We start from the raw sequence: 55,781 nt of genomic DNA, 5'->3' as shown, positions 1-55,781 counted from the left end.
AAGTGGGCGGATGGCTTGGGCGTAGACAAGGGAAAGGCCGAAGCCAAGTACCGGGCCTCAGTGCCGGCGGTTGAAACTGTCCGGGATACGGTTCAGTCCGCCATGGTTCCTGCGACAGTCAAGGACGCAGCTGAGACGGCACTAAATGTCTTCAATGCCCGTGCCAACAAGAAGCTTGACAGAGCCTCGATTGAGATCGCGTCGGAGCAGATCCACAGCCTTGTGAGCAAGACAGAGGAACTGCAGAAGGATAAGGATCAGGCAGATAAATATGCTGAGGATGCCCGCCAGACGCGCGACAAGCTCCTCACCATCCTTGACCGTCTCAGCATCAAGCTTGGCGGCGACGACGACTCTTCTGGTGGCTACAAGGTCGCTGCTGAGTAACCGGTACAGTGAAGCTTAAGACGGGCGGGATACTCTGGTTCCCGCCCTCTCTATGTCAAGGGGCCGATTCATGGACGACGTTAAGGCTGACACCACACGTAAGCTGACCAAAATACTACAACGTTTCCCCTCTGATCCTTCCGCTGGTAATCTTTTTACGAAAGCCGTTCTCACTGCTGTTGAAACAGGAGTTGTTGAGCTGACCGAGCTCAACGTCACCTGCGATAACAATGACTTGCTCGATAAACTCAAGCGAGAGAACGCCGAGATCAGAGACAAGACGCCGAAGAGCTGGAATGACTTCGTTGCCGTGGCCGAGGCCAAGGGGCACAAGACGCTCAAGGATAAGGCTGCTGCAGTCGGTGTGGACCCAGCCTACCTGAAAACCTGTAAGGAGATGGACAGAGTCCCGTTCGCTCTGATCCAGAAGTTAACAGATGCACCTGACGAGAGTGAAACCAGTCAACTCGAACTTGCACTCCGACGACTTAGCGCATCGCAAAAGCGTACCAATGCAGTTGAGAATGCTCTCGAGGATCGGAATTTCCTAACCTTCAGACTACGTCACTTCGATGTCCCGGGACCGCTGGCACCAGACGCGGCCGAGAAGCGGCCCCGATCCGATATGACCGACACTGAGTTTCGCGAGATCCTCAGTGTCCTGTTCCCGCACGTCGAGTCTGAATCTGCTCGGTGCGTGCTTCTATCGGTGCTAACTGGCTACACAGAGTTCAGTCACCGCTCACACGCCGGGCTGCTTAACCAGGGAGGCGCACCCCGTGCTCCGAAGGCCCCTTCGGACGAACTCGCTAAGTACTTGCGCCTCCTACGGCGAAGGGAAGAGGCGTTCCAACGTGGGGAACCACTTCCCGAACCTGAGACCAAGCAGGGTAAAGGAAAAAACCGCGCACGTAAGGAGGCTGGGGGAGCAGATCACAATTCCGCTCTCGGCGCTGTCGAGGAGGTCCCAACCTGCTCTACCGACAACGTCGAAGCAGCCTAGACCGGCCCGTCCTCGGTACCGTGCCGGATCAATCTCAGAACAAAGGCATGCCGGCTCCTTCCACAGAGGGGGCCGCGCCGGCCCGAGTTAGAGGAGAAGTTGAACCGGTTCTACAGAAGAAACCGCTCCCGAAAGCGGGGGTATTTCCATGCCGTCGCAGAAGAACATCACCTCTGTTCCCTGGCGAGCGGACCGGGCGCTATATCCAATGTTGTATGTTATCGAAGCACACTTCTCATAGAGCGATCTGATCTCAGGAACGTTGTCGTAAGATACAATCCAACTCTGTTCTGTAATCTTTGTCTGAACAAAGTGCGCCACCTGATCATGATCCTCTGGCTTGTAGTAGTCGAGGTACAAATCTTGGCCCTTCATATAGTAGGGTGGATCAAGATAGATAAGCGTTTTCTTTGGCCATCTTTTCACACCCCTTTCTAGAAAGGTTAGAGCGTCAAGACGAGTCAGCGTGATCCTTTTCTTCATCCGGCCGATTGCTTGAACTCGCGCTTCTAATTCAGGTGCATTGTATCGCGCATCGATCTTCCAGCGCCCAGTCTGATCGCGTCCGCCGATTATACCTGCATTGAGAATTCCAGATCTGTTGGTTCTGTTCAAAAAGAACGTAGCGAAGCCTACCGCGAGATCATCGTTGTCCTTCTCATTAGCTAGAATGTTCTTTTGTGCATCCCAGCTCTCCACACTCCGAGGAGTATCTCGTATCAGCTTGCAGAGTTCGTCCGTGTGGAACAGCACGCTCCGCCAAAATGCGTAAACGGGTCGGCTCAGATCATTTATGTGGATGTGCGTAACGTACTCATGAAACAGTAGCTCAAGTGCGATGCCAGCGCCTCCTGCATACGGCTCGACATACTCGCCATCCATCAGGCGGTTCACCTTCATCAACCGCTTCACATAAGCCGCAAGTTTTGCTTTTCCGCCTGGATAGCGGAGCGGAGTGAAGTGCGCTAGACGTCGTGGATTGTTATGAAGTTCTGTTGCACTCACGGCCAGATTTTCTCTAGAAGCGCCTGTGCCTTGTCCCAAGCTCGGGTAAGTTCATCCTCGGAAAGCGTTAAGATCTGGTTCGAGACGTAAGTGTCTTCATCTTCTGTTCGGATATAACCTAAGTCCACCATAGAGCTAAGGAAATCCCCTGCTAACTTTGAATTACCCTTCGCCGATTGGACGTGCTCTAAGACAAGCGAAAGTTTCAAGCTTCTTAGATCCTGCCAATTTTCTGAATCGTATGCTGCTTCCAGCTGCAGGTCGTGGTCAGCTATGTAATGATCTAGCGAGACATCAATAAAGCTGCCCATCAGTGCCACAATCGCGCAAGGATAGCTTTTAAGTCTCAGCGCCTTTAGCTCCTTGAAGGCGGATAGCGCAGTCTCCTCGTTGACGTTGAGGCGACAGCCCTTTGGCACGATGACAAGCCGTTCTGGTACTTTCGGTTGCTCCTTGTTGGGCTTAGGACGGGCATTAGACTGAATTTTGGAGGCAGCCTGTTCTTGTCCCGCACGGTCAACAGGAACCGGAGCCCTGAATTGTAGCGAGAAGTCGGGCATCTCCTTAGCAGCAAAGCTGGACAGATATTCCGTCTGCTGTCGGACCGACTTAAGCTGTGTCACACTGATACGCTTTTCAGCAAGATCGAGGACAATTCGCTTTAGCGGTTTCAGCGCCTCAGCAATCGGGACCTTGGTGAGGAGACTGTCGTCCTCTATCTCAAGCCCGATTTGCCTCCGTACCGCCGGAGTCGAGAGTAAGCGATCGAGTGTGGTGATCGGGAATTTTCCCAAGAGTGCCTGTCTCTGCGGCTCAGACAAGATCGCATGGTTGCGGACGAGATCAAGAGCTTGGAGTGCAGGATCGCGCCCCGTAAACCGCGCGACCGCCTCGGCCGACCATCCGACTATCCCGCGACCCTCGTCCTCACCACGATGCCGCTGTTCGATCCACATGTTCCCCTCGGCGCGACTCGCTACCTCAAAGCATGCGATAGGCTCAACAGAAGTTCGATCGAACCGTGCAGCGAGACCCTCAAGTCTCTTTTGAAGCGTCGGACGGACGTCTAGGCCAGTGAGCACTGCAGGGTTAGAGAGAACCTTTAGCGCTGCGGTGCGCCGGTTTCCTTCTAGGACGATGAACTTTCCATCCTCATGTCGCATTACGAGGAGTCGGTCCATCGGGTTCAGGTTGTTCTCGATGATGTTCTCTGCGAGATTCGCCAGCTTGACGCCCTGATCATCTATGATCGCCTGCATTGCTTCGTGCTGGTCTAGGGCACTTCCTATCCGCGGGTTTAACAAATCAAGCCTAAGTTGATCGATTCTCAGATTTCTAGCACCCACTGGAATCCCCCCTTAGGGGGTACGTAACTAATCAGCCCATCCTCGGTAAAGAGACTATCTGCTCTTATCCAAGTAAAATCAGTACCGTCTGGAGAAGCCGCGGGTCTGATTGGAGTTGAGTTTGTGGCTTCCATCGGGGAATTTTGGGCAGCTATCAGCGCCCGTAGCCTTGAAGGGTACGCTTGTTCAGGATGCGGAGTGAATGGCTCTCTGGGGACCTAGATGAGGTTAGTATCTGCAGCGTTGCTCTTGCGCGTGATCTCAGGAGCGCCTGCTATCCACTATCCGGAGCAAGTGGTTTGCAAGCATTATGATTTCAAACGCCTCGCGGGGATCATTGAGAGTCACATTCCGATGTGAGTGAGGGTTCTTATAGGAGCCAATCGCCCCAGCGAAGAGATTGGACAGAGCTTCCCTTTCCGAAAGTTCGGACGTTTGATCTCTGAGAGCGCCAGTCTCAGGATGAAAAGCGTCTCGCATTAATCGAACGCCGATTACATTCGCTGGCAAATGTGCGGCTTCGCGTACCGCAACTTCAACGGCCTTCATTGCTTGGAAGACGGCAACATCGAACTCGCCGCGTATGAAAGCCATCCAGACAGTTTGCGCTATCGTCGGGTGTAGGTTCGCCTTTGCAACGTGACTTGCCATCGCAAAGGCAGCGACCTCCGTCTCCGTTTCAAGTCTCTTTGCTCTTCGGCTGAGTTGCCTCCATCCACTTTGCCGATTGCTGTTGTCCGCTACGGGAACAATCAATGCTTGGCCCTCTAACCACGCAAATGCTTCTGAGACTGCAGCAGCAATCTCCGCCAACCGATGGGTAGGGTATGGTGAGGATGAGGACCCTGGTGCGATTTCATTGATGAAGTTTCCAGGGTGAAACTGAGTATCTCGGTAGTGTTGCTTGAGAAGGAAGAGGACTTTTGCGCTGAGCTCTTCAGGCTCAAGCGCCAGAACGGTGTCCGCATCGGGTATGATTTGGGCAAGGAGCCGCATGTTCAATCCTTCAGCACTAGGGTTGCTCGGTGAAATTTGGTCCTAATAAACATCTAGTGATGAAAGCAAACAAGGTTGTGAACTGAGGAATGCCGGCTCCTAGAAGCGAAAAAATGTGAAGTGGTATCAACAACGTCGACGCGCCTATTTCCCCCCATGCCCGGGGTGCTTCTGAAATCTCTGATGAACGCGCGGCTATCAGCATTTATGCCGAACTGGGGCAAGGCCACCAAGGGCTCGGCTCGCCGTTGGCTACTCGCCAAGCTTTCCTCAGCGCCCTCTCCCCAGCAACTGACACAGCTCGCGATTTCGGCAGTACTCGGTCCCGAACAGCGAAGAGGATGAGTGGCACGGAAAGGCCTTTGCACTGAACAGACGCGTCCAGGACAATGTCATTCCCTGTGTAGAAACCAACTGGATTATAGCTCTGGTCCAGGAGTGCAGTGTCCCCCCGAATGTCCAGGCCGATGACCTTATAGATCCCGTAATCGCATAGAAGCCTAGCTTGTTTGTAATCGAAGTCGATTGATGCAAAAGCCTCTGCCACGATTTCCACGGTCAACTGCGACGGACCTGTATCGGTACGGTTGCCATCACACAGGAACTGGCCCTCGCTAATCTTTGTAAGGTCCATCTGATTGCCTTCGATCGGTAAAATAGAACAGTTCGGGACGGGACAGAATGACTAGTGCGAATAGGGGAAGGACACAATAACTGTGCCTCATGGTCGACGAGCGAGTCTCGGACGAGTACACCCTAGCGAGACATGCTCGTGAGACACCTTGAGCGTATCATATGGGTTGACGTCGCAATTATGAGACATCATCCTCCTTATCTCTAGACCCAAATGAGACAGAAGGAGGACCAACATGGCCGTTTATGGCTACGCTCGTGTCAGCACGGTCGACCAGGACCTTACCACTCAAATCGAGAAGCTCACCCAAGCTGGCTGCACGATCATCCGCGAGGAGAAGGCGAGCGGTACGTTCCGCGAAGGCCGCAAGGAGCTGGACACGCTTCTCGCCTTCCTGAGACCAGGGGACATACTCATGGTCACGAAGGTGGACCGTCTCGCCCGCTCAGTGGGCGACCTGCAGGACATTGTGAAGACGATCCGAACGAAGGGCGCTGAACTCCAGGCGACTGATCAGCCTATCGACACCAGCACGGCGGCAGGGAAATGCTTTCTAGATATGCTCGGTGTGTTTGCTGAGTTCGAGACGAACCTACGGCGTGAGCGTCAGATGGAGGGGATCGCGAAGGCGAAGCAGCAGGGGATCTACAAGGGCCGCAAGCCGAGCATCGACCCTGCGGAAGTGCGCCGTCTCCATGCGGAAGGACTTGGAGCCTCCGCTATCGCCAAGCAGCTCGGTATAGGTCGGGCGAGTGTCTATCGGGTGTTGAGCTAAAACTCGTTATGCGTGTTCACAAACCTACTTGACGTGTTTGGTGCCTGAACCCATATTGTGCGTACTGAAACACATCGGGGGTGTTCAATGAACAAACTCAAGGAACTTCGGTCCCGTTACGGCCTCAAGCAGAAGGATGTCGCGGAGAAGCTCGGAACCACGCAGCAGACGATTGCCCGGTGGGAGACCGGTCAGACAGCTATTCCAGTCGCTCAGCTCAAGGATCTCGCCGCGCTGTTCAGTTGCAGCGTCGATGAACTTCTGGGCTTTGAACTCCATCCCACTGAGCGGACGGGAGCCGCGTTCGGGCGAGCCGACCATCAGCATCCGTTCGGTACTCTCCGAGTTGGCTTCAATTTCGGGAGCCGGGCTTATCCCATTGACGAGCAGCAGCGAGATTATGTGGTCGAGAAGCTCCGTCCAGGCTTTGACCTCGACGGGCACAAGGGCTGGCTGCAGTTTGGCACTCTCGACAACCGGCTCGTATTCCTCAATCCGGCCTATTTAGCCGATGTGGCGCTGGTCTCTGACGACAAGGAACAGATGCCGTACTGGGCTTCGCCTCAGACTTACCAGAACCTGACGCGGGGCGTTCCTGTCCGCCAACTCGGTCCAATCGTGATCGAGGAGCGGGAACAGGTCATCAGGTCCCTTTTCGACAAGGACGGCAATGACGAGGTGACGTCTGAGGAGGAAGAACGGGCTGAAATGGCCATGAACCAAGCCACGGTGTTCTACCCGGACGGACGGACCTCGGCTCACTTCTTGACCGACGAGACGACGACAGACTTCAACAACCTCAGCATGAACGTCGATGATGTCGGTCGAAATGCCTTTATCGCTGTTGGAGAGGAGGGTTCAGATCTTCACTTCATCAACTTGAGTGCAGTCGCTGCAATCGAGGTGCCGCTCGAAAAGTATCTTGAGTATCTCGACCACGACTAACCGGGACCAACGGAGTGAGCTTCGTTTTCCGTGTCTGTCTTCTTGGGGATGGGTACAACTTCTGAAATCGCCATGCATCGTATTTGTCGTTCTCCAGGCTGCGGAGCCCCGACGACATCTCGCTTCTCAGCCTATTGCTCTTCTCACAAGGCCCGCCTTCGCCGACATGGGGCAGTCGATCAGGAAGGAATTACAAGGGCCGACCTCAAACCTTATCTCGGGCGCGTCAGAGCCCGCATGGACAAGAACCCTGAAAGTCCCGCATGGGGTCACCTCGACGACCGTTGGAGGACCCTTGTGAGCCATGCCGAGGGCATCCTCGCGGGCTATCGTCAGGGACGAGCAGGTTCTCGCCATGAGCGCATTGCCGCTCAGGAAGTCGTCAAGCTGGCGAATGCGGTCGAGCCGCGTCAGGTGGTCGAGACCGCGCTGGCCATGTTCCTGATGCAGGAACTCGACCCGCGACGGTTCCGGTCAGATCAAGCCTTCCGCACCCAGCTGGTGCGCCGCATCCGGGGCCTCACCGACCTGAACGCGGGCGAGTACTACGACCACACCTCAGGGAAAACCAAGCGGGCCTATAGGGACCTGCCTCCTCGGGCCACGGCGGTCCTGGGTCTGTGGCTCGCCGAGGCGTTTGGGGTCGCCGGGCTTCATCTCGCTCGCCTGGAGGCAGCTGAGCAGAAGAAGACAAGCAAGGAGCGCCAGGAGCTGCATAAGGCGCTGTCAGAACTCGTGTGAGTATAGGGGTTAGAAATGGATATGCTGACCGAAAAGCTCTCCGACACCCGCGAGAGTAAATCTACATCTTCATCAGAGCGGTTGCCTCAGGAGGGCTCGAAGGAGTTTCGGGAGCGGTGCGACGAGGTGCTGCGGAAAGTCGTCCAGAAGTACGCCTGGACGGCCCAGCAGGAGGGCATCGTCTTGCGCCGGAGCCCGCTGAAGCAGAGCCCCTACAGAGACTACATCTTCGACCGCATAGCAAAGGTCGAATACGGGTTCTTCTACATCGACCGGAGCGGGAGGAAGCGTCTCTGGTATCCCAAGTTCGAGTATGTGCTCGGTGCAACTCTGGAGGAAGAGGAGGACTTCGGGTTCATCGTCGCAGAGCGCATCGAGTTTCTTCCCGGCAAGGAGGAGGTGACCCACGATGTCGACGGGTGCCGTGTGCTTAACCTCTGGCGTCCACCCGTTTGGGAAGTTCAGGAGGATGCGCCAGAGCCGAGGCTGTTCATCGAGCATCTCGACTATCTCTTCAATGGCGACCAGACAGCCGTGAGCCATGTACTGGATTACTTCGCCCATATGCTGCAGCGGCCTTGGGAGCGGGTCGGACACGCTCTGCTGATCACCTCGGAAGCCAAGGGCATCGGGAAGTCCACCCTGGGCAACATCGTGCGCCGCCTCGTCGGCGAGCAGAACAGCCGGGTGGCGCAGACGAAGGACCTCAAGGGTCAGTTCGATGGCTGGCTTGTCGGCAAGCTCGTGATCCAGGTGGATGAGGTCTATGAGGCGGGTAACTGGGACCTCGCGAACAAGCTCAAACCGTTGATCACAGAGCGCACGGTGAGCGTGAACGTGAAGTACGGCCCGCAGATGGAGATCGAGAACTATGCCCGCTTCATCATGTTCTCAAACCACACGGCCCCTCTGAGCATCGAGGAGGGTGATCGCCGCTACTTCGTGGTGAATAGCAAGGCTCAGCCCATGGACGACGGGTACTACGAGAAACTGAACCAGTTCATCGACAGCGCCGAGGGCATGAACGCGATCTATTCATTCCTCATGCGGCGAGACATCTCGACGTTCAACCCGCACCGCCGCCCACCTATGACGGAGGCCAAGAGGACAGTGATCGAGGTTAGCGGCAACCCACTGCGAACCTACATTGTGGAGTCCGTTGAGAGTGGGCACTTCTACGAAGCGTTCGGTGGACGTGAGTTCACCCTCGATGGCATCCAGCGGCAACTCCACAAGGATGGATACGGCCAACATGCGAAGAACCTGAAGGAACTCGGGGAGGCACTGAAGATGGCCGGGGTGGAGCAAATCAGGAAGACCGTCAATGGCAGCAAGCGGCGCTTCTACCTGTTACCTCCCCGAGAAGACCTCGACGAGGAGACAGACTTCTGATGTGAGAGTTTTGAGTAGCACCCGGTCCTCCCGGTCCCGTTCGCTAGTTGCTTGAAACACAACAGGTTGAGATGGACCAGGGTGGCGCACATTCCCTGGTCCACACTTGGTCCTGGTACAGCCTGCAGCGGCAGCCCAAGACACTCACTACGCAGCAAGGTTTGTCTCGGGCTCCGTCAATCCAGGCAACTGGATGCGGGCCACTGCACGAGAGGCTGTGGTGAGCCACGTCTCCCCGTATTCCCGGCCAACGGTCGGGGCGCTGTTTCCTGTAATCGCATCAAGTACGCTGTCCTGTATCCCGGCATCCCGACCCAGCGTCTTGAACAGGTGCCTCCACGCATGGTTGGGGTCCTTGCGGTGCTCCTTTCGCCCAACCTCGATGCCAAGACGGTGGACCCATGCTGCCACGTTCTTCGCGACGATCTTCGGCTGGGGCTTCTTCGCTCCAGGTCGGCGTCGGTTCGGGTCATAGAACAGAGGCCCACGTCCCTTGCTTCGCACGAAGGCTAGGAAGCCAGCCTCAAGCACGTGCGGGTGAAGAGGCACTTTGCGTTCGGAGCCATCGTTTTTCAGGGAACCGGCCTCGGGCCTGAAGCTCATGTACCAGATGCCGTCCTCGCAATGGATGTCCTCGGCCCGGAGTTGGCAGACCTCCGAAACCCGCGCCCCGGACTGAGCACAGAGCAGCGGCACCCATCGGTACACCGGACTTGTCGCTTGGGCAGCGGCCGTCAAAATCGTTGCCGCCTCGTCTTTCTCGAAGCCCAGCATCCTCTGGCCAGCCTTCTTGCCCCGCCGGACAGAGACTTTATCCGCTGGGTTTTGAGGCAACAGCTCGTTCGCAACCGCCCAGTTGAAGACCGCCTTCAGAGCCGCGAGCTTGCTGTCGTTGATGGTCTTCACGCTGTTGTTCGAGTCCAGCAGGTGCTGCTTCCAGTTCACCACGTCTGACCGCGTCACCGATAGGGCATTATCGTGCCCGATGAAGCTGATGAAGCTCGCGATGTAGGAGCGCCAGAGGTCCAAGGTGGCCTGCTTTGGCTGGCTCTCCTTCGCCCAACCCTCCAGCAGTTCGGTCATTGTGGGACCTGATCTGTTGGCTATGGGCTCCTTCGGGCGGTCAGGCTCCCAAGTCGGGAAGCGCTCGACCGTTCGATCAGGCCGGTAGTCGCCGTATCCCCGTCTCTTCAGGGTCTCGGCTGCTTCCATAAGGGCGACCCCAACGGCCTCGAACAGCTTGGTTCGCGACTCGCTGTCGATCTGCAGGCCACGCTGCTCAAGGAAGAGGTCGAGATTGAAGATGCGGGAGAGTTCGCGGACACCCCGCTTCGGGTCGTATGGCTCCCGCTCGACCCCATCGCCCTCTGGATCGAAATAGGCCAAGCCATCGCTCAGTAGGCTCTGATAGATGTCCCAGTTGTCTGGGTCTCCGGGCTCATCCTGGTTCGTCAGCACCAGATCGCGATACCAGAGCCCAGCCAGGGCCACGATCTGCTTGTGGGTGAGCGAGATGGTTCCCTTACGGGCCGCAGCCCACCGCTCTTGAAGCTGGGTCTGGACGGACGAATGGCGAACCCGAGCCTCGCTTGCGTCCCTAGTCCGAAGAGAAATCTTGATGATGGGGCTGAGCTTGACGGTACTCGTCTCGTCCCCGACCTGAATGGATACAGTCTTACCGGCGAGCTGTGCCTTCAGATCAGCGGGAACGCGGCCTCGATAATACCAGATGCCAGTATCGGGATGACGCCAAGGGCGAGACATCGAGATAACCATGTGTACCTTCCCTGTGTACCTACAGGGAGAGGCTGAAACCCTTATATTCCGGGATTTCTTTTTGCATCAACCCCTTAGAGAAGGGTTGGTGCCCAGGAGAGGACTCGAACCTCCACGGCTTGCACCACTGGTACCTGAAACCAGCGCGTCTACCAATTCCGCCACCTGGGCATGCCTGTTCGGCGAGGGTTCGTTTAAGGTGCTTGGAGCTTCGCGTCAATCACTGAAAATGAGGTTCGTGCGGTTTCTTGATGCGACGCCCCTTCACAGGGGGACAGCGTTTGACTAGAGACATTCCAAATTCACCCCCAAGCTCCCCTTGCAGGTCCTTTGCAAGTCTTGGCGGACAGGAGGCTTTCATGATCGGTGCCCTTCGCACCCCTGAGCAGCAAATTGTCACGGTCTTCGGCGGATCGGGCTTTCTCGGCCGCTATGTGGTGAGCCTTCTGGCCAAGCGCGGCTACCGGGTGCTCGTCGCCACCCGCCAGCCGAACCGGGCGAGTTTCTTCCCCATGGGCAAAGTGGGGCAGGTCCACGCGATCCAGGCCAATGTGCGCTATCCCGACTCGATTGCCCATGCAGTGGCGCGAGCCGACCATGTCATCAACCTCGTCGGCATCCTGCAGGAAGGCGGCCGCCAGCGCTTCGATCCGATTCAGGCGGAGGCCCCCGCCCTGATCGCGGAAGCCGCCAAGAACGCCGTCTCCTTCATCCATGTCTCGGCCATCGGCGCCGATGCCGATTCCGAATCGGCCTATGCCCGCTCCAAGGCCGCCGGCGAGGCGAACCTTCTGAAGATTCGCCAGGATGCGGTGATCCTGCGTCCTTCCATCATGTTCGGACCGGGCGATAATTCCTTCAACCGTTTCGCATCGCTGGCCCGCATGTTTCCGGTGCTGCCGCTGCCGGGCTGCGACACCCGCTTTCAGCCGGTCTATGTGGGCGATGTCGCCGAGACCATCGCGCGCGCGGTCGACGGCGCGGTGAAACCGGGCATCTATGAACTCGGCGGCCCTGAAGTTCGCACCATGCGCCAGATGATGGAGTTCGTCTGCGAGGTGACCGAGCGCAAGCGCCTGATCATGCCCGTGCCAAATACGGTGGCTCGCTTCCAGGGCACGATCATGGGCGGGCTCGACAAGCTCACTCTCGGCCTGCTGCCGCGCGAGATCGTCACCACCCGCGATCAGGCGATCCTGCTCGAGAAGGACAACGTGGTATCGGAGGCCGCCATCGCCGAGGGCCGTACCCTCCAGGGCCTGGGCATCACGCCCACCACCATCGAGGCCATCGTGCCGTCCTACCTCATCCGCTTCCGCAAGACCGGCCAGTTCGATCTCAAGCGCAACACTGCGCCCACGACGCCGGACCTGCTGGCTGCGAAATCAGGAGACGCGACGTCCGACTTCCACCCGGAGCGGGCTTCCGGCCCGGCCGTCGGCCAGACGTCGAGCCATTAAGCCCTTGTGCAGGTGAACCATCATCGCGGCTCCGAAAATCGGAGTGATGAGGTTCAGGACCGGCACGAGAACGAGACATGCCAGAACCGCGCCTGCCGCGAGCACCGTCCCCCGGTGCTCGTAGCGCAGCTGCTTGACCTCGTCAGGGTTCCAGAAGCGGCCTGCTGCCAGCTCGAAATATTCACGGCTGAGGAGATAGGCGTTGGCGATGAAGAACGCGCCGATATTGATGCCCGGCACGAAGAGCAGGAGCAGGGCGACGAGGTTTACCGCCAGCGACAGAGCACCAAAGCGCAGGCCATAGAGGATGGCCTTGCCGAAGGGCAGAGCCTGGCCCCGCGGATCGGCGGGGTAGTGTTTGCGCTCGACGATTTCGGCCACATCGTCGAGAAAGTAACCCGCCACGATCGCCGAGACGGCGGGGAGCAGATAGAATAATCCGAGGAAAAGGCCGAAGCCCGCGAGAAAGAATGCGAAGCTGTCGAGAACCGGATAGCTCGCGACCAGATCGTGAGTCGTGAGAAAGGTGTCGAAGAGACGCGTCAGGACGACCCAGACCAGCGCCAGCAGCGCGATGGTCAGGCCGATGGACTTCCATAGGATGCGCCGGAGCGCCGGCGAGAAAACATCGCGGGCTGCGGCAATGACCGTCTGGATCAGCATGTCTGGTTCGTCTTTCTAGAGCATCGGATCAATCCCAAAAGTGCATTCCACTTTTGGGATTGATCCGATGCTCATTCTTGAGAGGAGTGTTCATGCGGAAAACCGGATCCACTTTTCCGCACGATGCGCTAAGGCAGTGCCGCCTCGTCAGCGGCAGGCGCGGCCTTTACTTATGAACGAACCTCTCGAATCGCGAGGGGGTGGGGGAATTCGTGCCGCTCGACAGCTCTTCTGCCATTACCCTTTCTCAAGAACCCGACGTTGTGATCGTCGGAGCGGGCAGCGCCGGGATCGGGGCAGCGCGGCGGCTTCTCGCCTCCGGCCTTTCCGTGACCGTGCTGGAAGCGCGCGACCGCATCGGCGGACGCACGGTTACACGATCCTTCAAGGGGCATCCGGTGGATCTTGGCGCCCATTGGCTTCATGCAGGTCCCATCAATCCTCTGGTGAAGCTCGGATTCGAGCGGGGCGAACCCTTGCGCCGGGCGCCGACGGACGGACACTTCTATGTGCGCGGGAAGCCCGGAAGCCGCGCGCAATCGGCGGCTCTCCATCGGGCCTTCGCCATGGCCGACCGGGCGATGACGCAAGCCGCGAAAGCTGGGCAAGACCAGCCCGCCGCCAAGGCTCTGCCGCCGGGCATGGGGCCGCTGGGGCATCGGGTGTCCAGTATTCACGGCCTTGTCTCGGGCCGGCCGCTCGATGAGGTGAGCCTGCACGACTTTCCAAGCATGGAATATGCGGACAACCTGTTCATTGCGGGCGGGCTCGGGGGCTATGTGGCGCGGCTCGGAAAAAGCCTGCCGATCTGCCTAGGCGCTGCCGTTCACGCCATCGACTGGTCGGAACAGAGCGTGCGGATCGAAAGCTCTGCCGGAACCCTTCGGGCGAGGGCTGCCATCGTCACGACCCCTATGGCCGTGCTGCAGACGGACGCGATCCGCTTTGCGCCCGCCTTGCCGAACGAGGTGCGGGAAGCAATCCATGGCTTCACCCAAGGGGTGTACGAACACGTGATCCTGCATTGGCCGGATGCTCCTTTCACAGGCCCCGACCGGCTTGCGACGCTCCTCGGAACGAATCGCTCCCCGCCCGGCCTTCTCACGCGCATCGACAACACGCCCTTCCATTTCTTCGAGCTCGACCAGCCCCATGCGGCGCGGTTCGATCGGCGCGACGCCCATGCGCCGGCGCGTTTCGCACGCGAAATTCTGGCCGAGCATTTCGGCCATCGGGCTCTGCGGAACTTGAGCGTCATTCATGCCACGACGTGGCGCAACGATCCCTGGTCGCGGGCCTCCTGGGCCGTGATCCCGCCGGGGCTTGCCCCCATTCGCGACAGCCTGAAGGCGCCTGTGGCCGAGCGGATCTGGTTTGCGGGCGAGGCGCTCTCGCGCGCTCAATGGGGCACCGCCGGAGGAGCGTGGGAAGAGGGCGAACGGGCAGCGGGGGAAGTCGCCGAACGGCTCAAGGCCTCACGATGAGGCCAATCCTGATTCCAGCCGCCCGCGCACCCAAGCAATCGCTTCGTCCAGGGTCGGAAAGACCGGTGGCTGGTGGGTCATGAGAATGCTGCAGCGGCCGAAGCCCGCTTCCAGGAACCAGCCGCCCGCTCCGTTTCGTCCGCCGGCATTCTCTTCCGCCGAAACTTGAGCGAAGACCGCCACGAGATCGGCTCCGGAAAAGACGAGGCGCCCCTCGTGACTGCCGCCGTCGCTCATGACCGAGACGGGCTGGAGGGAGATGTTCGCAGTGGACTGCTCGGACATCTATCGATGCTCGTGCTGAAGGTTGAGATAGGTCGGGGTGAACTCGCCCACCTTTTCCAAGCGGCCCCGATCGAGGATCGTCAGGGCATCGCCCTGCCACCGGATGAGCCCTTCTTTCCGCAATTCCTGCAGCACGCGGTTCACGTGCACGGTGGAAAGCCCCAACGTATCGCCGAGCTCGGCTTGCGTGAGCGGCAGATAGATCGTGTCGCCGTCGGTCCGGCCGACCGCTTTCAGGCGCAGGAAAAGCTCGCAGATGAAATGCGCCATATGGGCGGTGGCCGAGAGGCGGCCCATGGCGGTGAGCCATTCGCGATGGATTGCACCATCGATGAGCGTGTTGAGCCACAAGAGACGCGTAAGATGGGGATGCTCGGCGGTGATTCTTTCAAGCGCCGCATGCGGCACCACGGCGACGCGGCAGGGCGTGAGCGCCAGCACGCCGTGATCCATCGTCTTTAAGAGAAAGCTGTGAAGGTCGACGAAGTCGCCGGCGACATGGATCGCCGTGATCTGCCGACGACCATTGGAGAAGATCTTGTATCGCGCGGCAAATCCGTCGAGGAGCAGACTGCTCTCGGAGGGATGCTCGCCTTCGTGCACGATGTCCTCGTCAGCCTCGACCACCCGGACGCGCGAAATCGCGCTTTCGAGAACCCGCTTCTCGTCATCCGAGAGCCGGTCGCGCTGTTCGAGCTTGAGAACGAGGGGATCGGGCATGAAGGCTTTTCATCGAGGAATGAAAAACCCTTCTGGCCGTTCTCAGCCCAAGCCCGCACTCACATATGTTATCTAAGGGAGGATTGTTCCCGGGCGTCACACCATGCTCGGCAGCACGCGGTCCGGCGGCTTGTGGCCGTCGATAAAGGCCTTGATATTGACGATCACCTTCTCGCCCATGGCGATGCGGCCCTCATGCGTGGCCGAGCCCATATGCGGCAGAAGCACCACCTTGCCCTGCCTGGCGAGTTTCACGAGGCGCGGATTGACCGCAGGCTCCTCCTCGAACACATCGAGGCCCGCGCCCGCAATGGCGCCGGATTCGATGAGCTTGGTCAGCGCTGCTTCGTCGATGATCTCGCCGCGCGCCGTGTTCACGAGGATTGCGTCGGGCTTCATGAGCTTGAGGCGCCGCGCCGAGAGCAGGTGATAGGTGGCGGGCGTGTGCGGGCAGTTCACGGAGACGATGTCCATGCGCGCCAGCATCTGGTCGAGCGATTCCCAGTAGGTTGCCTCAAGCTCCGCCTCGACCTTCGGCGGAACATGGCGGCGGTTGTGATAATGGATCGACAAGCCGAAAGCACGGGCTCTCCGGGCGAGCGCCTGGCCGATGCGGCCCATGCCGACGATGCCGAGCCGCTTGCCGGTGATGCGGCGCCCCAGCATCCAGGTGGGCGACCAGCCGGTCCAGTCCCCCTCTGGGATCACCTTGGCGCCTTCCGTGATGCGGCGGGCGACGGCGAGGATCAGCGCCATGGTCATGTCCGCCGTGTCCTCGGTCAGCACACCCGGCGTGTTGGTGACCGTGATGCCTTTCGCGACCGCCGCCGCCACGTCGATATTGTCGACGCCGTTGCCGAAATTGGCGATGAGCTTGAGATTCGGGCCCGCCTGCTCGAGCAGCGCAGCGTCGATCTCGTCCGTGATGGTGGGCACGAGAACATCCGCCGTGCGAACCGCCTCCGTCAGCTCCTCGCGGGAGAGGGGCTTGTCCTCGAGGTTGAGACGGGTGTCGAACAACTCGCGCAGGCGCGTTTCGATCACGTCGGGCAGACGGCGGGTAACGACGACGGCAGGTCTCTTTTTCATCGGCTTTAAGCGATCCCCCGCATGAAAACGGCTGGGTCAGAATGAGGTTTTCACGCTCCCTTAACCCTGTCTCGGCAATGAATGGCGACGAGCCGCCGCGTGGCGGCTTAGGCTAAGCTTCTCTATCAGAGGCTTGAGCAGACACAAAGTCGCCGAGAGGACTTCCATGCGCAAGATCGTCGCCGCCATTGCCGCCTTCATGGTCAGCGCGGTGCCGGCTCTCGCGCAGCAGCAGCCCCCTGGAGGGCGCCTCGGCACCGGCCTGCCCGTGCCCCGCTACGTGAGCCTCAAGACCGACCGCGTGAACCTGCGCGAAGGCCCCTCCAAGGACCACCGGACCGCCTGGGTGTTCCAGCGCGCGGGCCTGCCTGTCGAGATCATCGCCGAATACGAAACCTGGCGGCGCATCCGCGATTCGGAAGGCACGGAAGGCTGGGTGCTGCACTCCCTTCTGTCGGGCCGGCGCACGGCCCTCGTGATGCCCTGGGCCAAGAAGGGCGAACCGCCGATCAGCCTGCTCGACAGGCCCGATCCGAAGGCGGGCGTCATCGCCCAGATGCAGCCGGGCGTGATCACCAACGTGAAGGCCTGCGACGGCCGGTGGTGCCGTATCCTGATTGCGATGGACGGCGCGCGCGATCTCGACGGCTACGTGCAGCAGGAAAAGCTCTGGGGCGTCTATCCCAACGAACAGATCGAGTAAGTGCTCAGGATACCGCGGGACTTTTAGACCACCGCAGGATTTGAAGCTTTCCGATTTATCAAGGAATGGCCCCATAAGTAACGAGGTATCATCCGTTGTTTTCCGGGTTCGATTCCATGTCCATCAATCTGAGCTTCAAGCTCCTTCCGATCCTTGCGCTGATCCTCGGCATCGCCTCCATCGTGGCGCCGCGCTTTCTCAACATCTTCGTCGCGATCTTCCTGATCGCTTACGCGCTGGTGGGTTTCGGCGTGCTGCGCTGATCTCTCAAGCGGCTCTCTGGCGGTTCAGAAGGCGCGCTCCGAACACGTTCAGCGCCAAGCCCGTCACGATCACGGCCCCGCCGATGGCCTCGATGGGCCGCATGGCCTCGCCCAGAATGAGGGATGAGCCAAGGATCCCCGCGACCGGCACGAGCAGGGCATAGGGCGTCACGGTCGCCGCCGGATGGCGGGAGAGCAGGTAGGCCCAGACCCCAAAGGCGAAGATCGTGGTGGGATAGGCGAGATAGGCGACGGCGCCCCAGGTGCCGGAATCCATGCTCATGAGGGCCGAGATGACCCTGTCCGGACCGTCGAGCAGGAGGGAAAGGCCCAACAGCGGCAGGGGCGCGACGAGGCTCGCCCAGACGATGTAGCCCAGCATGTCGACCCGGCCGGCGCGCTTGGAGACGATGTTGGCCACGCCCCAGGAGGCGGCGGCAGCCACGGTCATGAGGAACGGCACCGCTCCGCTCCCGGAAAGCCGCGGAACGGCGATGATTACCAGGCCTGCAAAGCCGATGAGGCCACCAACGATCTGGTGACGGCCGGGCCGCTCGGCCATGAAAAGGGCAGCAAACAGGATCGTGAAGAACACCTGCGCCTGCATGACGAGGGAGGCGAGGCTTGCTGGCATGCCGAAGGCGATGGCGGCGAAGAGCAGGCCGAACTGGGCGACGCCGAGGAAAAAACCGTAGGCCGCCACATTCCCGAAGGATGCCTTGGGCCGCGGAACGAAGAAGATTGCGGGAAGGGCGGCGAATAAGAAGCGCAATGCCGCCAGCAGCAGAGGCGGCATGGAGCCGACCCCGAGCTTGATGACGACGAAGCTCAGGCCCCAGATGACGGTGACCAGAACGGCAACGAGAGAGTGTGCGAGCGGCATGAGAAAAAATCCAGGCTGCCGCTTCTAGCGCATCGTGCGGAAAAGTGGACCCGATTTTCCGCGTTCGACGATGCGCTCATCAAAGAAAGAAGCATCGGATCGATCCGATGCTTCGAAACTCTGCTCGGCTGATTTCTTTAAGAGGACTTGCGGCGCAGGCGCACGATCACCTCGACGCCAGCGACTTCCATGCCCTCGGGCGGTTCGGGCAGGTCGGCCACGCTCACGGCGGCGGTGTCGGGCATGTCCACGAGCTCGCCCGCATCCTCCAGGAAGAAGTGATGGTGCTCGGTGGGATTGGTGTCGAAATAGGCCTTGGAGCCGTCGACGGCGAGCTGGCGCAGGAGGCCGGCTTCCGTGAACTGGTGCAGGGTGTTGTAGACGGTGGCGAGAGACACCGGAACGCGGGCACGGCTCGCCTCGTCGAAGAGCATCTCGGCCGTGATATGGCGATCGCCCTTGCCGAACAGGAGCCAGCCCAGAGAGACGCGCTGCCGGGTGGGGCGCAGGCCGACGCGGCGAAGCTTATCCCGCAACTCGGAGAGGGGGCAGCCCTTCCGGTGGGCCGGAGCCGTCGTGGACTCGATATAGGCGGACAAAGGGTCGGTCATCGTCGGAACTGTTTGAGGGAACGAGCGCTTCTATCATCACCATGATAGGAAAGCGAGGGGGGCGCCGCAAGGTGATCCGCGGTCGCGCTTAAGGAGTGTTCCTTAAGAAGCGGCAAAAGAATTGCCGCTCTCGTGCCCGGGTCCCTTTGATGGATGGCCAAGCCTGTGCTACCAGAGCCCGCATTGAAGGCCTTAAGGACATCCTGAGGCCGCTTTTGAGACGACGATGAAAGGATCGGCACCCGGCATGGCCCGCCAGTCCAGCTTTAATTACGAAGAGCTCCTTGCCTGCGGGCGCGGAGAATTGTTCGGCCCCGGCAACGCCCAGCTGCCGCTGCCTCCCATGCTGATGTTCGACCGCATCACCTCCATCTCGGAAGAGGGCGGCGAATACGGCAAGGGTCATGTGCGCGCCGAACTCGACATCCGCCCGGACCTCTGGTTCTTTCCCTGCCACTTCGCAGGCGATCCGGTGATGCCGGGCTGCCTGGGGCTCGACGCTCTCTGGCAGCTGACCGGCTTCTTCCTCGGGTGGGGCGGCTCGCCCGGCCGTGGCCGTGCGCTCGGCGTCGGCGAGGTGAAATTCTCCGATCAGGTTCTGCCTACCGTGAAGAAGGTGGTCTACGGCGTGGAGCTCAAGCGCGTCTTCCGCTCGAAGCTGGTGCTCGGCATCGCCGATGGCTGGCTCGAAGCCGACGGGCGCCGGATCTACGAGGCCAAGGACATGCGTGTCGGCCTGTTCCAGGCGGAGACCCCGGCGGGGGGCTAGCGCATCGTGCGGACCTGAAGGGCCGCGTCAGCGAAAAGTGGATCCGGTTTTCCGTCCTAAACGATGCGCTCTCTCAAGGAGAGCGCATCGGCCAAAGGCATCCATCATGTTGACAAAACATGATTTCTTCGAAAAACCGGCCCTGACGCATGCGGCGAAGCCATCGAGTTTGATGGATCGTTTCCCGATTCGCCCGCAGGCTCGCGGTTGAGATTAAGCCGATCCGGCCTTACCTGTTTGGGCAGAAGGCTGGCATCCAAGATCCGATGAAGAGGTAGGCTATGAGACGCGTCGTCGTCACCGGAATGGGCATCGTTTCGTCCATCGGCAACAACACGCAGGAGGTGCTGGCCTCTTTGCGCGAAGCGAAGTCCGGCATTGCGAAGGCCGAGGATTACGAGAAGTACGGCTTCCGCTGCCAGGTCCACGGTGCCCCGCAGATCGATGTGGACTCGCTCGTCGACCGCCGCGCCATGCGCTTCCACGGCCGCGGCACGGCCTGGAATCACGTGGCCATGGACCAGGCGATCCGCGATTCGGGGCTCGAGGAGAGCGACATCTCCAACGAGCGCACCGGCATCATCATGGGCTCGGGCGGCCCTTCCACCCGCACCATCATCGAGGCCGCCGACATCACCCGCGACAAGGGTCCCAAGCGCATCGGTCCCTTCGCCGTGCCGAAGGCCATGTCCTCGACTGCCTCCGCGACGCTCGCCACCTGGTTCAAGATCAAGGGCGTGAACTATTCCATCTCCTCGGCCTGCGCGACCTCCAACCATTGCGTCGGCAACGCCTACGAGATGATCCAGTACGGCAAGCAGGACGTGATGTTCGCCGGCGGCTGCGAGGATCTGGACTGGAGCCTGTCCAATCTCTTCGACGCCATGGGCGCCATGTCCACCAAGTACAACGACACCCCGTCCCGCGCCTCGCGCGCCTATGACGCCAACCGCGACGGCTTCGTCATCGCCGGCGGCGCGGGCGTGCTGGTGCTGGAGGAGTTGGAACACGCCAAGGCCCGCGGTGCCAAGATCTACGGCGAGATCGTCGGCTACGGCCTGACCTCCGACGGCTACGACATGGTGGCGCCCTCGGGCGAAGGCGCGGTGCGCTGCATGCGCATGGCGCTTCAGAACGTCCATAATCCGGTCGACTACATCAACCCGCACGCCACCTCGACCCCGGTCGGCGACCAGAAGGAGATCGAGGCGATCCGCGAGGTGTTCGGCTCGGGCGACAAGTGCCCGCCGATCTCGGCCACGAAGTCGCTCACCGGTCACTCGCTCGGCGCGACCGGCGTGCAGGAGGCGATCTACTCGCTCCTGATGATGCAGAACGGCTTCATCTGCGAAAGCGCCCATATCGACGAGATCGATCCGGCCTTCGCGGACATGAACATCGTCCGCAAGCGCATCGACAATGCCAAGCTCGACACGGTTCTCTCGAACTCGTTCGGCTTCGGCGGCACCAATGCCACACTCGTCTTCGGCCGCTACAACGGGTAAGACGTCATAAACCTGAGACAACGCCGTGCGATGTCCCGAATTTCCAAGGGGGACCTCGCATGGACACGCTCATTGATATCAAGACCAAGGCTCACGATGCACGGTTTGCTAACGATCGGCATCCCAATATAGAGCCGATGCACAGGGGGACCCGCATGAGCGGTCTGATGCAAGGAAAGCGCGGCCTCATCATGGGCGTCGCGAACGACCATTCCATCGCCTGGGGCATCGCCAAGGTTCTGGCGGAGCACGGCGCGGAACTCGCCTTCACCTATCAGGGCGAGGCGCTCGGCAAGCGCGTGACGCCTCTGGCGCAGTCGCTGGGCTCGGACCTCGTGATCCCCTGCGACGTGGAGGACATCGCCTCCGTCGATGCCGCGTTCGAGGCCATCGACCGGCGCTGGGATTCCATCGATTTCGTGGTTCACGCCATCGGCTTCTCCGACAAGTCGCAGCTGAAAGGCTCCTACACGGAGGTCACGACGCGTGAAAACTTCTCGCGCACCATGGTGATCTCCTGCTTCTCCTTCACGGAGGTGGCGCAGCGCGCCGCCAGGCGCATGAAGAACGGCGGCTCGCTCCTGACGCTGACTTATGGCGGCTCCACCCGCGTGATGCCGAACTACAACGTGATGGGCGTCGCGAAGGCTGCGCTCGAAGCCTCCATGCGCTACATCGCCTCCGATCTCGGTCCGCAGGGCATCCGCTGCAACGCGATCTCGGCAGGCCCGGTCCGCACGCTGGCCGGCGCCGGCATCTCGGACGCGCGCCTCATGTTCACCTACCAGAAGGCGCACGCCCCGCTACGCCGCACGGTGACCATTGAGGATATCGGCGGCTCGGCCCTCTATCTCCTCTCCGACCTCTCGAATGGCGTGACCGGCGAGATCCACTACGTGGATTCAGGCTACAACATCATCTCGATGCCGCGTCCGGAAGTGCTCAAGGCCCAGGACGCCGCCGGCGTGACGGGCGAAGAGGGTTAAGGCCTTCACAAGTGCATGAGGGAGCAAAGCTTGGCCTTGCTCCCGACATGATCACACGGCACCAGAGGCTCTCGTTTGTGAGAGCCTTTTTTCATGATCCTGTCCCGCCGCACCCTTCTGGCCGGCCTTGCCGCATCCGGCGCCAGCGTTCCCGCCTTCGCGCAATCGGCGCCGGAGCCGCAGATGGTTCCGATCGAGCTCGTCGAGGACACGATGGCCTTGAACGCTGCCGTGAAGCTCGGGCACCGGCACGGCGACGTGATCATGATCGAATATTTCGATTACAATTGTCCCTGGTGCAGAAAGTCGGCGGCGGATCTGCCCGCGCTTCTGAAGGCGGAACCGGATCTGACCTATGTGCTGGTGAATTTCGCCGTGCTCGGAATTCCGTCCGTCACCGCCACCAAGGCAGCGCTGGCTTACTTCCAGCTCTACGGCCCTGAACGTTATCTGCCGCTGCATCTTGCCCTGTTCAAGCTTAAAGGCGCGGTCGATGGCGAGCGGGCCCTGAAGGAAATCGAGCGTCTCGGCGGCGACACCAAGCGCCTGGAGGAGGTGGCGAATTCCGAGCGCACCACGCAGTGGATGAAGGAGACCTTCAAGCTCGGCAACTCCCTCGGCTTTACCGCGACGCCCTCCTTCCTCGTCGGCACGGAATCCTATGTCGGAGGCATGACGCTCGCCCAGAAGCGTGAGGCGATTGCACGCGCGAGGGGTTGAGGCGCCTCCCTTTTTCCGACCCCCACCCTGCCTCTCCCCTGCCGCAAGTCGGGAATTCCCGACTTGCGGCAGCAAGAACGGATCTCGGGAACACCCGAGATCCAGGGGAGGGGAACAGCGGAGTCCGCTTCATCACCATTCCTTAGACAATTCTCTCCGAACCGTTTAAGCGCGAGAGGATCCATGTCGCTCATCCGCTCCTCCCTTCTGGTCGGCTTCGGCTCCATCGCCTCGCGCATTCTGGGCTTTGTCCGGGACATGCTGTTCGCGCAGGCCCTGGGCGCGGGGCCCGTGGCGGATGCGTTTCTCACGGCCTTTCGCCTGCCGAACCTCGTGCGCCGCATCGTCGGCGAGGGCGGGCTGAACCCGGCCCTCGTACCGCATTTGAGCCGGCTGAACCCGGATGAGGCCGCCTCCATGGCCGGCGACGTGATCAGCTTTTTCGCGATGGTGCTTCTCGGGCTCACCGCCGTGGTGGAGATTGCCGCCGGCCTCGTCGCGCTTCTCCTCGCACCGGGCCTGCACGATGACGGACAGACTCTGACCTTGGTCACGCTCTACACGCGCCTGTCCTTTCCCATCGTTGTCGCGGTGACGCTCTCCTCGGTTGCCGCAGCCATCCTCAACATGCGCGGGCGCTATGGGGCGACGGCCTTCGCGCCGCTTGCGGTGAATGTCGGATTGATCCTGACGCTCGTAGCGCTCGAAACCGTCGTCGCGCTTCCTCTCGACAGGAAGGCCGCGTGGCTTTCGAGCATCTCGTGTCTGGCAGGCTTCATCCAGCTTTTCATCGTGCTGGCAGCGCTGAGGCAGGGTGGGGAAAAACTCGTACAGTTTCGCAAACCGCACTGGTCCCCAGGCCTCAAGAGCCTGCTGCTGGCGGGCTTCCCCGCGCTTGTCGCAAGCGGCGCAGCTCAGCTTTTCATTCTGGTGGGAACGCAGGTGGCCTCGTTCTGGCCCTCCGGCATCTCCTGGCTCTACTACGCCGAGCGGGTGATGCAGCTGCCGCTCGGCCTGATCGCGGCGGTCGGATCAAGCGTGCTGCTTCCGCAGCTCGCCAAGCACCACCATGCGGGAGAAACGACAGTCGTCATCGCCGCTCAGCACCGGGCCCTGGAAGTGGCGCTGCTGCTCGCCCTGCCCGCCAGCGCGGCCTTGCTGATCCTCTCCTTTCCCATCACTCATGTTCTCTTCGAGCGTGGAGCCTTTCTCCCGTCCGATACGCGAGGAACGGCGCTGGCGCTCGCTTCTTTAAGCCTCGGCCTGCCTTTCGCCACCGCCGGAAAGGTGCTGAGCCAGACTCTTTTCGCCCGCGGCGCCCTGCGCCTGACGATGGCCGGGACGCTTCTCGGCATTCTCGTCACGCTGATCGGCGGGGTTCTGCTCGCGCTGCGCTGGGGACCTGCCGGGATCGCTCTCGGCGTCAGCCTGGGCTGTTTTGCCCATGCTGCCGCCATGGCCTGGATGCTTCAGCAAATCGGCCTGTGGCATCCGGATGGACGCTTCATGAGCCGCCTGACCCGCATCGCTCTCTGCACGGCTCTCATGGGCCTTGGCTTATGGGGAGCTCAGCAGATGCTTGCACCCACGAACAGCCTGTCTCTCGCCGCCTTCTGCCTGGGCGGGCTCGCGCTTTATGCCCTCGGGGCATGGCTGACAGGCGCGGTGACCCGTGACGACGTGGCTTCGCTCCGGTAAAGGCTTGCATCATGGCGTGGCCCTGTCATAACCGCGCCGCAACGCAACATGGAAAATAACCGCCGTCCGGCGTCCAACCCGGTCCGGCGTGGGAGTGCAAGACGATGGCGCAGTTCAAGGAGCTGGTTTTCTCAGGCATGCAGCCGACGGGGAACCTGCATCTCGGAAACTATCTTGGCGCGATGATCCGCTGGATCGAACTCCAGAAGACGATGGAATGCATCTATTGCGTCGTCGACATGCACGCCATCACCATCTGGCAGGACCCCGCCGACCTGAAGCGCCAGATCCGCGAGGTAACGGCCGCCTATCTTGCCGCCGGCCTCGATCCGAAGAAGAGCATCATCTTCAACCAGAGCCAAGTGCAGCAGCACGCGGAACTCGCCTGGGTGTTCAACTGCGTCGCCCGCATCGGCTGGATGAACCGCATGACGCAGTTCAAGGAGAAGGCCGGCAAGGACCGCGAGAACGCCTCGCTCGGCCTCTACGCCTATCCGAGCCTCATGGCCGCCGACATCCTGGTCTACCGCGCCACGCATGTGCCGGTGGGCGAGGACCAGAAGCAGCATGTCGAGCTGACCCGCGACATCGCCCAGAAGTTCAACAACGACTACGCCGCCTCGATTGCCGCCAACGGTTATGGCGACGCCTTCTTCCCGCTCACCGAGCCCATGATTCAGGGGCCGGCGACCCGCGTCATGTCGCTCCGCGACGGCTCGAAGAAGATGTCGAAGTCGGACCCGTCCGATTATTCGCGCATCAACCTGACGGACGATGCGGACACCATCGCCCAGAAGGTGCGCAAGGCGAAGACGGACCCCGAGCCCCTGCCCTCCGAGGCCGAAGGTCTCAAAGGTCGTCCCGAGGCGGAGAACCTGGTCTCGATCTATGCCGCGCTTACCGGCACCACGGCGGAAGACGTGCTGCGCGAGCATGGCGGGTCGCAGTTCTCCGGCTTCAAGGCCGCTCTCGTGGACGTGGCAGTGACGAAGCTCGCCCCCATTGCGGGCGAGATGCGCCGCCTCATGGCCGATCCCGGCCATATCGATGCGATCCTCATCGACGGCTCGGACCGTGCCCGCGTGATCGCTGCGCAGACCATGGATGCGGTGAAGGATATCGTCGGCTTCGTCCGCTCGCGTTAACCCGAATCTGCCCTAGATAGCGAACCTGCCCTAGATACAGGGGAAAGGCAGCATCGAGGGATGCAGGAGAGCGTGCAGTGAGCGGCCAGCGCCGATCCTATGAGACAGGCCACCGGCCCAAATTCATGGTGGTGATCGATAAGACGCCGGAATGCGCGCGGGCGATCCATTTCGCCTCGCGCCGTGCCGCGCGCACCGGGGCGAGCATGCTCATGCTGGCCGTTGTGGACCCGCCGGACGATTTCGAATGGCTCGGCGTCGGCGAAGCGATGATCGAGGAAGCGAGCGAAGAGGCGGCAAAGCTCCTGGAAGCCGCCGCCCGCGAGGCGCGCGGCGCCGCAGGCGTGGAGCCCGAGCAGGTGATCCGCGTCGGCAAACGGGCAGACGAGATCATCAAGCTGATCAACGAGGACGAGGACGTGTCCTTCCTGGTGCTTGCCGCCGGCAGCAGCAAGGAGGGCCCCGGCCCCCTGGTCACGAACCTGGCGGGCAGGGCGGCCTCCACCTTCCCGATCCCCATCGTCATCGTACCGGGCGGCCTGACGGACGAGGAAATCGACGCGTTGGCGGGCTGAACAAGCATCTTTCATTCCTCCCTATGACGATGCTTCAGCGTCATCCCCGGACTTGTTCCGGGGATCCACCTCTTAGGAGACGCAACGGCTTAAGACGTTGATGGCCGGGTCAAGCCCGGCCATGACGAGGAGCGAGGCTGTTCACGATCCCGATTCTGCTACACAATCCCCCGGGTCACAACTTCCCCTTGGAATCCTCACTCCCCCATTCCACATCTTGCCTGAAACCTGTTAGAACGATTCTAACCCCACCACTCGGCCGGCCTTGAACCGGCGCCAGAGGACAAAAAGCGATGTTCATCCAGACTGAAGCCACCCCCAATCCCGCCACCTTGAAGTTCCTGCCCGGTCGCGTCGTGATGCCGGAAGGCACGTTCGAGGCGAAGACGCCCGAGCAGGGCGAGTTCTCGCCTCTGGCCCAGCGCCTCTTTGCCGTGCCAGGCGTCACCGGCGTCTTCTTCGGCTACGACTTCATCACCGTGACGAAGGCGGATGGCGAGTGGCAGCACCTGAAGCCTGCGATCCTCGGCGCGATCATGGAGCATTTCATGACCGGCGCGCCGCTCTTCTCGAACGGCTATGGCGCTGCGGAAGAGGATGGTGAGGAGTTCTTCGACCCAGCCGATGCTTCGACCGTCGAGACGATCAAGGAGCTGCTCGAAACCCGCATCCGTCCGGCCGTTGCGGGCGACGGCGGCGACATCACCTTCCGCGGCTTCAAGGACGGCGTGGTCTATCTCGTGATGAAGGGCGCCTGCTCCGGCTGCCCCTCCTCGACCGCCACGCTGCGCCACGGCATCCAGAACCTGCTGCGCCATTTCCTGCCGGATGTGCGCGAGGTGCAGGCCGTTTGATCAGATTTTAAGAATTCTCAGTATCAAAAAGCGCGGCATGAAAGCCGCGCTTTTTGCTTGGAGCCTTGCCTTGCCGCCTCTGTCCGACGCCTCCCTCGATCAGCTCTTCCGCAATGCCCGCACCCATCGCTGGTGGGAGGACCGAAAGATTCCCGAAGACACGCTGCGCGCCATCGCCGATCTCGCCAAGCTGGGGCCGACCAGCGCTAATTCCTCGCCGGGCCGCTTCGTCTTCGTGGTGTCGCAGGAAGCGAAGGAAAAGCTCAAGCCCCATCTCGACGCGGGCAATGTGCGCCAGACCATGAGCGCCCCGGCTACCGTGATCGTGGCCCATGACGTGGAGTTCTACGAGAAGCTCGGATTCCTTAGCCCCCACAGCAAGGATGCGCGCAGCTGGTTCGCGGGAAAGCCCGAGGTGATCGAGCGCACCGCCCTCCAGGGGTCCTCCCTGCAAGGCGCCTACCTCCTCATGGCGGCCCGCTCGCTCGGGCTCGATTGCGGCCCCATGGGCGGCTTCGACCGCGAAGGCGTGGACAGGACCTTCTTCCCGGACGGGAAGACCAGATCCAACTTCCTCATCAATCTTGGCTTCGGGCTGCCCGATAAGCTCCATCCGCGCCAGCCGCGCTTTGCGTTCGAGGAATTCTGCCGGATCGAGTGAGATGCTACGCTTTTCCCCTCCCCCTTGCGGGGAAGGGACAGTCCGGGATGACGGAACTGCATTAAACCGTTTCCACACATCCGCTTCATGCTCTAAAGAAGCCTGACGATCCGACGGAGACGAATGTTGCGCGTTCTTGCCATCGATACGGCGCTTGGCGCCTGCTCGGCCTGCATCTGGCAGGCGGGCGATGCCGAACCGCTGGCGGCCGAGACCCTTTTCATGGAGCGCGGCCATGCGGAGGCTCTGCTGCCGCTCATCGAGCGCGTCGCCTCCAGGGTGGAAGGCGGCTTCGAAACTCTCGACCGGGTGGCGGTGACGGTGGGGCCAGGCAGCTATACGGGCCTGCGCGTCGGCATTTCGGCCGCCCGCGGCATCGGGCTTGCCGCCGGCATTCCGGTGGTAGGGGTCGCCACCCTCTCGGCCTTCCTCGCTCCGCTCATGGTGAAGGAACGGCGCGGGCTCTTCACCGCGGCCCTCGATGCCAAGCACGGCCACATCTACGTCCAGGCCATCGCCCCGGGTGGACGCACGATCATCCAGCCGAGCCTCATGAGCTATCGCGATGCGATCCGGGTACTCGGCTCAGGTCCCCTCCTGATCAGCGGCTCGGCTGCGGTGATGCTGGCGGCGGAGGCGCGCATGCAGGGCGTCGAGGCTCATGTGACCGACGTGCAGCAGGCTCCCGACATCGCCTGGATCGCCCGTCTCGGCGCCCTCGCCGATCCGAATCAGGCTCTGCCCAAACCTCTTTATCTTCGCGATCCCGACGCCAAGCCGCAGGATGGCGCGCGCATCGCCCGCCAATGAGCTTCTTCGATCTGTTCAAGAAGCCTGGCGGCTTCCGCATCGATCCCCTAGGCAGCGATGCGGCCTCGCGCATGGCGGCGATCCATGGGGCCTCCTTCGCGCGGCCCTGGAGCACGCTGGAATTCGAGCGGCTGCTCGCCGAGCGTGGCGTGGTGGGAGACGGGCTGTTTCTCGGATCGGCCGCGAAGCCCGCCGGCTTCGTGCTGTCGCGCATCGTCCTCGACGAGGCCGAGATCCTCACTCTTGCCATTGCCCCGGAGGCGCGCGGCAAGGGCTTGTCGATCCCCCTGCTCGAGCGGCACCTGGACGAGCTCTCCCGCCGGGGCGTGCGGATTGTCCATCTGGAGGTCGAGGAGGGCAACGATCCAGCCATTGCCCTCTACCGGCGCTTCGTCTTCAAGGAAGTCGGGCGACGTGAAGGCTATTACCAGAAGGCGGATGGCAGTCGGGTGGCGGCGCTCACCATGGCGCTGAGCCTATAGCCCCCTCCCGGCAACTCTCGTATAAGCATCTGCAAGCGCATCGTGCGGACCCGACGGGCCGCGTCAGCGGAAAGTGGCCCCGGTTTTCCGCACGAACGATGCGCCACTTTAAAAATGAGCATCGGATGGATCCCAAAAGTGCACTCCACTTTTCACGTCCGATGCTCGAGAAAACAGGTTTTCAGCCTTGTCATCACGGACCAGCAGCACCGGAAAACTTCGCCGCCTAGGAGCCATCGAGCGCGCCTGCCGCGACAAGGGCCTGCGCATGACGGGCCAGCGGAAGATCATTGCGCAGATCCTCGACGATGCCGCCGATCATCCCGACGTGGTGGAGCTGCACCGGCGCGCCGCGGAGGTGGACGACCGTATCTCGCTCTCCACCGTCTATCGCACCGTGAAGCTCTTCGAGACGGAAGGTATTCTGGAACGCCTCGATTTCCGCGACGGACGGTCCCGTTACGAGCAGGCGGCACGCGAGCATCACGACCATCTCATCAATCTCGAGACCGGCGACGTGATCGAGTTCCAGTCGGACGAGATCGAGGCGCTGCAGACGGAGATCGCCAGGCGCCTCGGCTACAAGGTCGTCTATCACCGCCTCGAGCTCTACGCGGTGCCGTTGGACAAGGATGACGCGTGACCAGGATCGTCGTCGGCCTGAAGCTCCTGGTGCTGGTGCTCTGCAGCCTCGTGCTCGTGCCGCTGCAACTGCTCGGCATCCGTTTCGGCTGGAATCTGGTGCACCACCTGCCTGTCCTGTTTCACCGCATCCTCTTGAGGCTCTTCCATGTGCGCGTGATCGAGAAGGGCACGCCGCCGGGCGACGCGCCGACGCTCGTTGTCGCGAACCATGTCTCCTGGCTCGACATTCCCGTCATCGGCTCGGTGCATCCCCTCTCCTTCATCGCGAAATCGGAGATCGAGGGCTGGCCTGTCGTCGGTCTGCTCGCAAAGCTCCAGCGCTCCGTCTTCATCGACCGGCAGCGCCGCAGGGCGACGGCTGAGGTGAACGACGCGCTCGCCCATCGGCTCGTGAAGGGCGAGGTGATCGTGCTGTTCGCGGAAGGCACCACGAGCGACGGCAACCGGCTCCTTCCCTTCCGCTCCTCGCTGGTCGGCGCCGCGCAGACGGCGCTCATGCATGACAGCATCGAGCAGGTCTTTCTGCAGCCGCTTGCGATTTTCTACACCCGCCGGAACGGATTGCCGATCACCCGGCGCGACCGGCCCTTCATCGCCTGGTACGGCGACATGGACCTGGCCCCCCACCTCAAGCTCTTCCTCGAGGGCCACGCAATCGACGTGGTGGTGACCTGGGGCGAGCCGATCCCCTTCAACGGCAGCCGCAAGGCGGCGACCGCCGCCGCCGAGAGCGCGGTGAGAAGAGCGCTGAAGGCGGCGTAGTTAGAGTGTCATCCCCGGCGGTCCGAAAGGGCCGGGAAGGAGATCCATTGACACCCGTTGCGCTATGGATTCCCTTCCCCTCGCTGCGCTCCGGCCGGGAATGACACCGCTGCATCATATCCGCGCTGTCTCGGCAACATGCGCCCTTGCCTCCTCCAGAAGCCAGGCGCGGAAAGCGGTGAGGGCCGGTTTGTCCGCATTCGCTTCCGGACTGACGACGTAATACTGATAGGCGCCCTTGACCTGATGCGGGAAGGGCCGAACGAGACGGCCGGCCTCCAGGTAGTCGCCGATCAAAACATTCGTGGCGAGAGCAACGCCCTGCCCCGAAGCCGCCGCCTGCAGGCAGAGATAGGTGTGGGTGAAGCGTGGGCCGCGCGACGTGTCGACGCCCTCGACCCCCACCGCCTCGAGCCAGCGATCCCAGGTGATGTAGTCGGGCACGCCTTCGACAGCCTCGTGCACCAGCGTGTGATGTTTGAGATCGGCCGGTTCGCTCAAAGGCCGCTCAGGATTCTTGAGCAGGGAAGCGCTGCACACGGCGAAGAAGTACTCTTCCATCAGCAGCTCCGTATGCAGTCCCGGATAATGGCCGCGCCCGAAGCGGATGGCGACGTCCACATCCTCACGGGCGAAATCGGTGAGGCGCATCGAGACCGAAACCCGCACATCGATCTCGGAATGCCGCTCCCGGAAGGAGCCCAGCCGGGGGATGAGCCAGTTCGAGGCCAGGCTCGGCATGGCGCTGACGGTGATCACATTGGATGTTCTCGGCCGCAGGACCTGCGCCGTCGCCTCGTCGAGCTTGTCGAGCACCTCCGACAGGGAGGCCGCATAGCGCTCGCCGAGAGGCGTCAGGGCCACGCCGCGCGCGGGCTGGCGCACGAAGAGAGGACGGCCGAGCCAGGCTTCCAGCGCCTTCACCTGCTGGCCGACCGCGCTTGCGGTGACGGCGATCTCGTCGCCAGCCTTCTCGAAGTTCAGATGGCGGGCCGCCGCCTCGAAGGCGCGCACGGCATTCAGGGGAGGCAGACGACGACGAGACATGGGTTGATCCGATAGGTATTTACCCAAGTTTTCCTTGGGCAAAAGTCAAGGACTTCTCATTTGCTTGGACGCTAGCACAGGAGCAGAGTTTTCTCCAGCAAACTGCCTTTGCAAAACGCCTTTGCAAAGCCCTCGATGGAGACCCGTCATGGCAACCGGATATACCACAGTAAATCTTGGGTTTAGCATCGCCGCTCGCGAGCGGCAGAGCACCCTGCTCAAGCTGCTTCTGCGCTACGAGGCTTGGCTCGACCGGCGCAGGAGCGCCCGCGTCCTGTACAATCTGGATGACAGGGCGCTCGCAGATATCGGATTGTCACGGGCCGATGTGGAAGGCTTGAATACCGCCTCCTGGCAGGATCACCTGCCGCCGACGCCCGGACGATGAAAGTGTAAGCCATGAAGCTCTATTCCGGCCCTTTGAGCCTCTTCTCCCGCAAGGTCGAAATTGCCCTCCACGAGAAGGGGCTGCCGTTCGAGCGCATCCCGGTCGCCTTCAGCCAGACCAGAGGCTACAGCCCCAAGCACCCCGAGGTGCTGGCCGCCAATCCGAAAGGTCAGGTTCCCGTCCTTATCGACGAGGACCTGACCCTCTACGATTCCACCCTGATCCTCGAATATCTGGAGGATGCATATCCCGATCCCGCGCTCTATCCGAAGGCTGCGACGGAGCGGGCGCAATGCAGGCTTCTCGACCTCTTCGCCGACGAGATCATGCTGGTGCCGCTGCGCTCGCTGATGCACCGGACCGAGCCTAAGCCCGACGACCTGCAGCGCTGGACCGAGAAGGAAGCCAAGGCGCGGGAAGCCGAGGCGGTTTTGAGCCGGCATTATGCGGATCTCGACCGCCGGCTTGGGACTCAAGACTTCTTCTGCGGAGCCTTTTCCGCGGCGGATATCGCCGTCTTCATGACCGTGTTCTGGACCCGCCGTCTGGGCGGCCCGTCGCTGAAGGAGCACAGGGCGCTGGCCTCCTGGTATGCGAGGCTCAGCGAGCGCCCGTCCTTCGCCAGGGTGACGGCCGAGATCCGCGCTGCGGATCGCGACTTGTCTGCCCCCGTCGAGGGCGCCTACCGGGATTGAGCAAGGCTTGTTCTCAGTCCCGCAGAGAGACCGGCTGAAGCGCGGATTGTCGCGGTTGGCCTAACCAGATCAAAGCGAGAGCGGCGAGCAGGAACAGGGCCGCGACCCAGCCAAGATCCAGGACGGTGCCGTATCGCAGCACGCAACCTCCGATGAAGGAACCCAGTGCGACCCCGAAATAGAGCGCCGACCCATTAAGGGAGAGCGCGAGCGGAGCGCTGCCAGGCGCGATCGTCAGAATTCGGCTCGCCTGGGCCGGCGGAAACGACCATGACATCACGCCCCAGGGAAACAGCGCCCCGATGAAGACCGGCCCAGCCCATGCGGTGGGCAGATAACCGACGAGGGCAAAGAACAGCATCATGCCCGTGTTGAGGATAAGCGCGATCGTCACCATGCGCTGCGCACCCCAGCGATCTGCCATTTGGCCGCCGAGATAATTCCCCAAGGCTGCACCGCTGCCATAGATCAGCAACACGGTCGGCAGCATGGAGCGGCTGAGTCCGGCGGCCTGGATCGTCATGGGGGCAATATAGGTGAAGACCATGAAGCCCGCGGTCATGTAGAGCAGCGTCATCGCGAGCGTCGGAAGAATACGGGGTTGAGACAGAACGTCGAAGCGATCTTTCAGCGGCATCTTCGTTCCACGTAAACCTTTCGGCAGCATGAAGTGAATCGCGATCGCTGCAATCACGCCTGTAGCAGCGATGCTTACATAGGTGCCTCTCCATCCCGCCCAGGATGCGACGAACGCTCCCAAGGGAGCGCCGAGCGCGACAGCGAGCGAAGTCCCGCCGACAACAATCGAAATCGCCCGTGCCCGGTGATCGGCATGGGAGATTGCGACCGCCGTCGCCTGGGCTGTGGCGGCATAAAGACCTGCAGCGCAGGCAATAACGATTCTGGCGACGAGGAGCATTCCATAGCTTTGAGCAAAAGCTGCGCTGAGTGCACCTGCCGTGAAGACGAGGGCGCTGGTCGTCAGGACCATGCGTCGGTCGCGATCCGCCGTGAGCGCGGTCAGGAAAGGTGAGCCGATCGCATAGACGAGGGCGAAGGCGACGACCAGATAACCCGCCTCAATGAGAGTCACACCCGTATCCTCGGCGATCTGCGGAAGAAGCGAGGAAATCACGAATCCCTCGGCACCGATGGCGAAAGTGCCGAGAGCTAACCAGAAGAGACGCTTGTTCATGGTCAACGACCCTTGTTCAAGAATCATTGAACAATTGAACTTCAATTCCGACCTTGTCAAGAAATAGTTCAATGGATGTTGAACTACTGATATAGAATCCCTATTAAGAGATCATGACCACCCTGCCTCATCCCTCTATCGATCAAATCGAGCTGGCCCATGTGCTGGCGGCCCTCGGCGATGAAACGCGCTTGGCCATCATCAGCCTTTTGGCGGAGGGCGAGCGGGACGAGATGACCTGCAGCCAGTTTCTGCATCTCGGCTCCAAAACGGGGCTTAGCTATCACTTGGCCAAGCTGCGCGAAGCTGGCTTGGTCAATGTTCGCCCCGAAGGCACGAAACGCATGATCAGCCTGCGCCGAGCCGAACTTGATCAGCGCTTTCCGGGTATTCTCGATTCCGTCATCGCCTGTCGAGCCGCCTGAACGGAACCTGCAAAAAACTAGGTCCCGTTGACCCTGGATCCTGCGTTCCCTCTGTCACAGGGGTGACACTCTTCTCTTGAAAGCTCAAAGCGCTTAAAGACAGGGCTTCCACCTTTCACAATAGGCCGATCTCGTGAAAAAAGTTTTCGTCAAATCCTATGGCTGCCAGATGAACGTCTATGACGCCGAGCGCATGGCGGACATGCTGACCACCGAAGGCTATGCCGAGACCAAGGCCATGGAGGAGGCGGACCTCGTCATCCTCAACACCTGCCATATCCGCGAGAAGGCCGCCGAGAAGGTCTATTCGGAGCTGGGCCGCGTGCGCGAATTGAAGAAGGAGCGCCAGACCCACGGCCGGGAAACGAAGATCGTGGTCGCGGGCTGCGTCGCCCAGGCCGAGGGCAAGGAGATCCTGCGCCGTGCGCCGGCCGTCGACGTGGTGGTGGGCCCGCAGAACTACCATAACCTGCCGGAGCTTCTCAAAAAAGCGCGCTCGGAGCGCGTGGTCGACACCGAATTCCCCATCGAGGACAAGTTCGATCATCTGCCCAAGCCCTCGAAGGCCATGATCCGGAACCGGGGCGTGTCGTCCTTCCTTACGATCCAGGAAGGCTGCGACAAGTTCTGCACCTTCTGCGTGGTGCCCTATACCCGCGGCGCGGAAGTCTCCCGTTCGGTAGCCAAGATCGTTGACGAGGCGCAGGGCCTCGCGGATGCGGGCGTGCGCGAGCTCACGCTCATCGGCCAGAACGTGAATGCCTATCACGGCGAGGGCCCCGACGGCTCCATCTGGTCCTTGGGGAGACTGCTGCACCGCCTCGCCGAGATCCCCGGCATCGCAAGGCTTCGCTATACCACGAGCCATCCGCGCGACATGGATGACGAACTGATCGCCGCCCATCGCGACCTGCCGGCGCTCATGCCCTACCTGCACCTGCCCGTGCAATCCGGCTCCGACCGCATTCTCGACGAGATGAACCGCAAGCATACGGGCGACGAATACCGCCGCCTGATCGAGCGGATCCGCAAGGCGCAAGCCAACCTCGCGCTCTCCTCCGACTTCATCGTGGGTTTCCCGGGCGAGACCGATGCGGAGTTCGAGGACACGATGCGGCTTGTGGCCGATGTGGGCTTCGCGAGCTCCTTCTCCTTCAAATACAGCCCCCGTCCCGGCACGCCTGCGGCCGAGATGGAGCTCCAGGTTCCCGAGGCCGTGAAGGCCGAGCGTCTGGCACGTCTCCAAAACCTGTTGGAAACGCAAAGACAGGCTTTCAATCACGGAACCGTTGGTCAGACTCTGGACGTTCTCTTGGAGAAGCCGGGTCGTCACCCGGGCCAGATGGCCGGCAAGTCGCCTTATCTGCAGGCCGTGCAGATCGAGACCGATTGTCATCAGATTGGTGATATCGTGACGGTACGGATCACACAGGCAGGCTCGAACAGCCTGTTCGGGGAAGTCGTGAAGCCCGGCACCCAGGCCGCGGCCTGACACTTTCTCCTCCGAAGAGAGTTTCTTTCGCCATAACCCTGTGGCGAACACATGAGGAGAGGCATTTGAGGCCAGCGGACAACGCGACCGCACGAGCGCAGAAGGGACAACCCTCCAGCACTTCCCATCCTGGCGTCGAAGAAGAGGCCGAAATCGTCCTCACTTTCGACGACAACCGCCTCGCCAGCCTTGTTTTCGGGCAATACGACCAGAACCTCGCGCATCTGGAGCGCCGCCTGAACGTGGCCGCCATCGCCAACGGCAATCGGGTGACCGTGAAGGGCACGCCGGAATCCTCGGAACTCGCCCGGCGCGTTCTCGAAACGCTCTATGAGCGCGCCCGCCAGGGCGCGTCCCCTGGTCCCGGCGATGTAGACGGCACGATCGAGGAATCGTCCCTGCAGGGCACCCTCTTCCCGAACGCGGAAACCGCAACGCCCGGTCTCTCCGCCTTCGACCATATCGCCACCCGCCGGCGCGGCGTGGTCCGCGCCCGCAACGCGGCGCAGAACACCTATATCAAGGCGCTCAAGCAGAACGAGCTCGTCTTTGCCGAAGGTCCTGCCGGTACCGGCAAGACCTGGCTTGCCGTGGGCTATGCCGTCTCGCTGCTGGAGGCGGGGCAGGTGGATCGGCTCATCATCTCGCGGCCGGCCGTGGAAGCGGGCGAGCGCCTCGGCTTCCTGCCCGGCGACATGCGCGAGAAGGTCGATCCCTATCTTCGCCCGATCTATGACGCGCTCTACGACTTCATGGAGGCCCGCCATGTAGATCGCGGCCTGCAGACCGGCATGATCGAGATCGCGCCGCTCGCCTTCATGCGCGGCCGAACCCTCACCAACTCCCTGGTGCTGCTGGACGAAGCGCAGAACACCACCTCCATGCAGATGAAGATGTTCCTGACGCGCCTCGGCGAAGGATCACGCATGATCATCACCGGCGACCCGACGCAGATCGACCTGCCGCCGGGCCAGAAATCGGGCCTCGTCGAGGCCGTGCGCATCCTCCACGGCGTCGAGGGCATCTCCCGCGTGACCTTCAAGGAGGCGGACGTGGTGCGCCACGATCTTGTCCGCCGCATCGTGGCCGCCTACGACAAGGCTGGACGCGAGGCACCGCCGCAGGAACAATCGTATCGCGAACGGAACGTAAGACCGTGATCGAGCTCGACATCATGATCGAGGAGGGCGACTGGGAGACGATCCCGGACGTGGAGGTCCTCGCCCAGAAGGCCGCATCGGCCGCTTTGGCCGTGACATACGAAGCCAATGGGGACTTCGAGGCGAGCGTGATGCTGACCGACGACGCCCAGATCCAGGAGCTGAACCGCACCTGGCGCGGCAAGGACAAGCCCACCAATGTGCTTTCTTTCCCAGCCCCCGAGCAGCCGGGGGCAACTGGGCCTCGCCATTTGGGCGATATTGCTTTAGCTTACGAAACGCTGGTGCGCGAATCCGAGGAGGAATCCAAGGAGCTCGCGCATCATTTCGCCCATTTGATCGTCCATGGGGTTCTGCATCTTCTCGGTTACGACCACGAAACCGAGGCGGAGGCGGAGATCATGGAAGCTCTCGAGGTGAAGGCGCTGGCCACTCTTGGAATCGCCGACCCCTATCGCGATATGGCAGCGTAAACGCAAAAAACGTTTCAGCTGAAACTCACACTGATATGAACGAAGATCGAAGTCGTAACGACCGCCCTGTCCGCTCTCTCTCGGATGATGAAGATCCACGAGAACATTGGTACGACCGTGTTCTCGTCCGCCTGGGGCTAAAACCCCGCGATTCCATCCGCCACGATCTTGAGGACGCTCTCGAGGAATCCTCCGTCGAAGACACGGACTTCTCGCCCCAGGAACGGGCGATGCTCAAGAACGTACTCTCGTTCCACCGCATCCGGGTGGAAGACGTGATGGTGCCCCGCGCCGATATCGTGGCGGTGGCATCCGACACCAATCTCGGCGAACTCCTGAGCCTCTTCCGCACGGCGGGCCATTCCCGTCTGCCGGTCTACGGCGAGACTCTCGACGATCCGAAGGGCATGGTCCATATCCGGGACTTCCTCGATTTCATCGCCATGCGCGCCGACAGCGGCGCCTCGGAAGGCGGAGCGAGCGACGACACGCCCCCGCCGAGCCTCGGGCAGGTCGATCTGTCCATGGCACTGGCTGAAGCCAATATCCTGCGCCCGGTGCTCTTCGTGCCGCGCTCCATGCCCGCCATCGACCTCCTGGTGCGCATGCAGGCAACCCGCACCCACATGGCCCTCGTGATCGACGAATATGGCGGTACCGACGGCCTCGTTTCCATCGAAGACCTCGTGGAAATGGTGGTGGGCGATATCGAGGACGAGCACGACGAGGATGAGGAGGTCACCATCGCCAAGGCGGCCGACGGCACTTATATTGCCGATGCCCGCGCCAGCCTCGACGAGGTGACGGAGACGCTCGGCGTCGATCTCTCGGATGAGGAAGGTGCCGAGGACATCGACACCATCGGCGGCTTCATCGTGACGCTCGCCGGCCGCGTACCGTCCCGCAGCGAAGTCATCGAGGGTCCGAAAGGCCTCGAATTCGAGGTGCTGGACGCCGATCCCCGCCGAGTGAAGCGCCTGCGCATCCTCCGGCATGTCCCATCCACCGAGGTCGAGGTGGAATCATCTGCCCCGCGCCCCGAAAGCGCTGCGGCGGAATGATCCGTATCGCCGATCGCGTCACCCTCGCCTGGGGATGGCACCGTTGGCTTCTTGGCTTGCTTTCGGGAGCCGTCGGCGCGCTCGCCATGCCGCCCTTCGGCTTCCTGCCGGCGCTTGCCCTGTCGCTCACAACCGCCGTATGGCTCATCGACGGGGCCGGCAAGGCGGGTCCCTCCCGGTGGGCTCCCCTCAAATCGGCGGCACTCATCGGCTGGTTCTGGGGCTTCGGGTATTTCGTGGCCGGGCTCTGGTGGCTGGGCGCGGCCTTTCTCGTGGAAGCGGACCAGTTCGCCTGGGCCCTGCCCTTCGGCGTCCTGGGGCTTCCGGCTCTGCTCGCCTTCTTCACCGCCTCCGGCTTCGCGCTCACCCGCCTTCTCTGGCTGCCCGATGCCTCGCGCGTCTTTGCCCTTGCTTTCGGACTTTCGGTCAGCGAATGGCTGCGCGGCCACCTCTTCACGGGCTTTCCCTGGAACAATCCCGGCATGGCGCTCGGCCAAAATCTATGGCTCATGCAGAGCGCCTCGCTCGTCGGCCTCTATGGTCTGAGCTTCCTCGCCATCGCGATCTGTGCCTCCCCCGCCCTGATCTTCACCGGCAGCACGAACCGCGAGCGCTGGGCGGTGCCGGGCCTTGCCGCGACACTGCTTCTCGCGATGGCGGCCTTCGGCTTCTGGCGCGTTCCGTCCGAGCCGACAGCCGCCGTCGAGAACGTGCGCCTGCGCATCATGCAGCCCAACCTGCCTCAGGATGCAAAATTCAATCCGCGTAACCGCGATGCCATCATGCGGCGCTATCTCTCTTTAAGCGCGAGCACCGGCCGCGATGGCCGAACCGCTGCGGATGCCACTCATATCATCTGGCCGGAATCGGCATTCCCGTTCCTGCTCCACCGCGACCCGGCGTCCCTCGCCCAGATCGGCGGCCTTCTTGAACCGGGCTCCGTGCTGATCACGGGTGCCGCGCGTATGGACGAGCCGCTGCCCGGCGAGACGGTGGGCCGGTTCTACAACGCGATCCAGGTGATCGACGATCGCGGCACCATTCTCAGGTCGTACGACAAGGTGCATCTGGTGCCCTTCGGCGAATACGTGCCGAAATTTCTCGATGCCCTGATCCGGGCCGTGGGCCTGCGCCAGTTCGTGCATATCCCAGGAGGCTTCGAGCCCAGCGAAAAGCGCCAGGCACTTACCATTCCCGGTTTGCCGCCAGTGGCCGCCACGATCTGCTATGAGGCGATCTTTCCCGGTGAGATCCTCCCTGAGGGCCCCCGCCCCGACCTGATCCTCAACCTCACCAATGATGGCTGGTTCGGTCAGACCACAGGACCGTACCAGCACTTTGCACAGGCACGCCTCCGTTCTGTCGAGGAAGGCCTCCCTCTGGTGAGGGCCGCCAACACGGGAATCTCAGCCGTTGTCGACCCTTACGGCCGGATTGTGGACAGTATTCCACTTGGAGTTGAGGGTGTCCTTGACGCTAATCTTCCGGTTGCATTGAAAGCAAATCTATCTTCAAAAGCAAGTAGGTTTTCTTTGACGGCCATGCTTTTGATCTGCTTAATGGCCTTGATTGTACGTCGAAAACAAAGAGTGTCCTCCATCTAGGATGATAAAGGACATGGCGTTACGTCAGCTTTGACAAGAAAGCCTGGGGCCATGAAGAAGTCGACCAGTTCGATTGACAAGGAAATCGGAACACGGGTGCGTATGCGCCGTATTTCGATTGGCATGAGCCAAGAAAAGCTTGGCGAAATGCTTGGCCTTACCTTTCAGCAGGTTCAGAAATACGAAAAAGGTATGAACCGGATCAGCGTAGGTCGCCTCGTCGACATCGCCAAGATCCTGGGCGTCGACATTCATTTCTTCTTCAATGGCATCAAGAGCGGCAAGACCGAACCCGGCTTTGCGGAAGAGGAAGCACCGCCTTATCTTGTAGACGTCATGTCGACCCCGGAAGGCCTGCAGCTCATCCGCACCTTTACCAGCATCAAGAGCGCCAAGGTCCGCAAAAGCATCGTGCAGCTGGTGACATCGCTCGCGGCCCAGGACGAGCAGGAACGTTCGTCATAAAGAACGCGTTCGCTTGACCTTTCCGCTGGCCTGAGGCATGACCTGCGGTAGGCTTACGGCCCCTGTGAGCCGTGCTTTTCGTGTTTGCCTCAAAGGAATTCTATCGTGCGGCGGTCAAGCTATCTCTTCACCAGCGAGTCGGTGTCCGAAGGCCATCCGGACAAGGTTTGCGACCGGATCTCCGATGCCGTCGTCGACGCTTATCTCGCGGCCGAGCCGGAAGCGCGTGTCGCCTGCGAGACGCTGGCCACCACCAATCGCGTGGTCATCGCCGGTGAGGTGCGCGGCCCCGACTCGATCACCAAGGACAAGGTAGTCCAGCTCGCCCGCGATGCCATCAAGGATATCGGCTACGAGCAGGAAGGCTTCCACTGGAAGAACGCTGAAATCGACGTCTACCTGCACGCCCAGTCGGCCCATATCGCGCAGGGCGTGGATGCCGGTGGCGACAAGGATGAAGGTGCGGGCGACCAGGGCATCATGTTCGGCTATGCCTGCAACGAGACGCCGGAGCTGATGCCGGCGCCGATCTACTACGCTCACAAGATCCTCGAGAACCTGACTGCCGCCCGCAAGGGCAAAGTCGGCGATGCCGCCAAGCTCGGTCCCGACGCCAAGAGCCAAGTCACGGTCCGCTACGAGAATGGCAAGCCCGTCGCCGCCACGCAGATCGTTCTGTCCACGCAGCACCTGGACGAGAGCCTCTCCTCCAACGACGTGCGCGCGATCGTCGAGCCCACCATTCGCCAGACGCTGCCCGAGGGCTGGATCTCGGCCGATACCATCTGGCACGTGAACCCCACCGGCAAGTTCGTGATCGGCGGCCCCGACGGCGATTGCGGCCTGACCGGCCGCAAGATCATCGTGGACACCTATGGCGGCGCGGCCCCGCATGGCGGCGGCGCGTTCTCCGGCAAGGATCCGACCAAGGTCGACCGCTCGGCGGCCTATGCGGCCCGCTATCTCGCCAAGAACGTGGTGGCTGCGGGCCTCGCCGACCGCTGCACCCTGCAGCTCTCCTATGCGATCGGCGTGGCCAAGCCCCTGTCGATCTACGTGGACCTGCACGAGACCGGCAAGGTGAGCGAGGACAAGCTCGAGGCCGTTCTCATGGAGGTGATGGACCTCTCCCCGCGCGGCATTCGTACGCATCTCGGCCTCAACAGGCCGATCTATGCGCGCACCTCCGCCTATGGCCATTTCGGTCGCAAGCCGGAAGCGGACGGCGGCTTCTCCTGGGAGCGCACCGACCTCGCCAACGCCCTCAAGTCGGCCTTCTGATCCCTCATGAGCGAAGCATCTCAAAAGGCCGGCGCTTTCTTCGGGCGCCGGAAAGGCAAGAAGCTTCGCGCCGGCCAGGATGATCTGATCCAGAACCTGCTGCCCGCGATCCGCGTGACCCCGGGCAGCGCTCCCTCCAGCCAGTTTCCGAACGCGGACGCCCGCGAAACCTGGCTCGAGATCGGTTTCGGCGGCGGCGAGCATCTTGCCCACCAGGCCCGGACCAACCGCGACATCAACTTCATCGGCTGCGAGCCCTTCGTGAACGGCATGGCGAAACTGCTGGCCGCCATCGACCACGAAACGCTCGACAATATCCGCGTGTGGGACGAGGACGTCACCAAGCTCCTGCCGACCCTGCCCGACGCATCCTTCGATCGGGTCTACATCCTTTATCCCGACCCGTGGCCGAAGCGCCGCCAGCGCAAGCGCCGCCTCGTCTCGGACGAGATGCTGGACATGCTGGCGCGCGTCATGAAGCCCGGTGCGGAGCTGCGCTTTGCCAGCGACATCGACGATTACATCGGCTGGGTGCTGGCCCGGGTGCTTCGCTCTGCGCATTTTCGCTGGACCGCCGAGCGCGCCGACGACTGGCGCAAACCCTATGAGGGCTGGCCGGGCACCCGCTACGAGGCCAAGGCCATCCGCGAAGGACGCGTGCCAAGCTATCTGACCTTCGTGCGCGCCTAGAGCATCGGACGTAAAAAGTGGATTTGCACTTTTGAGATTCGATCCGATGCTCCCTTCATAAAGGAGCGCATCGTTCGAGGCGGCCCTCCGGGTCCGCACGATGCGCTAAGGCTGCCGCTTACACAACCACATGAGCAACGCGCTCGTCGCTCACCACCTTGCCGTCGACAAGATGAATGCGCCGGTCGACGCGGGCGGCGATGTCCATGTCGTGGGTGACGGCGATCACCGTCTTGCCGCGCTTCTTCACAAGATCCTGCAGGATGGTGAAGACCTGCTCAGAACTCTTGCTGTCGAGACTTCCCGTCGGCTCGTCGGCAAGCACCACATGGGGATCGTTGGCAAGGGCTCGGGCTACCGCCACGCGCTGACGCTGGCCGCCCGAGAGCTGATCGGGCCGCTTGTCGAGATGGCCTGCAAGGCCGAGATCCTCCAGCAGGCTCGCGGCACGCTCGCTCATTTCGGATGCGGAGAGGCGCCCAGCCTTGCGCATCGGCAGCTCCACGTTTTTCAGCACGCTGAATTCCGGCAGCAGGAAGTGAAACTGGAACACGAAGCCGAGGCTCTCGAGGCGCAGATGCGCCAGCTCGTCGTCATTCAATTGCGATGTGTCCTGCCCCGCGATTTTCAGCATGCCGCTGGTGGGACGATCGAGCAGGCCGAGCAGGTAGAGAAGCGACGACTTTCCGGAGCCGGACGGGCCGGTGATCGCCACGAATTCATTGTCACCGACGGTGAGCGACACATCGCGGACCAGCGTCACCGGCACGATGGCCGGCAGAATGCGGGTGAGGTGATCGGCTTCGATCAGCGCGCTCATGTGGCACCCCGGATGATGTCGACGGGATTGAGCCGCGCCGCCTGCCGCGCAGGCAGGTAGCCCGCCACCCCCGACGACACAAGCGCGAAGACGGATGCGATCAGATAGTGCCACGGCGACCAGAAGAGCGGCAGACGCGTGATCTCACGCCCGACAGCGCCACCCGAGATCCTGAACTCGACCTGCGAGAGCGCGAAGCACAACAGGAAACCGATCAGCCAACCCACAACGGAGCCGGCGAAACCCAGCGTCAATCCCTCGATGAGAAACAGCCGGCGCATGTTGCCCTGGGTGAAGCCGAGCGACTTGAGGATCGCGATGTCACGCGCCTTCTCGTGGGTGATGGTGGAGATGATGTTGAAGATGCCGAAACCGGCGACCAGCAAGATCGCGCCCACCACCGTGTACATCACCACGTTGCGCACCACGAGCGCTTCGAGCAGCGACTCGTTCGCCTCCTGCCAGGGCACGGCCTTGTAGCCGAGTTCCGCTTCCGCCTGACGGGCGACGCGGGGCGCAGTCTCCGGATCGTCGAGGCGAAGGCGGATATCGTTGATGGCATTCGGCCGCTCGGAGAGAATCTGCGCGTTCTTCAGGAGCACATAAGTTTCGCCTTCGTCGCGGGCATTGCTGCCGGTGTGGAACTGTCCGACGATCTTGAAGCCGCGCGACTGGCCTGTGGGTGAGACGAGCTGGATCGTCGTGCCCATCGACGCGCCGAGCCTTTGCGCCAGAGTGTCTCCGACGACGATGTTGTTGCCGCCCGCCTGCAGGGCATCGAAGCTTCCCTGCACGAAATCGCCCGCGACGGAGGAAACCGTTGCTTCGATTTCCGGCTCGATGCCGATGATGGAAACGCCGACGTCGCGCCCTGCATACCGGACCACGCCTTGCGTGCGCAGGCTCTGCGCCATACGGCCCGGCACCCAGGAGCGCAGGGATGCGAAGGCGGCGGCGGGATTGAGAATGCCGCGGCGATCCTCCTTCGGCCGCAGGCCCTCGAACTGCACGGCGGGAAACAGATCCTCCGCCGGTTGCCGGCGGGGCGTGCGGCGCTCGTCGCTGATCTGCACATGGGGCATGGTGTCGACGAGCTGCGCGATGAAATCCTTCTCCGTGCCCTGCATCAGCGCCGCCATGGCGATGGAAAAGCCGACGCCCAGAGCGACACCGAGAATGGCCACGATGGTCTGACGGCCGCGTCCGGCGATATGGATCAGGGCCAGCTCCAGGATGAGGCGCATGCTCAGCCTCTCTTTTCTCTCACCTTCGCCCCGTCGGCGAGATCCTCCGGAAACGGCACGATCACGCGCTCGGTCTCATCGAGGCCCGACAGCACTTGCGTGCTGCTCGCGCCGCGAATCCCCACCTTCACATCATGACGCCTGGCGACGCCATTCTCCATGGTGAAGAGAGCGCCGCCGCGCAGCGCATTGGTGGGCACGAGAAGTGCGTTGGCGGAGACCTGGACGATCACGTTCACTTCCACCGTCATGCCGATGCGCAGCGGGGTATCGTCAGGCAAGGCGAGCCGCACCCGGTAGGTCTTGGCGACCGGATCACCCTTGGGCGTGATGGAATCGACCGTTGCTTCCAGAACCCGATCCGGAAAGGCGTCGGCCTTGAGAACCGCGCGCTGGCCCACCGCCACACGCGGGATGTCCTCCTCGTTCACGTCGGCTTCCACCCACAAGGGCCTGGGCTCGCCCACCCAGAACAGGACCGTGCCGGGTTCGGCCACCTCCCCCACCTCGCCATCCTGGCGCAGGACGACGCCGCCCATAGGCGCGCGCAGCACATAGGATTCGAGTCGCGTTTCCTGGCCGGCGATGAGGGCCTGGACCTGGCCGAGCTCGCTGCGGGCCCGATCGAGAGCCTGCTCGCTGGCAACCCGGCGCTCGACGAGAGCGGCAATCCGGTCGTAATCCGCCGCGATCAGTTTCTGTCTGGCTTTCAGTTCCGCGAGCGTTGCCTCCGGCTGGCGGTCGTCGAGACGGGCAAGCACGGCGCCCTTCTCCACGGATTCGCCCTCGCAATTGCACAGCTCGACGATCCGCTCCCGCAGAAGCGGCGTCACCTTGGCCCAGGTGCGCGGCTCCACCACGCCGGTGGCATAGACGATCTCCGCCGCATCGCCGCGCGTGGGCGCGACGACGGCGACGTCCTGAGGCCTGCCGAGGCGCCAATAGGCGGCTGCGGCCGCAAGGAGCAGCACGAGGGCAAGAAGCAGGCGGGAGATCTTCAAGGCAGGCTCTCCAGGGAATGACTTCCTTTAGCGCATCGCGCGGAAAAGTGGACCCGGTTTTCGCTAGCGTGGCCCTTCGGGTCGCATCCAACGATGCGCCCATCAAGGAGGGGAGCATCCGATTTGTCCCAAAAGTGCAAATCCACTTTTGGTGCCGATGCTCCGGCATAGCCTCATTGAAGCCGCGATAACGTGGTGTTCCTGAATCAAGGCAACGGGTTCGCGAAAGAGGACCCTTTTGCAGGACCCTTGCTTTTTCGGGCTTGAATCAGTATATCTGCGGTTGTCAGCTCTGGTTGCAGCGTCAAGCTGCTGGTCGAGAGTGGGCCCCGCCGGGTCCGCTCTTTTTTATTGCTCGAACGCCGGAGCTTCGGAGAGCCATGACGAACGAACGCGACAAGCGGCTGATTACGGAAAACGGCGTTGCCGCCCGCGTGGCTGCCATCGTCGAGCCCGTGATCGAGGATCTGGGCTTCAATCTCGTGCGGGTGAAGGTGACCGGCACGAATGGCTGCACCGTGCAGATCATGGCCGAAAGGCCGGACGGCACCATGTCGGTGGACGATTGCGAGACCGTGAGCCGTGCGATTTCGCCGGTTCTGGACCTCGAAGATCCGATCTCGACGGCCTATTATCTTGAGGTCTCCTCGCCGGGCATCGACCGCCCGCTCGTGCGCGCCAGCGACTTCGAGCGCTGGACCGGCCACGAGGCGAAGATCGAGATGGCCGTCCCGATGGATGGCCGCAAGCGCTTCCGGGGCTTTCTCCGGGGCGTGGAGGATGGAAAGCTCGTGGTCGAGCTGCCGGACGTGAAGGAGGGCCTGGAGCCCATCGCCCGCCTGCCCCTGTCCGATCTGGGCGAGGCGCATCTCGTCCTGACGGATGACCTGATCCGTGAATCGCTGCGCCGGGGAACCGCGCCGACCACGGACGATCTCGATGAAGACACGGACGTGGTGGAAGCGCCGGAACCGCGCAGCCCGTCCAAGACAAAACCGAATTAAGGAGTGACCTCGATGGCTGTTAGCGCCAACAGGCTTGAGCTCTTGCAGATCGCCGATGCGGTCGCGCGTGAGAAGGTGATCGACAAGCAGATCGTGCTGGACGCCATGGCGGACGCCATCGCGAAGGCTGCGCGCTCCCGCTACGGCGCCGAGACCGATATCCATGCCGAGATCAATCCGAAGACCGGCGAGCTGCGCCTCTCCCGCCACCTCCTCGTGGTCGAGGACGGCGCGCTCGAGAACGATTCCCGCGAGATCACCCTCTCGGAAGCCCGCGCCCGCCACAATCCGGCAGCACAGGTGGGCGACGTGATCGCCGACACCCTGCCCCCGTTCGATTTCGGCCGCATCGCAGCACAATCCGCCAAGCAGGTGATCGTGCAGAAGGTGCGCGATGCCGAGCGTGACCGTCAGTACCAGGAGTACAAGGACCGCATCGGCGAGATCGTGAACGGCGCCGTCAAGCGCGTCGAATACGGCAACGTGATCGTCGATCTCGGCCGTGGCGAGGCGGTCATCCGCCGCGACGAGCTGATTCCGCGCGAGACCTTCCGCCCGGGCGACCGCATCCGCGCCTATCTCTTCGACGTGCGCCGCGAGACCCGCGGTCCGCAGATCTTCCTGTCCCGCACGCATCCGCAGTTCATGGCGAAGCTCTTCGCCTCCGAAGTACCGGAGATCTATGACGGCATCGTCACGGTTCAGGCCGTGGCCCGCGATCCGGGCTCCCGCGCCAAGATCGCCGTGACCTCGCGCGATTCCTCGATCGATCCCGTGGGCGCCTGCGTCGGCATGCGCGGCTCCCGCGTCCAAGCGGTCGTGGGCGAGCTTCAGGGCGAGAAGATCGACATCATTCCGTGGTCTCCCGACCAAGCGACCTTCATCGTCAACGCGCTGCAGCCCGCCGAAGTGGTGAAGGTGGTGCTCGACGAGGAGGCCGACCGCATCGAGGTGGTAGTGCCCGACGACCAGCTCTCGCTCGCCATCGGCCGCCGCGGCCAGAACGTGCGTCTGGCCTCGCAGCTCACCGGCTGGGACATCGATATCCTTACCGAGGCTGAGGAATCCGAGCGCCGCCAGAAGGAATTCGCCGAGCGCACCGATCTGTTCATGAACGCTCTCGACGTGGACGAGGTGGTGGGCCAGCTGCTCGCCTCGGAAGGCTTCCGCTCGGTCGAGGAGATCGCCTACGTGGATTCGGCCGAAGTCGCCTCCATCGAGGGCTTCGACGAGGACACCGCTGCCGAGATCCAGAGCCGCGCCCAGGAATACCTGGCCCGCATCGAGGCCGAGAACGAGGCCCGCCGCAAGGAGCTCGGCGTCTCCGACGATCTGAAGGAGATCGACGGCGTCACCACCGCCATGCTGGTGGCCTTCGGCGAAAACGACATCAAGAATGTCGAGGACCTGGCCGGCTGCGCCACCGACGATCTCGTCGGCTGGACGGAGGGCAAGGGCGCCGATGCGACCCGCTACAAGGGCACTCTCGACGGCTTCGACGTGTCCCGTGCAGAGGCTGAATCCATGATCATGGCCGCCCGCGTGAAGGCCGGCTGGATCGAGCAGCCTGAAGAACCCGTAGAGACCGAGGGATCGGCCGAAGAGGCCGAGACCGAGGCTCAGCCGTCTTAAACCACGGCGATGGCAAAGCGAGGTCAGCACCCGTGCCGCGGCATGAACCGGAGCGCACCTGCATCGTCACCCGCGAGGCTCACAGCCCCGCGGAGCTGATCCGCTTTGTCCTGGGGCCCGACCGTCAGGTCGTGCCCGATCTCAAGCACAAGCTTCCCGGCCGGGGCGTCTGGGTGACGGCCCGGTCCACCATGGTGGATGAGGCGGTCAAACGCCGCCTCTTCTCCCGCGCCTTCAAGACGGAGGCCAAAGCCTCCGAGACCCTTTCCCAGGACATCGAGCGCATGCTCCGGGACGACCTGCGACAGGGTCTGGCCCTCGCCAACAAGGCGGGCTGCGTCATCACCGGCTTCCAGAAAGTTGAGTCGGCGGTCACGGATAAGCCCATCGTTGCCCTTATTCATGCCGCAGAGGCGGCTGAAGATGGGCGAAGAAAATTGGCGAACCCGTTGCGAAAACGCCTCGGCAGCGCAATATCTAGCTTTCCGGTCATCCAAGCATTGTCGATTGACGAATTGGATTTGGCATTAGGCCGGTCACATGTGATACATGCTGCCCTCGTCGCGGGCGCTGGGAGCGACGGCTTTCTGAACCGCTGGCATCGTTACCGCACCTATTGCGGCATCGGAGCCGATCCATCTGGCCTCGGAAACGAGACCGGCGAACCCACGATTTTGAAACCCGCAGGAACTGAGGCGGAATGAGTGATACGAAAAACCAGGGCGACAAGACTCTCCATGTGTCGTCCAAGACGCTGTCTCTGAAGCGCCCCGTCGAACAAGGCACGGTGCGCCAAAGCTTCTCCCATGGCCGATCGAAGTCGGTTGTGGTCGAGACGGTGAAGCGTCGCCCTGCCGTTGGCCCCGGTGGGGCCAAGGATGACAAGCCGGCCCCCCAACAGGCTGCAGCTCCCGCTGCCGCGCCGAAGCCGGCTGCCCCGGCTGCCAAGCCCGCAGCTCCGGCTCAGGGCGGACGCCCGCAGCGCTCCGGCCCTTCTTCCAACGCGCCCCGGTCCGGCGTGGTGCTGCAGACGCTCTCCGATCAGGAGCGCGATGCCCGCATGAACGCCCTGGTCGATGCCCGCCGTCGGGACGAGGAAGAGCGCAAGCGCCAGGCTGAAGAGGCTGCCCGCCGCGCCGAGCGCGAGGCTGCCGAAGCCAAGGAACGTGAAGCGGCCGAAGCCCGCAAGCGCGAGGAAGAAGAGCGCCGTCGTCAGGACGAGGAGCGCAAGCGCCGCGCCGAGGACGAGGCCCGCCGTCGTCTGGGCGAAGAGGCTGCACCGCGTCCTGCCCAGGCCGCACCGGCTCCTGCACAGGCCCGCGACCGTGGCCCGGCTCCGCGCCACGAAGGTGGTCCGCGTGGCGAAGGTCGCCCCGGTGGCTTCCGCTCCGAAGGCGGCCCGCGCGGCGAAGGCCGTCAGGGCGGTCCGCGCCCGGATGGCCAGCGCTCCGGCGGCTTCCGTTCGGAGGGCGGTCCCCGTGGCGAAGGACGTCCCGGTGGCTTCCGCTCCGAGGGCGGTCCGCGCGGTGAAGGTCGCCCCGGCGGGTTCGGTGGCGGTCCGCGTGCGACCGGCGGCACCTCCGGTGGACGTCCGCCGAGCCTGAACCATATGGCGCGTCCGGCGGCTCCGGCCGTTCCGGATCCGGCGACGGCGAAGCCCAACGCCCGCACCGCTCCGCCGGTTGCGACCCGTGGCCCTGCCGTCGAGATCGATGATGATGAGGCACCGCGGACAGCCCGTCGCCCCGGTGGCGCGGCAAAGCCCGTGGCTGCTCCGAAGACTCCGAAGGCCGCTCCCGGCGAGGAGCGCCGCCGCGGCCGCCTGACGCTCGCCAATGCGACCTCAGATGACGACGAGCGCACACGTTCGCTCGCCGCCTTCCGTCGCCGCAACCAGCGTCTGATGGGCCACCGCCAAGTGGAGCAGAAGGAAAAAATCTCCCGCGAGGTGACGGTTCCGGAAACGATCACCATCCAGGAGCTCGCCAACCGCATGTCGGAGCGTGCCGTGGACGTGATCAAGTTCCTGATGAAGCAGGGACAGATGCACAAGATCACCGACGTGATCGATGCCGATACCGCGCAGCTCGTCGCGGAGGAGCTCGGCCACACGGTGAAGCGCGTTGCGGAATCGGACGTGGAGGAAGGCCTGTTCGATACGCCGGATACGGACGAGAACCTCTCGGCCCGTCCCCCGGTAATCACCATCATGGGCCACGTCGACCACGGCAAGACCTCGCTGCTCGACGCGATCCGCAAGACCAACGTGGTCTCGGGCGAAGCCGGCGGCATCACGCAGCATATCGGCGCCTATCAGGTGACCTCGCCGCTCGGCGGCAAGATCACCTTCATCGACACCCCCGGCCACGCGGCCTTCACCGCCATGCGCGCCCGCGGCGCCAAGGTGACCGATATCGTCGTGCTCGTGGTGGCGGCCGATGACGGCGTCATGCCGCAGACCGTCGAGGCGATCACCCACGCGCAGGCGGCCGGCGTGCCGCTGATCGTGGCGATCAACAAGGTGGACAAGCCCGATGCCAACCCGCAGCGGGTGCGCACCGAGCTGCTCCAGCACTCGATCGTCGTGGAATCCATGGGCGGTGAGACCCTCGAATTCGAGGTGTCCGCCAAGACCGGCCAAGGCCTCGACGAATTGCTGGAAGGTCTCCAGCTCCAGGCCGAAATCCTGGACCTCAAGGCGAATCCTGAACGTTCGGCCGAAGGCACCGTCATCGAAGCCAAGCTGGATCGCGGTCGCGGTCCGGTGGCCACGGTTCTCGTCCAGCGCGGCACGCTGCACACCGGCGACATCGTGGTGGCGGGCGCCGAATGGGGCCGCGTGCGTGCGCTGATCAACGATCTGGGCGCCAACGTAAAGGAAGCCGGTCCCTCGGTTCCGGTCGAGGTGCTGGGCTTCAACGGCACGCCGGAAGCAGGCGACCGCGTCGCGGTGGTCGAGTCCGAAGCCCGCGCCCGCGAGATCACCGAGTATCGTGCTCGCCAGAAGCGCGAACGCGCCGCCGCCCGCATGGGCTCGGCCGGACGCACCCTGGTCGACATGATGCGCGACCTGAAGGCCGGAGCGGGCCGCAAGGAGTTCCCGCTCGTGATCCGTGCGGACGTGCAGGGCTCGGCGGAAGCCATCGCTGGCGCTCTCGAAAAGATCGGCAACGAGGAAGTCGGCGCCCGCATCATCCAGGCCGGCGTCGGCGCGATCTCGGAATCCGACGTCACGCTGGCGGAAGCGTCCGGTGCGATCATCCTCGGCTTCAACGTGCGCGCCCACAAGGAAGCGCGCGAGGCCGCCGAGCGCGCGGGCATCGAGATCCGCTACTACAACATCATCTACGACCTCGTGGATGACGTGAAGGCGGCGATGTCGGGCCTGCTGGCTCCGACGCTGCGCGAAGAGCGGCTCGGCGAGGCGCAGATCCTCGAGGTGTTCAACGTGTCCAAGGTCGGCAAGGTCGCGGGCTGCCGCGTCCTCGACGGCGTGGTGCAGCGCGGCGCTCATGTCCGCCTCATCCGCGACAACGTGGTCATCCACGAGGGCAAGCTGTCCCAGCTCAAGCGCTTCAAGGACGATGTCCGCGAGGTCACCTCGGGTCAGGAATGCGGCATGGCCTTCGAGAACTACCAGGACATGCGCGTCGGCGACATCATCGAGTGCTACCGCGTGGAAGAGGTGAAGCGGTCGCTGTAACCGCCTCATTCCCATCTCGACAACAATGCGTCATCACCGGGCTTGTCCCGGTGATCTCGCTTTGATGGGCTCCATTTCTATTCAATCGAGATGGCCGGGATAACCCCGGCCATGACATCCAAAAATGATCCGGTCCAATCCCGGAGGATGACAATGGCAAAACGCTTCGAACAAACCACCGGCCCGTCCCAGCGCCAGCAGCGCGTGGCCGAGCTCGTGCGTCACGCACTGGCGGAAGTGCTCTCCCGCGGCGATCTTCAGGATGACGTGCTGAACCGGCATGTGATCACGATTCCGGAAGTGCGCATGTCGCCGGATCTGAAGCTCGCGACCGCCTATGTGATGCCGCTCGGCGGCAAGGACGAGGACGCAGTGATCAAGGCGCTGGAGAAGAACAGGAAGGTTCTGCGTCAGGAAGTCGCCCGCCGCGTGAACCTGAAATTCGCACCCGACCTTCGCTTCCGTCGCGACGAGAGCTTCGACGAGGCTGCCCGCATCGATGCGCTGCTGCGCTCGGAGCGCGTGGCGCGCGATACCGGCAAGGCCGGCATCGATGTGAACGACGACGACAACGACGAGTGAGCGCGATGATTGAAGACCGTCCCGAAGAACGCCCTCACCGCCGCCCTCACGGCGACCGCCCGAAGAAGCGCGACGTCAACGGCTGGATCATTCTCGACAAGGGCGTCGGAATGACCTCGACCCATGCAGTCGCGGTGGTCAAGCGCGGCTTTTCCGCCAAGAAGGCGGGCCATGCAGGCACCCTCGATCCGCTGGCCTCCGGCATCCTGCCGATTGCGCTGGGCGAGGCCACGAAGACGGTGCCCTTCATCATGGACGGGCGCAAATCCTACGTCTTCACCGTCGCCTGGGGCGCGGAGACCAACACGGACGACACCGAGGGCGATATCGTCGAGCGCACGGACAAGGTGCCGGAAGCCTCCGACATCGATGCCCTGCTGCCCCGCTTCATCGGTCAGGTCCAGCAGGTGCCTCCGCGTTTTTCGGCCATCAAGATCCAGGGCGAGCGCGCCTATGATCTTGCCCGCGACGGCGAGGTGGTGGAACTGCAACCGCGCACCGTGGAGATCGACCGCCTCGCGCTCGTGCATCACGACGGCAACCGCTCGGTGATCGAGGCGGATTGCGGCAAGGGCACCTATGTGCGCGCCATCGCCCGCGATCTCGGCCGCGCCTTGGGCTGCCTCGGCCACATCGCGGCCCTCCGGCGTACGCGCGTGGGACCGTTTTCGGAGCACGATGCGGTGACGGTGGACGATCTCACCACCGACCCGGCGGCCTTGCGCCCGGTTGAGACCGCGCTCAGCGAGATTCCGTCAGTTGCGGTCAGCCGCGACATGGCGAACCGCCTGATGCGCGGCCAGTCCATCATCCTGCGCGGCCGCGATGCGCCTCTCGCCGGCAAAGCCTACGCGACGTGCAATGGCGTGCTTGTCGCCGTGGGCGACATCGAGCGCGGCGAATTGGTGCCGCACCGGGTGTTCAATCTGGGCGCTTGAGAAACACGTTCGACATCATCACCGGCCTCGTGCCGGTGATCTCGATAGGACGGCGCAGTGCTCTTCAAAGCGAAATGGCCGGGACTGATCCCCGGAACAAGTCCGGGGACGGCCATGACGTGGAGATTTTGAGCCGTCTTACCGGTCCGCCTTCAGCCCTTGCGCTTCCCGCATCAGGTACTTGCGGGTGATCGGCTCGATCATGTCGCGAATGGCTTGCGCGGTCTTCTCCTCTTCTCGAAGCGTCTCCTGGAGCGCCGGGATGAAGCGCTGGTGTCCGGCAGCCTCGGCCATCGTGATCAACGACTTGTAGGACGCAATCTCGAAGTTCTCGAAGGCATGGTTGGCGAAGGTGTTCTTCAGAACCTCGTCGGCCATCGGCATGTGGCCGGCGGCAGCCATGTTGGCCATCACCTGGGTGGCTATGTCCTTCAGGAGCGAGCGGTCCTCGCCGAAAGTATGCAGCATCTCGTCGAGACGGCGAATCTGACCCTCCGTTTCGGCGATGTGGGTGCGTAGCAGCTCCGACATCTCTGGATAGTGCTCGAATCGCTCCAGCTGGCGCTGCATCAGCTGCAGAGCTTCTTTTTCCAGCGCATGCGCGTTCTGAAGCCCGGTGATGAAGATGTTCTTCACGGTCTCGTTGGAGGTCAGATCCATCATGCCTGCGGTGCTGGCGGTCATGGTGTCGGGTTCCTATATTGGGGGGTGTCTGGTTCACCAACATTGGCCGTGAAGACTTGTTCCGGCTGTTGCAGCGGCGGACGTAGCGGAACCGGCCATCCCCTTGGCCTACCTTGGCAAAAACGATTCCGCTGGCACTTATGCACAATTCGTGTATGGTGCGCCCGCCTCTGAAGGGCTGACCCTTCAGAAGACCGTCTTGGGTTACAGACCGCGCTGGACGACATCCCGGCCCGGCCTTTCCCGGACGAAACTGATCTTGAGCCTTAAGGCCAAGGTCCTCACGAACAAGCAAACCTGAAAGGATATGCGATGTCGATCACTGCTGAGCGCAAGAATGCGCTTGTGAAGGAATTCGCGCAGAAGGCTGGCGACACGGGCTCCCCCGAGGTGCAGATCGCCATTCTGACCGAGCGGATCAACAACCTGACCGGTCACTTCAAGACCCACACGAAGGACAACCACTCCCGTCGTGGCCTCCTGAAGCTCGTCTCGTCGCGTCGTTCGCTTCTCGACTACCTGAAGAAGAAGGACGAGAGCCGCTACAAGACCCTGATCGAGAAGCTCGGCATCCGCCGCTAAGCTTTTACACGACTTCCGTCCGGAGCACGGCTCCGGACGGTTTTTCCGGATCTGATCGAGACAAGATCATCTCCGGTATTCACGAATGGATCGGATGAAAGCGTCCGACCTTTCGCTCCGGCGCTGGTGAGACAAAAGAAATCCCGGCGTCCCTTTGAGGAGACGGATGACGCGATGACCATGGCAGGATCGCAAGGGGCTTGGGACAGCGGATTGTTTCGCTGCGTGAGCCTCTTGCCGTCTTGCTCATGGCATCGAGCCCCCGCTCCTGCTGTCATGAAAGACGAAACATGTTCGATACTCAACGCGAAGAACTGATCTGGGGTGGGCGCAAGCTCACGCTCGAAACCGGCCACATGGCCCGTCAGGCCGATGGCGCCGTGGTCGCCACCTACGGTGAGACCACCGTGCTCGCCACCGTCGTTTCCGCCAAGGAACCGAAGGCCGGCATCGACTTCTTCCCGCTCACGGTGAACTACCAGGAGCGTGCCTATGCCGCCGGTCGCATTCCGGGCGGTTATTTCAAGCGCGAAGGCCGTCCGTCCGAGAAGGAGACCCTCGTCTCCCGCCTCATCGACCGTCCGATCCGCCCTCTCTTCGTCGAGGGCTACAAGAACGACACTCAGGTCGTGGTGACCGTGCTCTCGCACGATCTCGAGAATGATCCTGACGTGGTGGCCATGGTCGCCGCGTCTGCTGCGCTGACCCTCTCCGGCGTTCCCTTCATGGGCCCGGTGGGCGCCGCACGCGTCGGCTATATCGGCGGCCAGTACAAGCTGAACCCGATGCTCCAGGAGATGGAGCAGACCACGCTCGACCTCGTGGTCGCCGGCACCACCGAC

Annotated in this window: 58 protein-coding genes and 1 tRNA gene (2 of these 59 running past the window's edge); 42 read left to right on the top strand and 17 right to left on the bottom strand. The window is 62.4% G+C overall.

Features of this window, described 5'->3' with window-relative positions:
* Both ACUXUR_RS12515 and ACUXUR_RS12510 read left to right on the top strand, forming a co-directional pair.
* Window positions 1–387 carry the 3' portion of a hypothetical protein gene (locus tag ACUXUR_RS12515; protein ID WP_445502680.1) on the top strand. The gene continues 249 nt to the left of window position 1, outside the view, so 387 of the gene's 636 nt are visible here — the last part of the coding sequence; its start codon lies beyond the left edge, outside the window; the stop codon is at window positions 385–387.
* Window positions 388–457: 70 nt separating this feature from the next.
* Window positions 458–1,390 carry a hypothetical protein gene (locus ACUXUR_RS12510; protein WP_445502679.1) on the top strand — a complete coding sequence of 311 codons (933 nt, stop codon included), beginning with the start codon at window positions 458–460 and terminating at the stop codon, window positions 1,388–1,390.
* A gap of 87 nt (window positions 1,391–1,477) precedes the next feature.
* Here the strand turns inward: ACUXUR_RS12510 and ACUXUR_RS12505 are convergent, their stop codons facing one another.
* The 3 genes from ACUXUR_RS12505 to ACUXUR_RS12495 form a co-directional block, all read right to left on the bottom strand.
* Entirely contained in the window at window positions 1,478–2,395 is a 918-nt protein-coding gene (locus ACUXUR_RS12505) for a DNA adenine methylase (RefSeq protein WP_445502678.1), read from the bottom strand.
* A complete protein-coding gene (locus ACUXUR_RS12500; RefSeq protein WP_445502677.1) occupies window positions 2,392–3,741 on the bottom strand; it encodes a hypothetical protein in 1,350 nt (449 codons plus the stop codon). Before ACUXUR_RS12500 ends, ACUXUR_RS12505 begins: the two co-directional genes overlap by 4 nt.
* A 261-nt stretch (window positions 3,742–4,002) precedes the next feature.
* Window positions 4,003–4,737: a TIGR02391 family protein gene (locus ACUXUR_RS12495; RefSeq protein ID WP_445502676.1), complete on the bottom strand. Its 735-nt coding sequence runs from the start codon at window positions 4,735–4,737 to the stop codon at window positions 4,003–4,005.
* An 869-nt stretch (window positions 4,738–5,606) separates the two neighbouring features.
* Between ACUXUR_RS12495 and ACUXUR_RS12490 the strand changes: the two genes are divergently transcribed.
* The 4 genes from ACUXUR_RS12490 to ACUXUR_RS12475 all read left to right on the top strand — a co-directional run bounded on the left by ACUXUR_RS12490 (window position 5,607) and on the right by ACUXUR_RS12475 (window position 9,224).
* Entirely contained in the window at window positions 5,607–6,146 is a 540-nt protein-coding gene (locus tag ACUXUR_RS12490) for a recombinase family protein (RefSeq protein WP_445502675.1), read from the top strand.
* 87 nt (window positions 6,147–6,233) lie between these two features.
* The gene (locus ACUXUR_RS12485) at window positions 6,234–7,091 is read left to right on the top strand and encodes a helix-turn-helix transcriptional regulator (RefSeq protein ID WP_445502674.1); all 858 of its coding nucleotides are present in this window, start codon (window positions 6,234–6,236) and stop codon (window positions 7,089–7,091) included.
* A gap of 237 nt (window positions 7,092–7,328) precedes the next feature.
* Window positions 7,329–7,832, top strand: a complete 504-nt coding sequence (locus ACUXUR_RS12480) for a hypothetical protein (RefSeq protein ID WP_445502673.1) — start codon at window positions 7,329–7,331, stop codon at window positions 7,830–7,832.
* A 15-nt stretch (window positions 7,833–7,847) separates the two neighbouring features.
* The gene (locus ACUXUR_RS12475) at window positions 7,848–9,224 is read left to right on the top strand and encodes a primase-helicase family protein (protein ID WP_445502672.1); all 1,377 of its coding nucleotides are present in this window, start codon (window positions 7,848–7,850) and stop codon (window positions 9,222–9,224) included.
* A gap of 147 nt (window positions 9,225–9,371) precedes the next feature.
* Here the strand turns inward: ACUXUR_RS12475 and ACUXUR_RS12470 are convergent, their stop codons facing one another.
* On the bottom strand, window positions 9,372–11,000 hold the full coding sequence (locus ACUXUR_RS12470) for a DUF6538 domain-containing protein (RefSeq protein ID WP_445502671.1): 1,629 nt from the start codon (window positions 10,998–11,000) through the stop codon (window positions 9,372–9,374).
* An 86-nt stretch (window positions 11,001–11,086) separates the two neighbouring features.
* Window positions 11,087–11,171 (bottom strand) — tRNA-Leu (locus tag ACUXUR_RS12465).
* Window positions 11,172–11,359: 188 nt separating this feature from the next.
* Between ACUXUR_RS12465 and ACUXUR_RS12460 the strand changes: the two genes are divergently transcribed.
* Entirely contained in the window at window positions 11,360–12,460 is a 1,101-nt protein-coding gene (locus ACUXUR_RS12460; RefSeq protein WP_445502670.1) for a complex I NDUFA9 subunit family protein, read from the top strand.
* Here the strand turns inward: ACUXUR_RS12460 and ACUXUR_RS12455 are convergent.
* Window positions 12,386–13,123 (bottom strand): sulfate transporter family protein, encoded by a 738-nt coding sequence (locus tag ACUXUR_RS12455; RefSeq protein ID WP_445502669.1) that lies wholly within the window; start codon window positions 13,121–13,123, stop codon window positions 12,386–12,388. The genes ACUXUR_RS12460 and ACUXUR_RS12455 overlap by 75 nt on opposite strands.
* A 212-nt stretch (window positions 13,124–13,335) precedes the next feature.
* Here ACUXUR_RS12455 and ACUXUR_RS12450 point away from each other — a divergent pair, with 212 nt between their 5' ends.
* A complete protein-coding gene (locus ACUXUR_RS12450; protein WP_445502668.1) occupies window positions 13,336–14,607 on the top strand; it encodes a flavin monoamine oxidase family protein in 1,272 nt (423 codons plus the stop codon).
* Here the strand turns inward: ACUXUR_RS12450 and ACUXUR_RS12445 are convergent.
* From ACUXUR_RS12445 to ACUXUR_RS12435, 3 genes are all read right to left on the bottom strand, one after another.
* A complete protein-coding gene (locus ACUXUR_RS12445) occupies window positions 14,599–14,892 on the bottom strand; it encodes a hypothetical protein (protein ID WP_445502667.1) in 294 nt (97 codons plus the stop codon). The genes ACUXUR_RS12450 and ACUXUR_RS12445 overlap by 9 nt on opposite strands.
* Complete coding sequence (locus ACUXUR_RS12440; protein WP_445502666.1) at window positions 14,893–15,612, bottom strand: Crp/Fnr family transcriptional regulator; 720 nt, start codon at window positions 15,610–15,612, stop codon at window positions 14,893–14,895. It abuts the gene before it with no gap.
* A 96-nt stretch (window positions 15,613–15,708) separates the two neighbouring features.
* Window positions 15,709–16,701 carry a 2-hydroxyacid dehydrogenase gene (locus ACUXUR_RS12435; RefSeq protein WP_445502665.1) on the bottom strand — a complete coding sequence of 331 codons (993 nt, stop codon included), beginning with the start codon at window positions 16,699–16,701 and terminating at the stop codon, window positions 15,709–15,711.
* Window positions 16,702–16,867: 166 nt separating this feature from the next.
* Between ACUXUR_RS12435 and ACUXUR_RS12430 the strand changes: the two genes are divergently transcribed.
* Together ACUXUR_RS12430 and ACUXUR_RS12425 are read left to right on the top strand one after the other, a co-directional pair.
* Complete coding sequence (locus ACUXUR_RS12430) at window positions 16,868–17,404, top strand: SH3 domain-containing protein (RefSeq protein ID WP_445502664.1); 537 nt, start codon at window positions 16,868–16,870, stop codon at window positions 17,402–17,404.
* A gap of 116 nt (window positions 17,405–17,520) precedes the next feature.
* Window positions 17,521–17,667, top strand: coding sequence for a DUF3096 domain-containing protein (locus ACUXUR_RS12425; protein ID WP_445502663.1), 147 nt, complete (start codon window positions 17,521–17,523; stop codon window positions 17,665–17,667).
* A 4-nt stretch (window positions 17,668–17,671) separates the two neighbouring features.
* On the opposite strand, the gene ACUXUR_RS12420 is transcribed toward ACUXUR_RS12425, so the two are convergent.
* A complete protein-coding gene (locus ACUXUR_RS12420; protein WP_445502662.1) occupies window positions 17,672–18,550 on the bottom strand; it encodes an EamA family transporter in 879 nt (292 codons plus the stop codon).
* A 137-nt stretch (window positions 18,551–18,687) separates the two neighbouring features.
* Window positions 18,688–19,161 (bottom strand): Fur family transcriptional regulator Irr, encoded by a 474-nt coding sequence (irr, locus tag ACUXUR_RS12415; RefSeq protein ID WP_445502661.1) that lies wholly within the window; start codon window positions 19,159–19,161, stop codon window positions 18,688–18,690.
* 247 nt (window positions 19,162–19,408) lie between these two features.
* Here irr and fabA point away from each other — a divergent pair, with 247 nt between their 5' ends.
* From fabA to olsA, 13 genes are all read left to right on the top strand, one after another.
* Window positions 19,409–19,930, top strand: a complete 522-nt coding sequence (gene fabA / locus ACUXUR_RS12410; RefSeq protein ID WP_445502660.1) for a 3-hydroxyacyl-[acyl-carrier-protein] dehydratase FabA — start codon at window positions 19,409–19,411, stop codon at window positions 19,928–19,930.
* A gap of 281 nt (window positions 19,931–20,211) precedes the next feature.
* Window positions 20,212–21,435, top strand: coding sequence for a beta-ketoacyl-ACP synthase I (gene fabB, locus ACUXUR_RS12405; RefSeq protein WP_445502659.1), 1,224 nt, complete (start codon window positions 20,212–20,214; stop codon window positions 21,433–21,435).
* A 155-nt stretch (window positions 21,436–21,590) separates the two neighbouring features.
* Window positions 21,591–22,421 carry an enoyl-ACP reductase FabI gene (gene fabI / locus ACUXUR_RS12400; protein WP_445502776.1) on the top strand — a complete coding sequence of 277 codons (831 nt, stop codon included), beginning with the start codon at window positions 21,591–21,593 and terminating at the stop codon, window positions 22,419–22,421.
* A gap of 93 nt (window positions 22,422–22,514) precedes the next feature.
* Complete coding sequence (locus ACUXUR_RS12395) at window positions 22,515–23,141, top strand: thioredoxin domain-containing protein (protein ID WP_445502658.1); 627 nt, start codon at window positions 22,515–22,517, stop codon at window positions 23,139–23,141.
* Between the two features lie 183 nt (window positions 23,142–23,324).
* Window positions 23,325–24,839, top strand: a complete 1,515-nt coding sequence (murJ, locus tag ACUXUR_RS12390) for a murein biosynthesis integral membrane protein MurJ (RefSeq protein WP_445502657.1) — start codon at window positions 23,325–23,327, stop codon at window positions 24,837–24,839.
* A 104-nt stretch (window positions 24,840–24,943) separates the two neighbouring features.
* Entirely contained in the window at window positions 24,944–25,984 is a 1,041-nt protein-coding gene (trpS, locus tag ACUXUR_RS12385; protein ID WP_445502656.1) for a tryptophan--tRNA ligase, read from the top strand.
* A 125-nt stretch (window positions 25,985–26,109) separates the two neighbouring features.
* Window positions 26,110–26,559: a universal stress protein gene (locus ACUXUR_RS12380; protein WP_445502775.1), complete on the top strand. Its 450-nt coding sequence runs from the start codon at window positions 26,110–26,112 to the stop codon at window positions 26,557–26,559.
* 293 nt (window positions 26,560–26,852) lie between these two features.
* On the top strand, window positions 26,853–27,413 hold the full coding sequence (locus tag ACUXUR_RS12375; RefSeq protein WP_445502655.1) for a NifU family protein: 561 nt from the start codon (window positions 26,853–26,855) through the stop codon (window positions 27,411–27,413).
* Between the two features lie 37 nt (window positions 27,414–27,450).
* Window positions 27,451–28,074: a malonic semialdehyde reductase gene (locus tag ACUXUR_RS12370; protein WP_445502654.1), complete on the top strand. Its 624-nt coding sequence runs from the start codon at window positions 27,451–27,453 to the stop codon at window positions 28,072–28,074.
* 126 nt (window positions 28,075–28,200) lie between these two features.
* On the top strand, window positions 28,201–28,884 hold the full coding sequence (gene tsaB, locus ACUXUR_RS12365) for a tRNA (adenosine(37)-N6)-threonylcarbamoyltransferase complex dimerization subunit type 1 TsaB (RefSeq protein ID WP_445502774.1): 684 nt from the start codon (window positions 28,201–28,203) through the stop codon (window positions 28,882–28,884).
* Window positions 28,881–29,366 (top strand): GNAT family N-acetyltransferase, encoded by a 486-nt coding sequence (locus tag ACUXUR_RS12360; protein ID WP_445502653.1) that lies wholly within the window; start codon window positions 28,881–28,883, stop codon window positions 29,364–29,366. The genes tsaB and ACUXUR_RS12360 overlap by 4 nt, the downstream gene beginning before the upstream one ends.
* 268 nt (window positions 29,367–29,634) lie before the next feature.
* Window positions 29,635–30,009 carry a Fur family transcriptional regulator gene (locus tag ACUXUR_RS12355; RefSeq protein WP_445502773.1) on the top strand — a complete coding sequence of 125 codons (375 nt, stop codon included), beginning with the start codon at window positions 29,635–29,637 and terminating at the stop codon, window positions 30,007–30,009.
* Window positions 30,006–30,773, top strand: a complete 768-nt coding sequence (olsA, locus tag ACUXUR_RS12350) for a lyso-ornithine lipid O-acyltransferase (protein WP_445502652.1) — start codon at window positions 30,006–30,008, stop codon at window positions 30,771–30,773. The genes ACUXUR_RS12355 and olsA overlap by 4 nt, the downstream gene beginning before the upstream one ends.
* Window positions 30,774–30,887: 114 nt before the next feature.
* Here the strand turns inward: olsA and ACUXUR_RS12345 are convergent, their stop codons facing one another.
* Complete coding sequence (locus ACUXUR_RS12345; RefSeq protein ID WP_445502651.1) at window positions 30,888–31,820, bottom strand: transcriptional regulator GcvA; 933 nt, start codon at window positions 31,818–31,820, stop codon at window positions 30,888–30,890.
* A gap of 148 nt (window positions 31,821–31,968) precedes the next feature.
* Here ACUXUR_RS12345 and ACUXUR_RS12340 point away from each other — a divergent pair, with 148 nt between their 5' ends.
* Window positions 31,969–32,208 carry a DUF1127 domain-containing protein gene (locus ACUXUR_RS12340; RefSeq protein WP_445502650.1) on the top strand — a complete coding sequence of 80 codons (240 nt, stop codon included), beginning with the start codon at window positions 31,969–31,971 and terminating at the stop codon, window positions 32,206–32,208.
* 11 nt (window positions 32,209–32,219) lie between these two features.
* Window positions 32,220–32,903, top strand: a complete 684-nt coding sequence (locus ACUXUR_RS12335; protein WP_445502649.1) for a glutathione S-transferase family protein — start codon at window positions 32,220–32,222, stop codon at window positions 32,901–32,903.
* A gap of 13 nt (window positions 32,904–32,916) precedes the next feature.
* Here the strand turns inward: ACUXUR_RS12335 and ACUXUR_RS12330 are convergent, their stop codons facing one another.
* Window positions 32,917–34,098, bottom strand: coding sequence for an MFS transporter (locus ACUXUR_RS12330; RefSeq protein ID WP_445502648.1), 1,182 nt, complete (start codon window positions 34,096–34,098; stop codon window positions 32,917–32,919).
* Between the two features lie 113 nt (window positions 34,099–34,211).
* Between ACUXUR_RS12330 and ACUXUR_RS12325 the strand changes: the two genes are divergently transcribed.
* The 9 genes from ACUXUR_RS12325 (at window position 34,212) to trmB (ending at window position 42,749) form a co-directional block, all read left to right on the top strand.
* On the top strand, window positions 34,212–34,523 hold the full coding sequence (locus ACUXUR_RS12325; protein WP_445502647.1) for an ArsR/SmtB family transcription factor: 312 nt from the start codon (window positions 34,212–34,214) through the stop codon (window positions 34,521–34,523).
* 133 nt (window positions 34,524–34,656) lie between these two features.
* The gene (gene miaB, locus ACUXUR_RS12320) at window positions 34,657–36,015 is read left to right on the top strand and encodes a tRNA (N6-isopentenyl adenosine(37)-C2)-methylthiotransferase MiaB (protein WP_445502646.1); all 1,359 of its coding nucleotides are present in this window, start codon (window positions 34,657–34,659) and stop codon (window positions 36,013–36,015) included.
* Between the two features lie 65 nt (window positions 36,016–36,080).
* On the top strand, window positions 36,081–37,175 hold the full coding sequence (locus tag ACUXUR_RS12315) for a PhoH family protein (protein WP_445502645.1): 1,095 nt from the start codon (window positions 36,081–36,083) through the stop codon (window positions 37,173–37,175).
* A gap of 14 nt (window positions 37,176–37,189) precedes the next feature.
* On the top strand, window positions 37,190–37,648 hold the full coding sequence (gene ybeY / locus ACUXUR_RS12310) for an rRNA maturation RNase YbeY (RefSeq protein ID WP_445502772.1): 459 nt from the start codon (window positions 37,190–37,192) through the stop codon (window positions 37,646–37,648).
* A 35-nt stretch (window positions 37,649–37,683) separates the two neighbouring features.
* A complete protein-coding gene (locus ACUXUR_RS12305) occupies window positions 37,684–38,709 on the top strand; it encodes a hemolysin family protein (protein ID WP_445502644.1) in 1,026 nt (341 codons plus the stop codon).
* A complete protein-coding gene (gene lnt / locus ACUXUR_RS12300; RefSeq protein WP_445502643.1) occupies window positions 38,706–40,313 on the top strand; it encodes an apolipoprotein N-acyltransferase in 1,608 nt (535 codons plus the stop codon). The genes ACUXUR_RS12305 and lnt overlap by 4 nt, the downstream gene beginning before the upstream one ends.
* A 51-nt stretch (window positions 40,314–40,364) precedes the next feature.
* Window positions 40,365–40,778: a helix-turn-helix domain-containing protein gene (locus ACUXUR_RS12295; RefSeq protein WP_445502642.1), complete on the top strand. Its 414-nt coding sequence runs from the start codon at window positions 40,365–40,367 to the stop codon at window positions 40,776–40,778.
* Window positions 40,779–40,883: 105 nt separating this feature from the next.
* On the top strand, window positions 40,884–42,059 hold the full coding sequence (gene metK, locus ACUXUR_RS12290) for a methionine adenosyltransferase (protein WP_445502641.1): 1,176 nt from the start codon (window positions 40,884–40,886) through the stop codon (window positions 42,057–42,059).
* Between the two features lie 6 nt (window positions 42,060–42,065).
* Window positions 42,066–42,749 (top strand): tRNA (guanine(46)-N(7))-methyltransferase TrmB, encoded by a 684-nt coding sequence (gene trmB, locus ACUXUR_RS12285; protein ID WP_445502640.1) that lies wholly within the window; start codon window positions 42,066–42,068, stop codon window positions 42,747–42,749.
* 118 nt (window positions 42,750–42,867) lie between these two features.
* Here trmB and ACUXUR_RS12280 read toward each other — a convergent pair whose 3' ends face one another.
* From ACUXUR_RS12280 to ACUXUR_RS12270, 3 genes are read right to left on the bottom strand one after another with little or no spacing between them, the layout of a single operon-like run.
* Window positions 42,868–43,569, bottom strand: a complete 702-nt coding sequence (locus ACUXUR_RS12280) for an ABC transporter ATP-binding protein (protein WP_445502639.1) — start codon at window positions 43,567–43,569, stop codon at window positions 42,868–42,870.
* Window positions 43,566–44,813, bottom strand: coding sequence for an ABC transporter permease (locus tag ACUXUR_RS12275; protein ID WP_445502638.1), 1,248 nt, complete (start codon window positions 44,811–44,813; stop codon window positions 43,566–43,568). The genes ACUXUR_RS12280 and ACUXUR_RS12275 overlap by 4 nt, the downstream gene beginning before the upstream one ends.
* Before the next feature lie 2 nt (window positions 44,814–44,815).
* Window positions 44,816–45,814, bottom strand: coding sequence for an efflux RND transporter periplasmic adaptor subunit (locus ACUXUR_RS12270; protein ID WP_445502637.1), 999 nt, complete (start codon window positions 45,812–45,814; stop codon window positions 44,816–44,818).
* Between the two features lie 380 nt (window positions 45,815–46,194).
* Between ACUXUR_RS12270 and rimP the strand changes: the two genes are divergently transcribed.
* The 6 genes from rimP to truB all read left to right on the top strand — a co-directional run bounded on the left by rimP (window position 46,195) and on the right by truB (window position 53,673).
* Window positions 46,195–46,818, top strand: a complete 624-nt coding sequence (gene rimP, locus ACUXUR_RS12265) for a ribosome maturation factor RimP (RefSeq protein WP_445502636.1) — start codon at window positions 46,195–46,197, stop codon at window positions 46,816–46,818.
* A 12-nt stretch (window positions 46,819–46,830) separates the two neighbouring features.
* Entirely contained in the window at window positions 46,831–48,450 is a 1,620-nt protein-coding gene (gene nusA / locus ACUXUR_RS12260) for a transcription termination factor NusA (RefSeq protein ID WP_445502635.1), read from the top strand.
* Window positions 48,451–48,482: 32 nt separating this feature from the next.
* Entirely contained in the window at window positions 48,483–49,154 is a 672-nt protein-coding gene (locus tag ACUXUR_RS12255) for an RNA-binding protein (protein ID WP_445502634.1), read from the top strand.
* Entirely contained in the window at window positions 49,151–52,153 is a 3,003-nt protein-coding gene (gene infB / locus ACUXUR_RS12250; RefSeq protein ID WP_445502633.1) for a translation initiation factor IF-2, read from the top strand. Before ACUXUR_RS12255 ends, infB begins: the two co-directional genes overlap by 4 nt.
* 153 nt (window positions 52,154–52,306) lie before the next feature.
* Window positions 52,307–52,735, top strand: coding sequence for a 30S ribosome-binding factor RbfA (rbfA, locus tag ACUXUR_RS12245; protein ID WP_445502632.1), 429 nt, complete (start codon window positions 52,307–52,309; stop codon window positions 52,733–52,735).
* Window positions 52,736–52,740: 5 nt separating this feature from the next.
* Window positions 52,741–53,673 (top strand): tRNA pseudouridine(55) synthase TruB, encoded by a 933-nt coding sequence (gene truB / locus ACUXUR_RS12240; RefSeq protein WP_445502631.1) that lies wholly within the window; start codon window positions 52,741–52,743, stop codon window positions 53,671–53,673.
* A 138-nt stretch (window positions 53,674–53,811) separates the two neighbouring features.
* On the opposite strand, the gene ACUXUR_RS12235 is transcribed toward truB, so the two are convergent.
* Window positions 53,812–54,357: a ferritin-like domain-containing protein gene (locus tag ACUXUR_RS12235; protein ID WP_445502630.1), complete on the bottom strand. Its 546-nt coding sequence runs from the start codon at window positions 54,355–54,357 to the stop codon at window positions 53,812–53,814.
* Window positions 54,358–54,669: 312 nt separating this feature from the next.
* Between ACUXUR_RS12235 and rpsO the strand changes: the two genes are divergently transcribed.
* Together rpsO and pnp are read left to right on the top strand one after the other, a co-directional pair.
* Window positions 54,670–54,939, top strand: a complete 270-nt coding sequence (rpsO, locus tag ACUXUR_RS12230) for a 30S ribosomal protein S15 (RefSeq protein ID WP_116528344.1) — start codon at window positions 54,670–54,672, stop codon at window positions 54,937–54,939.
* A 290-nt stretch (window positions 54,940–55,229) separates the two neighbouring features.
* Window positions 55,230–55,781, top strand: partial view of a polyribonucleotide nucleotidyltransferase gene (gene pnp / locus ACUXUR_RS12225; protein WP_445502629.1) — the 5' portion only. The gene runs 1,623 nt beyond the window's last position; 552 of the gene's 2,175 nt are visible here — the first part of the coding sequence; the start codon lies at window positions 55,230–55,232; its stop codon lies off the right edge, out of view.

It is taken from the genome of Microvirga medicaginis, assembly GCF_052658925.1.
This window is presented reverse-complemented; position numbering and strand designations above follow the sequence as displayed.

Bases quoted from the DNA above. Each gene is read 5' to 3' on its own strand.
- ACUXUR_RS12510 (WP_445502679.1), top strand. From the start codon at position 458: ATGGACGACGTTAAGGCTGACACCACACGTAAGCTGACCAAAATACTA.
- ACUXUR_RS12495 (WP_445502676.1), bottom strand. From the start codon at position 4,737: ATGCGGCTCCTTGCCCAAATCATACCCGATGCGGACACCGTTCTGGCG.
- ACUXUR_RS12490 (WP_445502675.1), top strand. From the start codon at position 5,607: ATGGCCGTTTATGGCTACGCTCGTGTCAGCACGGTCGACCAGGACCTT.
- ACUXUR_RS12485 (WP_445502674.1), top strand. From the start codon at position 6,234: ATGAACAAACTCAAGGAACTTCGGTCCCGTTACGGCCTCAAGCAGAAG.
- ACUXUR_RS12480 (WP_445502673.1), top strand. From the start codon at position 7,329: ATGGACAAGAACCCTGAAAGTCCCGCATGGGGTCACCTCGACGACCGT.
- ACUXUR_RS12475 (WP_445502672.1), top strand. From the start codon at position 7,848: ATGGATATGCTGACCGAAAAGCTCTCCGACACCCGCGAGAGTAAATCT.
- ACUXUR_RS12470 (WP_445502671.1), bottom strand. From the start codon at position 11,000: ATGGTTATCTCGATGTCTCGCCCTTGGCGTCATCCCGATACTGGCATC.
- ACUXUR_RS12460 (WP_445502670.1), top strand. From the start codon at position 11,360: ATGATCGGTGCCCTTCGCACCCCTGAGCAGCAAATTGTCACGGTCTTC.
- ACUXUR_RS12455 (WP_445502669.1), bottom strand. From the start codon at position 13,123: ATGCTGATCCAGACGGTCATTGCCGCAGCCCGCGATGTTTTCTCGCCG.
- ACUXUR_RS12445 (WP_445502667.1), bottom strand. From the start codon at position 14,892: ATGTCCGAGCAGTCCACTGCGAACATCTCCCTCCAGCCCGTCTCGGTC.
- ACUXUR_RS12440 (WP_445502666.1), bottom strand. From the start codon at position 15,612: ATGCCCGATCCCCTCGTTCTCAAGCTCGAACAGCGCGACCGGCTCTCG.
- ACUXUR_RS12435 (WP_445502665.1), bottom strand. From the start codon at position 16,701: ATGAAAAAGAGACCTGCCGTCGTCGTTACCCGCCGTCTGCCCGACGTG.
- ACUXUR_RS12430 (WP_445502664.1), top strand. From the start codon at position 16,868: ATGCGCAAGATCGTCGCCGCCATTGCCGCCTTCATGGTCAGCGCGGTG.
- ACUXUR_RS12425 (WP_445502663.1), top strand. From the start codon at position 17,521: ATGTCCATCAATCTGAGCTTCAAGCTCCTTCCGATCCTTGCGCTGATC.
- ACUXUR_RS12420 (WP_445502662.1), bottom strand. From the start codon at position 18,550: ATGCCGCTCGCACACTCTCTCGTTGCCGTTCTGGTCACCGTCATCTGG.
- irr (WP_445502661.1), bottom strand. From the start codon at position 19,161: ATGACCGACCCTTTGTCCGCCTATATCGAGTCCACGACGGCTCCGGCC.
- fabA (WP_445502660.1), top strand. From the start codon at position 19,409: ATGGCCCGCCAGTCCAGCTTTAATTACGAAGAGCTCCTTGCCTGCGGG.
- fabB (WP_445502659.1), top strand. From the start codon at position 20,212: ATGAGACGCGTCGTCGTCACCGGAATGGGCATCGTTTCGTCCATCGGC.
- fabI (WP_445502776.1), top strand. From the start codon at position 21,591: ATGAGCGGTCTGATGCAAGGAAAGCGCGGCCTCATCATGGGCGTCGCG.
- ACUXUR_RS12395 (WP_445502658.1), top strand. From the start codon at position 22,515: ATGATCCTGTCCCGCCGCACCCTTCTGGCCGGCCTTGCCGCATCCGGC.
- murJ (WP_445502657.1), top strand. From the start codon at position 23,325: ATGTCGCTCATCCGCTCCTCCCTTCTGGTCGGCTTCGGCTCCATCGCC.
- trpS (WP_445502656.1), top strand. From the start codon at position 24,944: ATGGCGCAGTTCAAGGAGCTGGTTTTCTCAGGCATGCAGCCGACGGGG.
- ACUXUR_RS12380 (WP_445502775.1), top strand. From the start codon at position 26,110: ATGGTGGTGATCGATAAGACGCCGGAATGCGCGCGGGCGATCCATTTC.
- ACUXUR_RS12375 (WP_445502655.1), top strand. From the start codon at position 26,853: ATGTTCATCCAGACTGAAGCCACCCCCAATCCCGCCACCTTGAAGTTC.
- ACUXUR_RS12370 (WP_445502654.1), top strand. From the start codon at position 27,451: ATGAAAGCCGCGCTTTTTGCTTGGAGCCTTGCCTTGCCGCCTCTGTCC.
- ACUXUR_RS12360 (WP_445502653.1), top strand. From the start codon at position 28,881: ATGAGCTTCTTCGATCTGTTCAAGAAGCCTGGCGGCTTCCGCATCGAT.
- ACUXUR_RS12355 (WP_445502773.1), top strand. From the start codon at position 29,635: ATGACGGGCCAGCGGAAGATCATTGCGCAGATCCTCGACGATGCCGCC.
- ACUXUR_RS12345 (WP_445502651.1), bottom strand. From the start codon at position 31,820: ATGTCTCGTCGTCGTCTGCCTCCCCTGAATGCCGTGCGCGCCTTCGAG.
- ACUXUR_RS12340 (WP_445502650.1), top strand. From the start codon at position 31,969: ATGGCAACCGGATATACCACAGTAAATCTTGGGTTTAGCATCGCCGCT.
- ACUXUR_RS12335 (WP_445502649.1), top strand. From the start codon at position 32,220: ATGAAGCTCTATTCCGGCCCTTTGAGCCTCTTCTCCCGCAAGGTCGAA.
- ACUXUR_RS12330 (WP_445502648.1), bottom strand. From the start codon at position 34,098: ATGAACAAGCGTCTCTTCTGGTTAGCTCTCGGCACTTTCGCCATCGGT.
- ACUXUR_RS12325 (WP_445502647.1), top strand. From the start codon at position 34,212: ATGACCACCCTGCCTCATCCCTCTATCGATCAAATCGAGCTGGCCCAT.
- ybeY (WP_445502772.1), top strand. From the start codon at position 37,190: ATGATCGAGGAGGGCGACTGGGAGACGATCCCGGACGTGGAGGTCCTC.
- ACUXUR_RS12305 (WP_445502644.1), top strand. From the start codon at position 37,684: ATGAACGAAGATCGAAGTCGTAACGACCGCCCTGTCCGCTCTCTCTCG.
- lnt (WP_445502643.1), top strand. From the start codon at position 38,706: ATGATCCGTATCGCCGATCGCGTCACCCTCGCCTGGGGATGGCACCGT.
- ACUXUR_RS12295 (WP_445502642.1), top strand. From the start codon at position 40,365: ATGAAGAAGTCGACCAGTTCGATTGACAAGGAAATCGGAACACGGGTG.
- trmB (WP_445502640.1), top strand. From the start codon at position 42,066: ATGAGCGAAGCATCTCAAAAGGCCGGCGCTTTCTTCGGGCGCCGGAAA.
- ACUXUR_RS12280 (WP_445502639.1), bottom strand. From the start codon at position 43,569: ATGAGCGCGCTGATCGAAGCCGATCACCTCACCCGCATTCTGCCGGCC.
- ACUXUR_RS12275 (WP_445502638.1), bottom strand. From the start codon at position 44,813: ATGCGCCTCATCCTGGAGCTGGCCCTGATCCATATCGCCGGACGCGGC.
- rimP (WP_445502636.1), top strand. From the start codon at position 46,195: ATGACGAACGAACGCGACAAGCGGCTGATTACGGAAAACGGCGTTGCC.
- nusA (WP_445502635.1), top strand. From the start codon at position 46,831: ATGGCTGTTAGCGCCAACAGGCTTGAGCTCTTGCAGATCGCCGATGCG.
- infB (WP_445502633.1), top strand. From the start codon at position 49,151: ATGAGTGATACGAAAAACCAGGGCGACAAGACTCTCCATGTGTCGTCC.
- rbfA (WP_445502632.1), top strand. From the start codon at position 52,307: ATGGCAAAACGCTTCGAACAAACCACCGGCCCGTCCCAGCGCCAGCAG.
- truB (WP_445502631.1), top strand. From the start codon at position 52,741: ATGATTGAAGACCGTCCCGAAGAACGCCCTCACCGCCGCCCTCACGGC.
- ACUXUR_RS12235 (WP_445502630.1), bottom strand. From the start codon at position 54,357: ATGACCGCCAGCACCGCAGGCATGATGGATCTGACCTCCAACGAGACC.
- rpsO (WP_116528344.1), top strand. From the start codon at position 54,670: ATGTCGATCACTGCTGAGCGCAAGAATGCGCTTGTGAAGGAATTCGCG.